The sequence below is a fragment of the Actinophytocola sp. genome (assembly GCF_009379765.1).
Lineage (GTDB): Bacteria > Actinomycetota > Actinomycetes > Mycobacteriales > Pseudonocardiaceae > Actinophytocola.
Genome location: NZ_WHTD01000015.1, coordinates 1 through 56,086, shown reverse-complemented (window position 1 = coordinate 56,086; position 56,086 = coordinate 1). Strand labels below are relative to the sequence as shown.

General features: G+C 69.0%; 54 protein-coding genes, 4 tRNA genes and 2 pseudogenes (1 of these 60 cut by a window edge). 17 read left to right on the top strand and 43 right to left on the bottom strand.

Translation table 11 applies throughout. The annotated features are described in order from the left end of the window. The 8 genes from GEV28_RS06895 to GEV28_RS06860 all read right to left on the bottom strand — a co-directional run. A protein-coding gene (locus GEV28_RS06895) for an ABC transporter ATP-binding protein (protein WP_291409765.1) crosses the window boundary here: on the bottom strand, nt 1-417 show its 5' portion. The gene continues 603 nt to the left of window position 1, outside the view; 417 of the gene's 1,020 nt are visible here — the first part of the coding sequence; it begins with the start codon at nt 415-417; its stop codon lies off the left edge, out of view. Then, nucleotides 414-1,271 carry an ABC transporter permease gene (locus GEV28_RS06890; RefSeq protein WP_291409763.1) on the bottom strand — a complete coding sequence of 286 codons (858 nt, stop codon included), beginning with the start codon at nt 1,269-1,271 and terminating at the stop codon, nt 414-416. Before GEV28_RS06890 ends, GEV28_RS06895 begins: the two co-directional genes overlap by 4 nt. Next, nucleotides 1,261-2,205, bottom strand: a complete 945-nt coding sequence (locus GEV28_RS06885) for an ABC transporter permease (protein WP_291409761.1) — start codon at nt 2,203-2,205, stop codon at nt 1,261-1,263. The genes GEV28_RS06890 and GEV28_RS06885 overlap by 11 nt, the downstream gene beginning before the upstream one ends. Nucleotides 2,206-2,262: 57 nt before the next feature. Beyond that, the gene (locus GEV28_RS06880; protein WP_291409759.1) at nt 2,263-3,684 is read right to left on the bottom strand and encodes an MmgE/PrpD family protein; all 1,422 of its coding nucleotides are present in this window, start codon (nt 3,682-3,684) and stop codon (nt 2,263-2,265) included. 5 nt (nt 3,685-3,689) lie between these two features. Beyond that, a complete protein-coding gene (locus GEV28_RS06875; RefSeq protein ID WP_291409758.1) occupies nt 3,690-5,321 on the bottom strand; it encodes an ABC transporter substrate-binding protein in 1,632 nt (543 codons plus the stop codon). 207 nt (nt 5,322-5,528) lie between these two features. After that, on the bottom strand, nt 5,529-6,563 hold the full coding sequence (locus GEV28_RS06870) for an acyl-CoA dehydrogenase family protein (RefSeq protein ID WP_291409755.1): 1,035 nt from the start codon (nt 6,561-6,563) through the stop codon (nt 5,529-5,531). Beyond that, entirely contained in the window at nt 6,560-7,753 is a 1,194-nt protein-coding gene (locus tag GEV28_RS06865; protein WP_291409753.1) for an acyl-CoA dehydrogenase family protein, read from the bottom strand. Before GEV28_RS06865 ends, GEV28_RS06870 begins: the two co-directional genes overlap by 4 nt. Further along, on the bottom strand, nt 7,753-8,541 hold the full coding sequence (locus GEV28_RS06860) for an enoyl-CoA hydratase-related protein (RefSeq protein ID WP_291409751.1): 789 nt from the start codon (nt 8,539-8,541) through the stop codon (nt 7,753-7,755). The genes GEV28_RS06865 and GEV28_RS06860 overlap by 1 nt, the downstream gene beginning before the upstream one ends. Before the next feature lie 79 nt (nt 8,542-8,620). Here GEV28_RS06860 and GEV28_RS06855 point away from each other — a divergent pair, with 79 nt between their 5' ends. Next, nucleotides 8,621-9,403, top strand: a complete 783-nt coding sequence (locus tag GEV28_RS06855; protein WP_291409749.1) for an enoyl-CoA hydratase-related protein — start codon at nt 8,621-8,623, stop codon at nt 9,401-9,403. A gap of 17 nt (nt 9,404-9,420) precedes the next feature. Here the strand turns inward: GEV28_RS06855 and GEV28_RS06850 are convergent, their stop codons facing one another. The 4 genes from GEV28_RS06850 to GEV28_RS06835 are packed head-to-tail and all read right to left on the bottom strand — an operon-like array spanning nt 9,421 to nt 12,607. Further along, a complete protein-coding gene (locus GEV28_RS06850) occupies nt 9,421-10,191 on the bottom strand; it encodes an enoyl-CoA hydratase/isomerase family protein (protein ID WP_291409747.1) in 771 nt (256 codons plus the stop codon). Further along, nucleotides 10,188-10,952, bottom strand: a complete 765-nt coding sequence (locus GEV28_RS06845; protein WP_291409745.1) for an SDR family NAD(P)-dependent oxidoreductase — start codon at nt 10,950-10,952, stop codon at nt 10,188-10,190. Before GEV28_RS06845 ends, GEV28_RS06850 begins: the two co-directional genes overlap by 4 nt. Nucleotides 10,953-10,968: 16 nt before the next feature. Next, on the bottom strand, nt 10,969-11,757 hold the full coding sequence (locus GEV28_RS06840; protein WP_291409743.1) for an enoyl-CoA hydratase/isomerase family protein: 789 nt from the start codon (nt 11,755-11,757) through the stop codon (nt 10,969-10,971). A 34-nt stretch (nt 11,758-11,791) separates the two neighbouring features. Beyond that, a complete protein-coding gene (locus tag GEV28_RS06835; protein ID WP_291409742.1) occupies nt 11,792-12,607 on the bottom strand; it encodes an enoyl-CoA hydratase/isomerase family protein in 816 nt (271 codons plus the stop codon). Nucleotides 12,608-12,709: 102 nt separating this feature from the next. Here GEV28_RS06835 and GEV28_RS06830 point away from each other — a divergent pair, with 102 nt between their 5' ends. Continuing rightward, nucleotides 12,710-13,855: an acyl-CoA dehydrogenase family protein gene (locus GEV28_RS06830; protein ID WP_291409740.1), complete on the top strand. Its 1,146-nt coding sequence runs from the start codon at nt 12,710-12,712 to the stop codon at nt 13,853-13,855. 11 nt (nt 13,856-13,866) lie between these two features. Continuing rightward, on the top strand, nt 13,867-14,397 hold the full coding sequence (locus GEV28_RS06825) for a carboxymuconolactone decarboxylase family protein (protein ID WP_291409738.1): 531 nt from the start codon (nt 13,867-13,869) through the stop codon (nt 14,395-14,397). A gap of 36 nt (nt 14,398-14,433) precedes the next feature. Here GEV28_RS06825 and GEV28_RS06820 read toward each other — a convergent pair. The 11 genes and pseudogenes from GEV28_RS06820 to GEV28_RS06770 all read right to left on the bottom strand — a co-directional run bounded on the left by GEV28_RS06820 (nt 14,434) and on the right by GEV28_RS06770 (nt 26,117). Beyond that, nucleotides 14,434-15,581: pseudogene (locus GEV28_RS06820) on the bottom strand (acetyl-CoA C-acetyltransferase). 13 nt (nt 15,582-15,594) lie between these two features. Further along, nucleotides 15,595-16,347 carry an SDR family oxidoreductase gene (locus GEV28_RS06815; RefSeq protein WP_291409736.1) on the bottom strand — a complete coding sequence of 251 codons (753 nt, stop codon included), beginning with the start codon at nt 16,345-16,347 and terminating at the stop codon, nt 15,595-15,597. Nucleotides 16,348-16,434: 87 nt separating this feature from the next. Next, nucleotides 16,435-17,253, bottom strand: a complete 819-nt coding sequence (locus GEV28_RS06810) for an ABC transporter permease (protein ID WP_291409734.1) — start codon at nt 17,251-17,253, stop codon at nt 16,435-16,437. 5 nt (nt 17,254-17,258) lie between these two features. After that, nucleotides 17,259-18,152, bottom strand: coding sequence for an ABC transporter ATP-binding protein (locus tag GEV28_RS06805; protein ID WP_291409733.1), 894 nt, complete (start codon nt 18,150-18,152; stop codon nt 17,259-17,261). Continuing rightward, nucleotides 18,143-18,886 carry an ABC transporter permease gene (locus GEV28_RS06800; RefSeq protein ID WP_291409730.1) on the bottom strand — a complete coding sequence of 248 codons (744 nt, stop codon included), beginning with the start codon at nt 18,884-18,886 and terminating at the stop codon, nt 18,143-18,145. Before GEV28_RS06800 ends, GEV28_RS06805 begins: the two co-directional genes overlap by 10 nt. A 112-nt stretch (nt 18,887-18,998) precedes the next feature. Further along, the gene (locus tag GEV28_RS06795) at nt 18,999-20,012 is read right to left on the bottom strand and encodes an ABC transporter substrate-binding protein (protein WP_291409727.1); all 1,014 of its coding nucleotides are present in this window, start codon (nt 20,010-20,012) and stop codon (nt 18,999-19,001) included. 170 nt (nt 20,013-20,182) lie between these two features. After that, entirely contained in the window at nt 20,183-20,611 is a 429-nt protein-coding gene (locus tag GEV28_RS06790) for a cobalamin-dependent protein (RefSeq protein ID WP_291409725.1), read from the bottom strand. 2 nt (nt 20,612-20,613) lie between these two features. After that, nucleotides 20,614-22,233, bottom strand: a complete 1,620-nt coding sequence (locus GEV28_RS06785; protein WP_291409723.1) for a methylmalonyl-CoA mutase — start codon at nt 22,231-22,233, stop codon at nt 20,614-20,616. Between the two features lie 88 nt (nt 22,234-22,321). Further along, nucleotides 22,322-24,016 (bottom strand): thiamine pyrophosphate-binding protein, encoded by a 1,695-nt coding sequence (locus GEV28_RS06780; protein WP_291409721.1) that lies wholly within the window; start codon nt 24,014-24,016, stop codon nt 22,322-22,324. A 70-nt stretch (nt 24,017-24,086) separates the two neighbouring features. Then, a complete protein-coding gene (locus tag GEV28_RS06775; RefSeq protein ID WP_291409719.1) occupies nt 24,087-25,058 on the bottom strand; it encodes a cyclase family protein in 972 nt (323 codons plus the stop codon). 318 nt (nt 25,059-25,376) lie between these two features. Continuing rightward, on the bottom strand, nt 25,377-26,117 hold the full coding sequence (locus tag GEV28_RS06770; protein ID WP_291409717.1) for a FadR/GntR family transcriptional regulator: 741 nt from the start codon (nt 26,115-26,117) through the stop codon (nt 25,377-25,379). A gap of 219 nt (nt 26,118-26,336) precedes the next feature. Between GEV28_RS06770 and GEV28_RS06765 the strand changes: the two genes are divergently transcribed. Next, complete coding sequence (locus GEV28_RS06765) at nt 26,337-27,488, top strand: acyl-CoA dehydrogenase family protein (protein ID WP_291409715.1); 1,152 nt, start codon at nt 26,337-26,339, stop codon at nt 27,486-27,488. Next, nucleotides 27,485-28,576 carry an acyl-CoA dehydrogenase family protein gene (locus tag GEV28_RS06760; protein ID WP_291409713.1) on the top strand — a complete coding sequence of 364 codons (1,092 nt, stop codon included), beginning with the start codon at nt 27,485-27,487 and terminating at the stop codon, nt 28,574-28,576. Before GEV28_RS06765 ends, GEV28_RS06760 begins: the two co-directional genes overlap by 4 nt. 42 nt (nt 28,577-28,618) lie before the next feature. Here GEV28_RS06760 and GEV28_RS06755 read toward each other — a convergent pair whose 3' ends face one another. The 9 genes and pseudogenes from GEV28_RS06755 to GEV28_RS06715 all read right to left on the bottom strand — a co-directional run bounded on the left by GEV28_RS06755 (nt 28,619) and on the right by GEV28_RS06715 (nt 36,654). Beyond that, nucleotides 28,619-29,884, bottom strand: a complete 1,266-nt coding sequence (locus tag GEV28_RS06755; protein WP_291409711.1) for a CoA transferase — start codon at nt 29,882-29,884, stop codon at nt 28,619-28,621. Nucleotides 29,885-29,951: 67 nt separating this feature from the next. Continuing rightward, complete coding sequence (locus tag GEV28_RS06750) at nt 29,952-31,019, bottom strand: AbrB family transcriptional regulator (RefSeq protein ID WP_291409709.1); 1,068 nt, start codon at nt 31,017-31,019, stop codon at nt 29,952-29,954. After that, entirely contained in the window at nt 31,016-31,513 is a 498-nt protein-coding gene (locus GEV28_RS06745; protein ID WP_291409707.1) for a 3-isopropylmalate dehydratase, read from the bottom strand. Before GEV28_RS06745 ends, GEV28_RS06750 begins: the two co-directional genes overlap by 4 nt. After that, nucleotides 31,510-32,766, bottom strand: coding sequence for an aconitase/3-isopropylmalate dehydratase large subunit family protein (locus GEV28_RS06740; RefSeq protein WP_291409705.1), 1,257 nt, complete (start codon nt 32,764-32,766; stop codon nt 31,510-31,512). Before GEV28_RS06740 ends, GEV28_RS06745 begins: the two co-directional genes overlap by 4 nt. Before the next feature lie 105 nt (nt 32,767-32,871). Continuing rightward, nucleotides 32,872-33,942: an Ldh family oxidoreductase gene (locus GEV28_RS06735; RefSeq protein ID WP_291409703.1), complete on the bottom strand. Its 1,071-nt coding sequence runs from the start codon at nt 33,940-33,942 to the stop codon at nt 32,872-32,874. 250 nt (nt 33,943-34,192) lie between these two features. Continuing rightward, nucleotides 34,193-34,948: pseudogene (locus tag GEV28_RS06730) on the bottom strand (YebC/PmpR family DNA-binding transcriptional regulator). Further along, nucleotides 34,945-35,577 (bottom strand): pyridoxal 5'-phosphate synthase glutaminase subunit PdxT, encoded by a 633-nt coding sequence (gene pdxT / locus GEV28_RS06725; RefSeq protein WP_291409701.1) that lies wholly within the window; start codon nt 35,575-35,577, stop codon nt 34,945-34,947. The pseudogene GEV28_RS06730 and the gene pdxT overlap by 4 nt, the downstream one beginning before the upstream one ends. Before the next feature lie 31 nt (nt 35,578-35,608). Then, nucleotides 35,609-35,956 (bottom strand): AzlD domain-containing protein, encoded by a 348-nt coding sequence (locus tag GEV28_RS06720; RefSeq protein ID WP_291409699.1) that lies wholly within the window; start codon nt 35,954-35,956, stop codon nt 35,609-35,611. Continuing rightward, nucleotides 35,953-36,654, bottom strand: a complete 702-nt coding sequence (locus tag GEV28_RS06715; RefSeq protein ID WP_291409697.1) for an AzlC family ABC transporter permease — start codon at nt 36,652-36,654, stop codon at nt 35,953-35,955. The genes GEV28_RS06720 and GEV28_RS06715 overlap by 4 nt, the downstream gene beginning before the upstream one ends. Before the next feature lie 78 nt (nt 36,655-36,732). On the opposite strand from GEV28_RS06715, the gene GEV28_RS06710 reads away from it, so the two are divergent. Beyond that, on the top strand, nt 36,733-37,293 hold the full coding sequence (locus tag GEV28_RS06710; RefSeq protein WP_291409696.1) for a helix-turn-helix domain-containing protein: 561 nt from the start codon (nt 36,733-36,735) through the stop codon (nt 37,291-37,293). Nucleotides 37,294-37,369: 76 nt separating this feature from the next. On the opposite strand, the gene pdxS is transcribed toward GEV28_RS06710, so the two are convergent. After that, nucleotides 37,370-38,293: a pyridoxal 5'-phosphate synthase lyase subunit PdxS gene (pdxS, locus tag GEV28_RS06705; protein WP_291409694.1), complete on the bottom strand. Its 924-nt coding sequence runs from the start codon at nt 38,291-38,293 to the stop codon at nt 37,370-37,372. Nucleotides 38,294-38,534: 241 nt separating this feature from the next. Between pdxS and GEV28_RS06700 the strand changes: the two genes are divergently transcribed. Beyond that, on the top strand, nt 38,535-40,661 hold the full coding sequence (locus tag GEV28_RS06700) for an elongation factor G-like protein EF-G2 (RefSeq protein WP_291409692.1): 2,127 nt from the start codon (nt 38,535-38,537) through the stop codon (nt 40,659-40,661). A 210-nt stretch (nt 40,662-40,871) separates the two neighbouring features. Here the strand turns inward: GEV28_RS06700 and GEV28_RS06695 are convergent, their stop codons facing one another. Genes GEV28_RS06695 through GEV28_RS06675 form a run of 5 tightly spaced genes read right to left on the bottom strand, consistent with a single transcriptional unit; the run spans nt 40,872 to nt 45,256 of the window. Beyond that, entirely contained in the window at nt 40,872-41,903 is a 1,032-nt protein-coding gene (locus tag GEV28_RS06695; RefSeq protein WP_291409690.1) for an NUDIX domain-containing protein, read from the bottom strand. 44 nt (nt 41,904-41,947) lie between these two features. Continuing rightward, complete coding sequence (locus GEV28_RS06690; RefSeq protein ID WP_291409688.1) at nt 41,948-43,078, bottom strand: glycosyltransferase family 4 protein; 1,131 nt, start codon at nt 43,076-43,078, stop codon at nt 41,948-41,950. Further along, a complete protein-coding gene (locus tag GEV28_RS06685; RefSeq protein ID WP_291409686.1) occupies nt 43,075-44,028 on the bottom strand; it encodes a phosphatidylinositol mannoside acyltransferase in 954 nt (317 codons plus the stop codon). Before GEV28_RS06685 ends, GEV28_RS06690 begins: the two co-directional genes overlap by 4 nt. After that, nucleotides 44,025-44,714 (bottom strand): phosphatidylinositol phosphate synthase, encoded by a 690-nt coding sequence (pgsA, locus tag GEV28_RS06680; RefSeq protein ID WP_291409798.1) that lies wholly within the window; start codon nt 44,712-44,714, stop codon nt 44,025-44,027. The genes GEV28_RS06685 and pgsA overlap by 4 nt, the downstream gene beginning before the upstream one ends. A 47-nt stretch (nt 44,715-44,761) precedes the next feature. Then, nucleotides 44,762-45,256 (bottom strand): MarR family transcriptional regulator, encoded by a 495-nt coding sequence (locus GEV28_RS06675; RefSeq protein ID WP_291409684.1) that lies wholly within the window; start codon nt 45,254-45,256, stop codon nt 44,762-44,764. Between the two features lie 101 nt (nt 45,257-45,357). On the opposite strand from GEV28_RS06675, the gene GEV28_RS06670 reads away from it, so the two are divergent. Next, nucleotides 45,358-45,927, top strand: coding sequence for a YceI family protein (locus GEV28_RS06670; protein WP_291409682.1), 570 nt, complete (start codon nt 45,358-45,360; stop codon nt 45,925-45,927). Nucleotides 45,928-46,012: 85 nt separating this feature from the next. Here the strand turns inward: GEV28_RS06670 and GEV28_RS06665 are convergent, their stop codons facing one another. The 3 genes from GEV28_RS06665 to GEV28_RS06655 form a co-directional block, all read right to left on the bottom strand. Next, on the bottom strand, nt 46,013-46,570 hold the full coding sequence (locus GEV28_RS06665) for an HIT domain-containing protein (RefSeq protein ID WP_291409680.1): 558 nt from the start codon (nt 46,568-46,570) through the stop codon (nt 46,013-46,015). A gap of 185 nt (nt 46,571-46,755) precedes the next feature. Then, nucleotides 46,756-48,801, bottom strand: coding sequence for a threonine--tRNA ligase (gene thrS / locus GEV28_RS06660; protein WP_291409678.1), 2,046 nt, complete (start codon nt 48,799-48,801; stop codon nt 46,756-46,758). A 90-nt stretch (nt 48,802-48,891) separates the two neighbouring features. After that, nucleotides 48,892-49,584, bottom strand: a complete 693-nt coding sequence (locus tag GEV28_RS06655; RefSeq protein ID WP_291409676.1) for a DUF305 domain-containing protein — start codon at nt 49,582-49,584, stop codon at nt 48,892-48,894. A gap of 184 nt (nt 49,585-49,768) precedes the next feature. On the opposite strand from GEV28_RS06655, the gene GEV28_RS06650 reads away from it, so the two are divergent. After that, nucleotides 49,769-51,115: a hypothetical protein gene (locus GEV28_RS06650; protein ID WP_291409674.1), complete on the top strand. Its 1,347-nt coding sequence runs from the start codon at nt 49,769-49,771 to the stop codon at nt 51,113-51,115. A gap of 86 nt (nt 51,116-51,201) precedes the next feature. Here the strand turns inward: GEV28_RS06650 and GEV28_RS06645 are convergent, their stop codons facing one another. After that, nucleotides 51,202-52,173 (bottom strand): hypothetical protein, encoded by a 972-nt coding sequence (locus GEV28_RS06645; protein WP_291409671.1) that lies wholly within the window; start codon nt 52,171-52,173, stop codon nt 51,202-51,204. A 68-nt stretch (nt 52,174-52,241) separates the two neighbouring features. On the opposite strand from GEV28_RS06645, the gene GEV28_RS06640 reads away from it, so the two are divergent. The 5 genes from GEV28_RS06640 to GEV28_RS06620 all read left to right on the top strand — a co-directional run bounded on the left by GEV28_RS06640 (nt 52,242) and on the right by GEV28_RS06620 (nt 53,482). Beyond that, nucleotides 52,242-52,313, top strand: a tRNA-Val gene (locus GEV28_RS06640). A gap of 334 nt (nt 52,314-52,647) precedes the next feature. Beyond that, nucleotides 52,648-53,073 (top strand): SsgA family sporulation/cell division regulator, encoded by a 426-nt coding sequence (locus GEV28_RS06635; RefSeq protein WP_075123646.1) that lies wholly within the window; start codon nt 52,648-52,650, stop codon nt 53,071-53,073. 103 nt (nt 53,074-53,176) lie between these two features. Next, nucleotides 53,177-53,249, top strand: a tRNA-Gly gene (locus GEV28_RS06630). A gap of 85 nt (nt 53,250-53,334) precedes the next feature. Next, nucleotides 53,335-53,406 (top strand) — tRNA-Cys (locus GEV28_RS06625). Nucleotide 53,407: 1 nt separating this feature from the next. Then, nucleotides 53,408-53,482 (top strand) — tRNA-Val (locus GEV28_RS06620). Between the two features lie 50 nt (nt 53,483-53,532). Here GEV28_RS06620 and GEV28_RS06615 read toward each other — a convergent pair. Next, the gene (locus tag GEV28_RS06615) at nt 53,533-54,027 is read right to left on the bottom strand and encodes a hypothetical protein (RefSeq protein ID WP_367115045.1); all 495 of its coding nucleotides are present in this window, start codon (nt 54,025-54,027) and stop codon (nt 53,533-53,535) included. A gap of 565 nt (nt 54,028-54,592) precedes the next feature. Here GEV28_RS06615 and GEV28_RS06610 point away from each other — a divergent pair. The 3 genes from GEV28_RS06610 (at nt 54,593) to GEV28_RS06600 (ending at nt 55,995) form a co-directional block, all read left to right on the top strand. Next, nucleotides 54,593-55,105, top strand: a complete 513-nt coding sequence (locus tag GEV28_RS06610) for a hypothetical protein (RefSeq protein ID WP_291409666.1) — start codon at nt 54,593-54,595, stop codon at nt 55,103-55,105. Between the two features lie 155 nt (nt 55,106-55,260). Next, a complete protein-coding gene (locus GEV28_RS42175) occupies nt 55,261-55,434 on the top strand; it encodes a hypothetical protein (RefSeq protein WP_367115044.1) in 174 nt (57 codons plus the stop codon). 48 nt (nt 55,435-55,482) lie between these two features. Further along, complete coding sequence (locus GEV28_RS06600; RefSeq protein WP_291409664.1) at nt 55,483-55,995, top strand: helix-turn-helix domain-containing protein; 513 nt, start codon at nt 55,483-55,485, stop codon at nt 55,993-55,995. The last annotated feature ends 91 nt before the right edge of the window (nt 55,996-56,086 follow it).

Genomic DNA, 56,086 nt, shown 5'->3' with positions numbered 1-56,086 from the left:
CCGCGAGACCTGGAAGTGGGCACGGATCGTCTCGGCGATCTGGTCGCCCACCGTGAAGGCCGGATCCAGGCTGCGCTGTGGTTGTTGAAGGATCAAACCTATCCGGGCGCCACGGACTCCACGCAGTTCAACGTCGTCCAACGTGAGCAGGTCCCGGCCGTCGAACCAGACGTGCCCGCCCGTGGCCCGCCCCCCGGCGGACCGGTGCAGTCCCAGGACGGTGCTCGCGGTCACCGACTTACCCGATCCGGACTCGCCCGCCAGACCGACGGTGTGGCCCGGTCGCACGGTCAGACTCACGTTGTCCAACACCGGCACCCACCGGTTCATCATGCGGAACTCGACGCACAGGTCTTCCACGACAAGGACGCCGTCTGCCGTTCCGCCGGTGCGGGCCTGCGTTTCGGGGGCGATCACGTTGCCGTCCTCGATTTCGTCTGGGAGGCGTCCTGAAGTCCGTCGCCAACTATCGTGAATATATAGATGAGTACCACGACGAGAATCGCCGGAGGAAAGATCTGGAAGGCGGAATCGCTCAGTTGCGAAAACGACTCCCTCAGCATCGACCCCAGGCTGGGTGTCGGGGGTTGTACGCCGAGACCGAGGAAACTCAACCCAGCCTCTGCCATGACGATGACACACATGAGAAACGATCCCTGTACCAGCAATGGACCGCGCACGTTGGGCAATACATGGCGGCGGATGATCATCCAGGGCGAACACCCGTCGGCTCGTGCGGCCTCCACGAAGGTCGTTCTGGCCACCGCGGCCGATTCCACCCTCGCGAGCCGATACAGTCGCGGTGACAACACGATACCTATCGCCACCATCGAATTGACCAGGCCCGGCCCCGCGACGCTGACGATGGCAAGTGCCAGAATCAGGCCGGGAAAGGCGATGATCGCGTCATTCAAGCGGCTCAGGATGCCATCGAGCACACCACCAAAATATCCGGAAAGCAGGCCGATCGGTACACCTATCACCACGGCGACTCCGAACGCGATGACGACTGCCAGCAGTGATATGCGGATACCCACCAAGAGCCTGCTGAGGACATCGCGGCCGAAGAGGTCCGCGCCGAGCAGGTATTGGCCCGACGGCCCTCTGTTCCTCGCCGCCAGATCTTGCACCGACGGGTCCTGGGGTGCCAGTACGTCGGCAAGCAGAGCGATGAGGACGAAAACGCCAAGAGCGATCAGCGCGATGACAACCGCCCTGCTGCCGGGCGGCCGGGCGTCTTGACCGCCTCGTATCCAGTGTCTAAACGCCAACGGGGCTCCTCAGTCGCGGGTTGAAATACAGACAGAGGACATCGACAATCATGTTCAAGAACACGACCAAGACCGCGCTCACCAGGACGACACCCTGAATAACCGGATAGTCATGAGAGAGAATCGCCGAGTACGTCATGTTCCCGAAACCGGGCAGGACGAAGATCGTCTCGACGATCACGGCTCCTTCGATGAGCCGGCTCAACTGCAAGCCAAGTACGGTGATCACGGGGTTCGCAGCGTTCTTCACCGCGTGCTTGCCTACCACCTGGCGACGGAGAAGTCCTTTCGCCTGCTGCACTCGAATGAAGTCCTCCCCCAGGATGCCCACGAGCGAGCCCCTCAACTGCCGAATGAGTTCGGCGGCGAGCGGAAGCGCCAAGGCCGTGGCGGGCAGCACGAGACTGCTGAACCACCGCACCGGATCGTCGGTGAGGCTGACATAGCCCATGACGGGTACCAGGCCAGCCTGGACCGAGACGAGCGCGATCAGGACAAGCGCGGCCACGAACGACGGCACGCCCACCATCAGTGAGCTCACCGCCACCACACAGCGATCGATCCATTGTCCCCTGTGCAATGCCGCCACCAGGCCCAACGGCACCGCCACAAGAATGGTCATCATCATGGCGACGGCGACGAGCTGTCCGGTGACAGTGAGTGTCGATGCGATGCTGTCGAGCACCGGACGCCCAGTCCGAAAGGACGTGCCGAGGTCTCCCGAGAGCGCGCCGACGAGGTAGTGGACATACCGGGTCAGCAGGTCGACATCCAGACCGAGCCGATGCCGAACGTCCGTGATCTCCTCCGGGCTGGCGCCGACACCGGCATACACCTGGGCCGGATCAGTCGGGCTGAGCCTGAGCAGGAGCATCGTCACCAGCAGTACGAGAAGTACCGTCGGGACGATCGACACAAGGCGCTGAAGTGCCATCCGCATGCTAAGTCAAAGTCTCCACCGTAGAGTGTGAGTGGCGAACCGATATGGCGTCTATACACCGAGGGCAGTGCCAAGTAGTTTTGTGTCGGTGAGCTCCTCTAGGTTGAGAATCAGGTCGATTAAGTGGTCAGTCCGATCGCGGGACCAGTTCAACCCAGAGGCTTCCACGCAGTTTCGGAACTTTGCCACGACAGCCGCCGCGGACAACGGAACCTTCGCGTCGCCGTAGGCAAACTCCACCATCTTCGAAAAATGGCGCCCGTCATTCAATGTGATCGTGACACCGCCCGGTGAGATGCGGTGCAATGTGTTCAGTGACGAGTCGTACACCGGCTCCACCTTCGCGGCGATCTCCAGTATTGCCAGGTTACGGATGCCTTGCTCGGTGAAGTCGTCGAGCGGTATCGCACGGCGCAGCAGCGCGACAGCGGTCGAGAACGGGATACTGTACTTGGCGTCGTTGACGCTTCCCGGTGCCTGGCGTGCCGCGAGCGGCTCACACAGCGTCAAGGAGAGGTCTCCGACGTGGACCAAGACCTTGGCGATATCACCCGGTTGAATATCGTTCTCCCGGCTGATCTTCATGGCCGCGTCGATGTACATATGAGTGATGATCCCCGCCGGCCACGGTTTGAATCCGATCTCCTGGCCGCCGCGGAACTGTTCGCCCAACCCACCGACGAGCGACGGACGATCGTAGCTGCCGCCGTAGTAGACGTTGTAGATGCCTGCCTTTCCGTCCAGGATGCTTCGGGTACCACGCAAACCGCGTTCGGCAAGAAGCGAGGCCATGACTCCTGCCTTGTTCGGGAGCGCGTCGTAGTTCAGTCGGAGGTCGGACTCCGTGCCATAGGCCAACTCCATCGTCCCGGTTGCCATGGTCGCGGCGATCCCGAACGCGCTCTCCACCTGTCGGGCATCGAGCTTGAGCACTTTCGCGGCGCCCGCGGTCGCCCCGAACGACCCGAAGACAATGGAGTTGTGCCAGTCGAACTTCCATCCACCGTCGCGACGGGATATCGACAGGGCGAGCCGCGAGATGACGTCCTGAGCCACGACCAACGCCGTCAGGACGTCCTTGCCGGAAACACCTGGACGCTGTTCCGCCACGGCGATGACCGCCGCAACGACCGGGGCACTGGGATGCACGAGAGCATCGTGAAAAGTGGTGTCGTAGTCGAGACCATGACCCATCGCGCCGTTGGCGAACGCCGCCGCCCACGCCGGCAGCCGATGCGCGGACCCCCAGACCGTGGCCTCCTCGACCCCGCCCCACGCCACCAGCAGCTCGACAATCTCACGAATCCCAGGAGCCAGCTTCACCGCGGCAAGCGACACGCCGATCGTGTCCAGTGCTTGAAGCTTCGTCGCATCGCGAACATCCTGTGGAATCGCGTCGAGCTCCGCCGATGAAACGTACTCCGCGAGGAGTGACGTCACTGAACCGTCGATCGCTAACTGATCAGTTGGCACTGGAGTCATCCGCCTTCTTTGGCTATCCCCACGTAGCGCGGATCGAATGTCGTGGAGAACTTCGACCACATCAGTTTGTCGGCACCCAGCACGTTGTCGCGTGCGAGGATTATCTCGCTCGGCCGGCAGATCAGCATGCTGAGCGGTTCATTGTTCAACCTTGTCGCGATTTCCTTGTAGGCATCCTCGGCTTCGGGTCCGTCCTGCGGCAGGGCGTACACCTTCGTGGTCAAATCCGTCAACCAGGTAGGCACGGTGCCGATGAAACCTCTGGCGGCCTGATGTGCGAGCGCCCGGGCCGGGACCGGACCGACCGGTTTCGCACCGATCGACACCTCACCCTGTCCAGCGACGAAGGCGGCGCCGAACTCCTCGCCCGGGAGCGCACGCACACTTGCCTGAACGCCGATACTCGCCCATTGCCGCTGCAGTACCTCGCCAACCGACTTGAACGGCTCCACGGTCGGGACCAGAATCGTCAGGCTCAGGTTCTCGTGCCCGGCCGCGCGCAACATGTCGCGCGCCTTATCCGGATCGTAGGGGTCTTCGTCCAGTCCGTCGATATGGCCGATTACGCCTGGCCCGAACGGTTGGGCGTGCGGCGTGCACTGCCCGTACAACAAGCTGTCGGCGATGGCTTTGCGATCGATCGCCAAGGAGAGGGCCCTGCGGACGGCCGGGTCTTTCATCGCCGGCTCATGCTCCGCGTTGACGTTGACACCAATCGCGTACTGCGTGTCGTCGGCGGTGTACAACTCCAGGCCGGATCCCGCTGTCACGGCGCTCTTCACCTGCGAGTAGGAACTGGGCGCGAAGTAGGCCAGATCGATCTCGCCTGTCCTGAGCGCGTTCAGCTTTGTCTGGTCATCGTTGATCGTGTGGATCTCGAGCGACTTGTTCTTGATCGCGTCGTCGTTCCAGTACTTGTCATTTCGGTCAAACACCACGACAGTGTCGGTTGACTTCTCCAGATTCGGGATGTAGGGCCCCGAACCGGATGGGGTCGTCGCTAGGTCGTCGTTGGCGACAGCCTTGGGACTGATCATCATACCGCCGTACGACGCCAGCTTCACGAACAGTGAAGGGTCCGGCGTAGACAAGTTGATCTTGATGGTCGAGTCGTCGACGACTTCCACCGACTCGATGGTGTCGAGTTCCGCCCCTGAGGCCGGCCCGAGCAGGCGCTTGCCACGCTCCAGACTCGCCTTCGCGGCGTCGGCATTGAACTTCTCCCCGTCCCAGAACGTGACGTCCGTCCGCAGCGACATGGTCACCGACAGGACGTCATCGGACACGGCCCACTCCTCGGCTAGCATCGGCTGTGGTTGCCCGTCCCGACCCCACTCGATCAGCCTGTCGTAGGCGGTGTACATGAACGGCACCGCGCCGGAGTCCGATGTCACCCGGTGCGGATCCCACGAACTCGCCGCCGTCACGTGCGCGACCCGAAGGGTGGCGTCCCGGTCCACCTCCCCGGTCGACGCCGCCTCGGAGCCTTGCTCGCCCTGCGCGCACGAAGTGATCACTAGGGCGAGTACTGCGAGCAGGGAGAGAAGTCGCGGTGTTGGTCGCCCGCCAGGAGACGGCGGCGGTGTGACCTGTCCGAAGGGGCGCGTTGGAGCTGCCAGCAGTTTCATGCTTCGCACCGATTCCTCACTCGACACTGAAAGAGACAACGGCACCCCGACGGGTATCTAGTATCCTGATTATATCATTAAGACATTGCTGGTACCAGCGAGCGCTGCCCCGACGGCGCACGGGTGGTGCTCGCCGCTGCGACGGACGTGCGCTCGACTACGCCGGGCGCACGGAACGCGGTCTCGGCGAGGTTCTGGCCGGTCCGATTACGCCGGAGCGCCACGGAAGCCGGCGGCGTCCAGCTGCCCGGTGAGCTCCCACAGCGCCTCCTCGCCGCCCTCCGCGACCGCGTTGCCCAGCACGCCCACATGCCGGTCCTCGGAACCGAGCTCGTCCCGCCACGCCCACAGTCTTCTGGTGTAGCGGTGCAGCCCGTGCTCGCGAGTGACGCCGATCGCGCCGTGGACCTGGTGGGCCTTCCGGCTGATGTCGCCGGCCACCGTGGAGCACACGACCTTGGCCGCCGACACGGCCGCGGTGGTGTGCGGGCTCTCGGCGTCGACGCCGCACAGGGCGTGGTCGAGCGACGCCTCGGCGAGCTTCGTCGCGGCCAGGACGTCGGCCACCAACGTGGACACACCTTGGAACTTGACGAGCGGCTTGCCGAACTGCACCCGAGTGTTCGCGTAGGAGACGGTGAGCTCGGCTACCGCCTTCGCGGCGCCGACCACCTTCGCGCAGCTCAGCAGCGTCCACCTGGTCAGCACCGCGGTGCTCTGCTCAGCCGTCCCATCCGCCTCGATCGCCCGCTCCATCACGTCCCACGGCTCGCCGACGAGATTCTCGCCGAGACTCAGGTCGGCCGGGGTGAGCGGCAGCAGGCTCGGACCGCCGGCCGCGAGGACGTAGGCCGCCCGGAAGTGCCGGCCCCACGGCACGAGCACGCGGTGCCGGCCGTCCTCCTCCTGCCCGTCGCCGATGACCAACCCGGCGCCGACGTGTCCGGCCGCCGTCTCCTCGGACATCCCGGCTCCGGAGATCCGCGCGGCGTGACAGGCGCCATGCGCCTCGGCGATCGGCACCGAGACACCCGAACCGCCCGCGGCCATCAGCACCCCCACCAGGTCCCGCACGGTCCCGCCGAGCCCGCCGTGCTCCTCGGGTATCGCGAGCAGGTGCCAGCCCTGCTCGGCGCACTCGTCGAACAGGCTCCCGAGATCCTCCGGTCCCGTCCGCCAACGCTCGGCGTGGATCTCGAAGATGTCCCGCGCGGCATCGGTGATCGATCGGTCCGGACTCACAACCGGCCTCGCGACTCTCGAGCGATGAGCACGGCCAGCACCTGCGACGTGCCACCGCGGATGCTGAAGCCGGGCGAGGCGAGCAGCGCGGAGCGCCACATCTTCGCGAACTGCTCGTCCACGCTCTCGAGCAGGAACTGGCCCGCCACCCGCCGCGCCGTCTCGACCACGTCGACCTCGAACCGGGTACCGAGATACTTCAACGTCGCCGCGGTGGCCACGTTCCCCTCGCCGGCGTCCAGCTTCGTGGCGTAGTCCCAAGCCAGCTTGCGCAGCGCGGCGAGCAGGGCGACCAGCCGGCCCACCTGCTGGTGGTGGTCGTCGATCGTGCCGTCGTGGACGAGCCGGACCAGCGACGCGAGCAGCGGGTAGGTGCTGAGGATCCGCTCGGTGCCACCCCGTTCGAAGGCGAGCTGCGCGACGACCTGCGGCCAACCGGAGCCGACCTCGCCGAGCACGCGGCCGTCGGGCACGAAGGCACCGTCGAAGAAGATCTCACAGAAGTGCCGCTCGCCACGCAGATCCTCGATCGGGCGGACGTCGACGCCGGGCTGATCCATGTCCAGGACGAACTCGGTGAGCCCCCGGTGCTCGCCCGGCGAGCCGCTGGTGCGGGCGAGCACGTAGCCGAAGTTGCTGCGATGCGCATGGCTCGACCAGACCTTCTGCCCGTGCAGGCGCCACCCGGAGGGGACTCGCTCCGCCCTGGTCCGAACCGAGGCCAGGTCCGATCCGGCGTCCGGCTCGGACATGCCGAGGCAGAAGCGCGCCTCGGCCCTAGCGATCGCGGGCAGTATCTCGGCCTTCAACCGGTCCGAGCCGTAGGCGAAGATCGACGGACCGATCTGCCGGTCGGCGATCCAGTGCGCCGCGGCCGGGGCACCGGCCCGCAACAGCTCCTCGGTGACGATCAGCCGCTCGCGGTAGGAGCGGCCGCCGCCGCCGTAAGCCGGTGACCACGCCATGCCGATCCAGCCCTGCTCGGCGATCAACGCACTGAACGACAGGTCGTAGCCGAGCAACCAGGCATCGCAGCGCGGCTCGAAGCGACCCGCCAGCCGCCATCGCCGCAGCAGACCGGCGACCTCGCCACGCAGTGCCGCCGCGTCCCCGCCGGACCGCTCGGCGGCGAGCCCCACGACCGGAAGGTCGGTCAGCTCCTCGTTGACCTCGACACCGGACTGTGACATCAGGTATCCCCCGCTGCCGCACGCCGCCGCAGCGACCACATCTGCGACGCCCGCTCCGCCTCGAGAGCGACATCCCAGGACACGGTCGGCGGCCCGAGCTCCTGGCGGAACGAGCGGACCGTGCGCCGGGCGAGCTCCGGGTCCTTGGCCGCGACCGCGGCCAGCTCCATGGCCGTGGTCTCGACCTCGTCGGACGGGACCGCGCGCCATGCCAGGCCGATCCGCTCGGCCCTGGTGCCGTCGATCACCTCACCGAACAGCCCGAGCGCGGCGGTTGCCTCCCGGCGCATGGTCCGGTCCCCGATCACGAAGAACCCGCCGCCGGGATGAATGCCGATCCGCATGAAGCCGGCCGTGAGTCGGGCGTCGGTCGCCACGATCCGGAGGTCGGTGGACAGCGCGAGGTTCATCCCGGCGCCGACCGCCGCACCGCGGACCGCGGCGATCGACGGTACCCCGAGCTGCCCGACCCGGTAGAACGCCTCGTAGACGGCGCCGGTCATGCCGTACCGCGTGGGCTCGGCCGGGTCCTGGCCCACCTTCGCGAGCACGTCCCGATGGGCGCCCGAGCAGAAGTTGTCGCCGGCGCCGCGGATGATCGCCGCGCCGATCGCCGGGTCCGCGTCGATCTCGTCGACCACGTGTATCAGCTCGGCCGCCATCTCGGGGACGAGTGCGTTCGCCCAGCCAGGCGCGTTCAGTGTCACGACAGCGACGGCGCCTTCCCTGGTCAAGTCCACGCTGGGCACGAGATCCTCCGCTCCGACCAACGAGTCGATCCAGACCATGACAGGCTTATAATGAATACTATTATGTCATATTAGCGGCCCAAAGCCCATGCTCTTTCCCGCGCTCCGGAGGAAGTCGATGGCCGACATCGTGACCGAGCAGGTCGAACAAGTGCTGCGGCTGACCCTCAACCGCCCCGAAGCCCGCAACGCGTTCACGCCAGAGATGCAGCTGCGGCTCCGACACGAGCTTGACGAGGCGCGCGGCGACGAATCGGTGCGGGCGGTGCTGCTGACCGGGGCCGGGCGGGCGTTCTGCGCCGGCATGGACCTCAAGGCTCGCCGGGAGACCAACGGGACGACGGCCGGATCATCCATTCGGGACGGTATGCGGGCGCGGCTGAACCCTCTCATCAGGACGTTGGTGACGTTCCCGAAGCCAGTTGTCACCGCGGTGAACGGCGCCGCCGTCGGCGCGGGTGTCGGGCTGGCCCTGGCCACCGACATCGTGCTCGCGGGCCGGTCCGCGTCGTTCCACATCGGATCCGCGCCGCGCATGGGCCTGCTTCCGGACGCGGCCGGGACGTGGCTGCTGCCCCGGCTGATCGGCCGCGCCCGCGCCCGTGGCGCCGCGCTGCTCGGCGAGCCGGTCACCGCCGAGGTGGCAGAGAGCTGGGGGATGATCTGGCGCTGCGTCGAGGACGCGGAACTCGACGACACCGCGACGAACCTCGCCCGGCAACTGGCCCACAGGCCGCGCGAGGCGTTGCGGCGGACGAAGGCCCTGCTCGACCTCGGCCTCGAGTCGTCGCTGGCCGCCCAGCTCGACCACGAGGCCGCGGCCATCGCGGCCCTGGCCGACGCCCCCGACTTCCACGAGGCGGTACAGGCTTTCCGGCAAGGGCGAGCGCCACATTTCTGACATTCCCGAGCTTGGGCCTAGTGCGCCTTGTTGACGAAGCGCTCGATCCGGCGCTGTGCCTCGCCGCTGCGGCGGCACCGGGTGAACAGGGACCGCTCCAGCGTCAGCCCGTCCTCGAGCGGCCGCTGCATGCCCTCGCGCACCGCCTCCTTGATCGAGCCGAGCGCGGTGCCCCCGCGTGCGTACCCCGTCGCCGTCTCGACCGCGGCGCGGTGGACGTCTCCCGGTGCCACGATACGGTCGATCAGCCCGATCTCGAGGGCCTCCGCCGCGCCGATGATCCGGCCCGAGTACATGAGTTCCTTCGCCCGTGCCGTCCCGATCAGCCGGGGCAGCCGCTGGGTTCCGCCCGCCCCCGGCATCAGACCGAGCCGCACCTCGGGCAGGCCGAACTTCGCCTCCGGGTCGGCGAAGCGGAAGTCGCAGGCCAGCGCCAGCTCGCAACCTCCGCCGATGGCCGGGCCGGCGACCGCGGCGATCGTCGCCTTCGGGACCTGCTCCAGGGCCAGCAGCGCCCGGCGCAGGGTGTCCGAAAGCCGGGTGTCGCCCGGGTCGGTGACCATCATCTCCTTGAGGTCCGCGCCCGCCGCGAACGCGTCCGGGCCACCCCACACGACGGCGGCCCGAGCCGATTCGGTGTCCCGCAGCAGCCCGACCGCCTCCATGAGCTCGCGGCGCAACCGGCCGTTCAGCGCGTTCACCGGCGGCTGGTGCAGCCGGATCCGCGCGACGCCGGTCTCGACGTCCAGGCCGATCGAGACGTGCTCGCCGTCGTACAACGGGGTCATCTCGGCGCCATCCGCAGCGCGCCGTCGAGCCGGATCGTCTCGCCGTTGAGCATCGGGTTGCTGACGATGTGCAGCGCGAGCGCCGCGTACTCGTCCGCGTCGCCCAGCCGCTGCGGATGTGGCACGGACGCGGCGAGGCCCTGGCGGATGTCCTCGCGCAGGCCGCCGAGCAGCGGGGTGTCGAACAGGCCGGGCGCGATCGTCACGACCCGGATCCGGCGGCTTGCCAGGTCACGCGCGGCGGGCAGGGTGAGCCCGACGATCGCCGCCTTCGACGCCGCGTACGGGAGCTGGCCGATCTGTCCCTCGTAGGCGGCGACCGATGCGGTGAGCACGACGACGCCACGCTCCTCGCCGACGAGCGGGTTGGCGCCGATCGCCGCCGCCGCGGCCTGCAGGACGTTGAACGTGCCGTACAGGTTCACCCGCACCACCTCGTGGAACCTGGTCGGCTCCGACGCGTTCCCGTCCCGGTCGAGGATCCGTAGCGCGCCACCACGGCCCGCGCAGTGCACCACCACCCGCAGCGGTGCGATGCCGGCCGCGTGCCCGACCGCCGCGCGGACATCCGCCGCCTCGCCGACGTCACCGAGCACCGCCTCGACGGCGCCGCCGAACTCCTTGCCCACCCGCTCGACTGTGGCCTCGTCGCGGTCCAGAACGGTCACTCGCGCGCCGGCGTCGAGCAGCCGCCGAGTCGTCGCCAGGCCGAGCCCGGAGGCACCTCCGGTGACCAATGCCCCAGCTCCGGTCAGGTCCATGTGCACATCCTCCGTGTCAGACCGCCCACGACGGGGGTCGCTTGTCGATGAAGGCGGCGACGCCCTCGTCGAAGTCGCCGCTCGCCCGCAGCCGCGCGACGGCGCTGCGGTAGACGTCCTCGACCACGCGCAGCCGGGGGAGGTCCTCGGCCATGCCCACCTGCAGGGCGCGCATCATCCGCTTGATCTCGGCGAGTGCGTTCGGCGAGCTCCGCAGCAGCGAGCCGACGAGCTCGTCGACCCGCGCGCCGAGCTGGTTGACCGGTGCGATGTCGTGCACCAGCCCCCACGCGAGCGCCCGCCGCACGTCGATCGGCTCCGCGGCGAGTTGCAGCCGGACCGCGCCGGACGCGCCGACCGCCCGGATGAGCCGCAGCATGCCATCGACCGGGTAGATCCTGCCGATCGCGGCGATCGGCAGCGCGAACCGCGAGCCGGCCGCGGCGAGGCGGAGGTCGCAGGCGAGCACCAGCTCCAGCGCCGCGCCGTAGCAGTACCGGGAGATCGCCACGACCACCGGGACCGGTGTCTCCTCGAGCGCGGTGGCGGTGGCCCGGAGCATGTCGTCCACTTCGGACTCCCGGCCCGTCAGCTCACGGAGCGCGGCGAAGTCGAACCCGCTGGAGAACGGCTCGCCGGGGCCGGCCTCGACAACCAGCACGCGCGTCTCGCGGTCCTCGCCGACCTCGCGTGCGGTCCGCTCCAGCGCCCGGAGGATCTCCGGCGTCAGCGCGTTGCGGACCTCGGGCCGGCGCAGGACGAACCGAACGACAGCCCCATCCCGACGCAGTTCGTACCCGCTCACTCGGACAGCCTCCTCGGCGGCGTTCGGACGCCGGTCAGAACCTCGGCCGGCCGCCGGCGAGGAACGTGGCGACCGCGCGGGCGTGGTAGTCCGTCTCCTGCGAGCGGGCCTCCAGCACGAGACTCGGCCGCAGCAGCCGCTCAGCCGCGTCCCGGATGTAGTGGTTGACCAGAGACTTCGTCGCCTGGATGGCAAAGCTCGGCCCGGCGGCGAGGCGGCGCGCCATCCGCATGGCCGGCTCGAACGCGCTGTCGGTGTCGGTCACCGCCTCGGCGAGCCCGAGGGCGGCGGCCTCCGCGGCGTTCAGCCGGTCACCGGTCATCAGGAACCGCTTCGCCCTGGCCGGCCCGAGCAACAGCGGCCAGACGATCACGCCGCCGTCGCCGGGCACCAGTCCCATCTGGACATGCGGGTCGGAGAAACTGGCCGACGGCCCGGCGTACACCAGGTCGCAGGCCAGGGCGATCGTCGCGCCGAGCCCGATCGCCGGCCCGTCGACGACGGCGATGGTCGGCTGCGGCACGGTCACGAGCTCGTGGAACAGGCGGACCGCCGAGCGGTGGACGGCGGCCATCGACCGTGTGTCGGAGACCATGTCCGCCATCAGCGTCACGTCTCCGCCGACGGAGAACGCCCGGCCAGCGCCACGCAGGACGATGACCGAGACGGACTCCTCGCCGCCGAGCTCGGCCAGCACATCGGGAATCCGCTCGTGCATCGCCCAGTCGATCGCGTTGAGCTTCGCCGGACGGTCGAGCGTCACGACCGCGATGCCCTCCTCGGGCCGCTCGACCGACACCCCGTCCCCGCTCGCCCGGTCATCGTCGACCGGCGCTGGCACTCGCGTCACGTGTCTCTCCTCTCGCAACCGCGGTGCGGCTGGCCGTCAGCGCAAATCACGTCATATAGTTATCCTATTCTACTTCAACCGCAAGACAGGCAGGAGTACGACGTGAGCCGGCCCATCTTCGATGACTCCCACGAGGCATTCCGATCCGTGGTGCGCGACTTCCTCGCCCGCGAGGCGACGCCGAAGGCCGACGCCTGGGAGAGGGCCGGCACGGTCGACCGGGACTTCCTCCTGCGGGCCGGTGAGCTCGGCCTGCTGGGGATGCAGGCGCCGAGCGAGTACGGCGGGGGCGGCACCAGCAGCTTCAAGTACAACGCGGTCGTGTGCGAGGAGATCGCCAAGGCGCACATCGCGCTCGGCTCGATCCGCGTGCACGCCGACATCGTGCTGCCGTACTTCCTCGGCCTGTCCACCCCCGCCCAGCGCGACCGCTGGCTCAAGAACCTGACGTCCGGCCGGGCGATGAGCGCGATCGCCATGTCCGAGCCGGGGGCCGGATCCGACCTCGCGGGCATCTCGACCCGCGCGGTGCCCGAGGGTGACGGGTTCGTGCTCAACGGGAGCAAGTCGTTCATCACCAACGGGCGGATCGCCGATCTGGTGATCGTCGTCGTGCGGACCGAGATGACCGACAACCGCCGCGAGGGGCTGTCCCTGCTGGTCGTGGAGAACGGGATGCCGGGGTTCGTCCGTGGCCGGAGCCTGGACAAGATCGGGCTGAAGTCGCAGGACACCACTGACCTGTTCTTCGACAACGTGTCGGTACCACGGGACAACCTGCTGGGCACCGAGGGCCGGGCCTTCGAGCACCTGACGGCCAACCTCCCGCAGGAGCGCCTCTCGATCGCCGTGCACTCGGTGGCGGCCGCGCGCTCGGCCATGGAGGAGACGATCCGGTACGTGAAGCAGCGGCACGCCTTCGGCCGGCCGATCGCGTCGTTCCAGAACACCAAGTTCGAGATCGCCTCGGTGGCCACCGAGATCGAGGCCGCGCAGCATCTCGTCGACGCCTCGGTCGAGCAGCACGACCGCCGCGAGCTCACCCCGGCCAAGGCGGCGATGGCGAAGCTGTTCAGCACGGAGGTGCAGGGCCGAACGATGGACCGGTGCCTACAGCTGTTCGGCGGGTACGGGTACACGACCGAGTTCCCGATCGCCAAGATGTACGCCGACGCGCGGGTGTCCCGGATCTATGGTGGGACGAGCGAAGTGATGAAGAGCATCATCTCCAAGTCGGTCGGCCTGTGAGCGGAGGTCCGGTGCCCGAACGGCTCACTCCCGCACCCCCGACGCCCGAGCGCACGGAGCTGCTGGCGAAGATGTTGCACAGCGCGAACGGCAAGCCGCTCAACGTGTTCACCGTGCTGGCGCACAACACGACAGTCCTGCGCCGGCTCGGTGCGCTCGGCGGGACGCTGACCAACAGCGGGCGGATCGGCCCGGTGGACCGGGAGACCGTGATCCTGCGCGTGTCGGCCCGCCTCGGCTGCGACTACGAGTGGCACCACCACATCGGGCAGGGTCGGGACGCCGGCTTGTCCGATGAGGACATCGGGCGGCTGCGCGAGGAGATCTCGGTGACCGGCGGACGCCTGGGCCTGCTGGCGACGATGACCGACGAGGTCCTCGACGGCGGCGGGTTCGCCGACACCACGTGGGCGCGGCTGCGGTCCACATTCCACGACGAGCAGCTCGTGGAGCTGATCGTGTTGGTTGGCTTCTATCAGCTGCTGGCGGCCTTCATCCGCAGCGCGGGGGTTCCGGTCGACGAGTCCGGCGCACGCCCGTAGACCAGGCCGGCGACGCGGGCCCGGTCCATCAACGCGCTAGAGCCGCTCGATGATCAGCGCGTTGGCGGTGCCGCCGCCCTCGCACATGGTCTGCAGGGCTCGTCGGCCGCCGGTGCGCTCCAGCTCGTGCAGCATGGTCGTGAAGATCCGCGCGCCGGTGGCGCCGAGCGGGTGGCCGAGGGCCATCGCTCCCCCGTTGACGTTGGTGCGCTCCAGTGGGACGTCCAGCTCCTTCGCCCACATCAGCACGACCGGCGCGAACGCCTCGTTCACCTCGAACAGGTCACGTCCGAGACGGACAGCCCGGCACGCCGCAACACCTCCCGGGTGGCCGGGATCGGCCCGGTCAGCATCATCACCGGGTCGCTGCCGACGACCGCGGTGGCCCGGATCCGCGCCCGCGGGGTCAGCCCGAACTCCCGCACCGCCGCCTCGGAGGCGATCAGCACGGCGGCCGCCGCGTCGCTGATCTGGCTCGACACCGCCGCGGTGACCCGGCCGCCCTCGGACAGCGGCTCAAGCGTCGCCATCTTCGCCAGCGAGGTCTCCCGCCGGGGGCCCTCGTCCCTGGCGAGGTCGCCGTAGGGCACGACCTCGCGGTCGAAGCGGCCCTCGTCCCACGCGGTGATCGCGCGGCGGTGGCTGTCCAGCGCGAGAGACTCCATCTGCTCGCGGGTGATGTCCCACTTCTCCGCGATCAGCTCCGCCGCGCGGAACTGGGTGACGGGCTGGCTGCCGTACCGGCTGACCCAGCCCGCGCTGCCGAACTGCTCCCCCATGCCGCGCTCGGCGCCGACCGCGGCCGGGCTGCCGATCGGCACCAGGCTCATCACCTCGACCCCGCCCGCGATCACCAGCTCGTGCACCCCGGCCGCCACGCCCTGCACGGCGAAGTCGATCGTCTGCTGGGATGAGCCGCACCTGCGGTCGATCGTCACCCCCGGCACGTTCTCCGGCAGCCCGGCGGACAGCCACGCGGTCCGCGCCACGTTGCCCGCCTGCGCGCCCATCGTGTTGAGGCAGCCGAAGATGACGTCGCCGACCCTGACCGGATCGATGCCGGTCGCCTCGACGAGCGTGGCCATGACGAAGCCGCCGAGGTCCGCCGGGTGCACGCCGGACAGCCCCCCGCCACGCTTGCCGACCGGAGTCCGGATGGCATCCACCACGAAGGCATCCCGCATCTGCCGCCCCCGGTCAGACCATGACCTGGCCACCACTGATGTGGATGGCCTGACCGGAGATGTAGCCCGACTCGTCCGAGCCGAGGAAGCGGCACAGCGCGCCGTACTCCTCCGGCCTGCCGATCCGCCGGACCGGCAGAGTGGTGCCGAACACGTGCGGGTTCCAGTTCGGATAGTTCACCGGGTCCCGCGTGGTGTCGAACGCCCCCGGCACCACGGTGTTCGCCGTGACGCCGCTCGGGCCGAGTTCCTTTGCCAGTGCCTTGGTCAGCCCGTGGATGCCCGCCTTGGCGGTGACGTTGTGCGCGCGGTTCTCCCAGCCGACGAAGCCGTCCGCCCCGGACGTGTGCAAGATGCGGCCCCAGCCCTGCTCCAGCATCATCGGCACGATGTTGTGCGCAAGGTAGAAGGCGGAGCTGAGGTTGACCTTGAGGACGTTGTCCCAGTCCTCATAGGACAATTTCTCCACCGCCTGGTGCGGGCGGATCGCGGCGTTGGCCACGTACACGTTGATCGAGCCGAAGGCGGCCCGCCCGTCGGCGACGACCCGCTCCACGTCCGCGGGCACCGACATGTCGCCCATCGAGACGATGGCCCTGCCGCCGGCCTTCTCGCACTCCGTGGCGACGGCCTCCGCCCTGTCCACATCGGAGCGTCCACTCACGATCACGTTCGCGCCGCCCTCGGCGAACGCCAGGACGGCAGCCCGGCCGAGATTCTTCGTACTTCCCGTAACCAGAACCGTGGTGTTCGCTCGCAGCCTCATCGCCACACTCCTACTGGCCATATACTTATTATCAAGATTATTGTTAGCATATTTTAACGGCCGATACAAGGCTCGCGGGACCCGTCGTCACCACTTGACGATTCTGGACTGGAGGAATACCACGATGGTGTCCATCGCCACCGCCAAGCTCGCGGCGACGAGTAGGTAGACCATCGCGTCCGAGACGTTGAACCGGTTGATGCTGAAGACCAGCAGGGCCCCCAGGCCACCGGAGGCACCGATCATCTCGGCGACGATGACGCTCATCAGGCCGAGGTTGATCGACTGTCGGAAGCCGACCACCACCTGCGAGATCGCCGACCAGAAGTAGACGTAGAAGCCCACCGCGACGACCCCGCCGCCCATCGTGCGCACCGATGCGGCCAGCGACTTGTCCACCGACGCCAGGGCGCCGCCGATGGCGACGTAGACCAGGGCGAAGCCGTGGATCGCCGCCACGATGACCACCGAGATCCGGCCGAAGCCGAACCACGCGATGAACAGCGGCACAAGCGCCGCGCGCGGAATCGTGTAAAGCGGCACGACCACCCCGTTGACCAGCTGTTTGACCCGGGGCAGCCGGTGCAGGAAGACACCGAGCAGCATGCCCGACGTGCCACCGATCAGCACACCGAGCAGCAAGCTGCCGGCGGTCTGTGCCGTCGCGGTCCAGACCTCGATGGCCGGCAGTATCTCCTTCGCCGCGTTCCAGACGGACTCCGGGCTGCCGACCGCGATCAGCGGCAGCACCTCCGTGGTGACCAACACCTGCCACAGAGCGAGCAACCCGCCGATCAGCAGGATGTGCTGGAGCAGCAGCAGGGCCCGCGCTCTTCCCTTCCGGCGCGTCCGGGGCCGCCGCCGGCTGGAGATGGCCTGCGGGCGGGTCTCGGCGATGGTGTTCACCGCCGCTACGCCTTGTTGCCCATGGCGGCCGTCATCCTGGCTTCCTCTTCGAGCACAGACCACAGCTCCGAGTACAGCTTCGAGAAGGACGGGTGGTCGGCGACTCCCTTGACGGTGCGCGGCCGCGGAATGTCCACGATGAACTCCCGCACGATCTTGCCCGGCCGGGCACACATGCACAGGATCCGGTCCGCGAGGAGAATCGCCTCGGTGAGGTCGTGGGTCACGAACAGGACGGTCTTCGACTCGGTCTCCCAGATGCGGACGAACTCCTCCTGGACGACGGCCCGAGTCTGGGCGTCCAGCGAGCCGAACGGCTCGTCCATCAGCATCAGCCTGGGGTTCTGCGCGAACACCTGCGCCACCTGCACCCGCTTGCGCATGCCACCCGACAGGGTCCTGGGGTAGGCATCGGCGAAGTCACTCAGGCCGAGGCGGGCGAGCCACGACTGCGCCCTTGGCTTCCAGTCCCGGACACCGGCGAACTTCAGCGGCAGTCCCACGTTGCGCTCCACGGACAGCCACGGCAGCACCGTGTCCGACTGGAACACGTATCCGATCGAGCCGTCGTGCCGGTTCGAACCGGCTGCCAGTTCCAGGGTTCCGGTGATGTCGACGTTCACGCCCTGCTTCTGATCGTCGAGCAGGATCCCGGCGGCCGCGTTCAACAGAGTGGACTTCCCGCAGCCACTCGGGCCGACGATGCAGACGAACTCGCCCTCCTGGATGTTGACGTTCAACGAATCGACCGCGAGTACCCGGCGGTCGCCGGATACGAACTCGATCGCCAGATCCTCCGTGCGCAGGGCACTTGACGTACCGTTCGCGCCCGCAGGACTGATCGAGGGTGCGGAATGCTCCAGCATCCGGGCCTCCTCGGAGAAGCGGTTCAGGTCCATTTCGTGGCCTGCCTGGCAAGAATGTCGATGAGCGCGTTCAGCAACGCGGCGAGCAGGGCGAGCACCACCAGCATGCTGAACACGCCGGCGATGTCCACGACGGCGCCACGGCGGGCGATCAGCCAGCCGATCCCCGCCTCGGAGACGATCATCTCGCCGGCCACGGCAGCCAGCAGTCCGAGGCTCACCACGATGCGCAAGGTCGCGATGAGGTTCGGCACGATCGCCCGCAGCATGACGTAGCGCCACACATCGATCTCGGTGCCGCCGAGGCACCTGACGGACTGAGCCAGCGACGTGTCGACCGCCGCCAGCGCCCCGTACGCCGCGAGCAGAGCGACGAAGATGGTGAGCGAGACACCGAGGGCCATCTTGCTCGCGACCCCCGTGCCGAACGCCAGCACCAGCGGTGCGATCAACGCGATCCGCGGCGCGGCGTTCGCGAACGCGATGTATGGCCTCAGCAGACGGTAGAGCGAGTGCCACCGGAACAGGATCACCCCGACGAGCACGCCCGCCGCCATGCCGATGACCACGGCCAGGAAGGCGGTCCAGGCCGTGGTCGGCAGGTGGACCCGCAGGAAGTCGGCGGAGGTCACGTCGCGGGCGAACCGGTCGAACGTCGTCGCCGGCGACGGAAGGGTCCGCTCGCTCACGGTTCCGGAAGCGTTCACCACGGCCCAGACGACGACCACGATCGCCAGGCCCATCGTGCCCAAGGCGAAAGTGGACACTGATCCGCGTCGTCGCTTCACGATACGTCCCGAACTCTTGTTCCTGGCGGCGCCGCCCACGGCTGCGGGGTGTGCGGCCGCGGGCGGCACGGCGGTCGGCAGGATGGGTTTGTCACGAGCTGGGGGTGAACCTCGCCCATTCCTTCTCGTAGTCCGTCGCCACGATCTGGTCGTACTCGACCCGGTTCTCGAGCGCGCCCGTCTCCAGCCAGAGATCCATCGCCGGATCCCAGCCGTCCTCGTTGATGATCGGCGAATAGCGAGGCAGAACCTTGTTCACCACCTCGGCGGTCCGATCCTTGTCCTGGTCCGGCATGGCCTTCTGCGCGGCGGCCACGAGAGGTGCCGGATCCTTCTGGAAGTCGATGAGGGCGTCGACCACCCCGGCGACCAACTTGTCGACGGTCTCGCGGTTGTCGTTGTAGAAGTCCTCCTTGACGGAGAACACCACCGAGGGCAGCTTCTGGCCGACCGGCCACGCGTCGGGTGCGTCGGCCAGGTCCATGAGCTGGAAGCCGAGCCCGTCCTCGATCGCGTTGGTGGTGAACGGCTCAGCCGTGATCATCCCGTCCACCCGTCCCTCGGACAACGCGGAGTAGGCGCCGGCGAGACCGTTGTTGTTGATCACCTTCGCGTCGGTGATGCCGTTCTGGCTCAGCAGCGCCCGCAGCGTGGTGTCCGCGCCCGACCCGGGCGTCGTGGTCGCGAGGGTGAGCCCCTTCAGCGCGTTGACGTCTCCGGCCTCGACCTTGCTCTCCAGGTCCTTCTTGAGCACGATCTGCTGCGCGTCTCCGGTGTAGAGCCCGACCACGTGCTTGATCGGTACGTTGTCGTTCAGCGCGGTGTTGCCGATCGAGGCGCCGACCAGGACGTCGACGTCACCGGACAGGAAGACCGTCCGCGCGGCCTGCACATCGGTGAACTCGCTGACGGAGGCGTCGAGGCCCTGCTTCTCGAAGTACCCTCCATCGATCGCGGCGAACACTGGAATGTACTGAATGGACTGCGGAACGACCATCTTGATCGCGGTCATCCCGCCGGACGACTCGCCGCCGCCACCTGAACCATCGTCGCTGCCGCAAGCGACTCCGAGCACCATCGCGAGCCCCGCGATGGATGCGAGCACGCCCGAAGTGCGTGCAACACGGTATCCGCTGGTCTTCATCGCCCAACTCCTGCCATGCCCACCCCCGAGCCTAGGCATATAATAATCATATTAACGTCACCGTCAAGGAAAGCGTCGGGATCTATCCGAGAACTATCCAGTTCGGTCCGGTGCGGCGGATGTGCCGCTGTCTATCGCCTGCCGGCGGCCCGCCGCAGAGCGATCTCCTCCACCCGGCGGACCACGTCGGGTAACGGTGTGCCGCCTGCGAACACGTCGGCGACGCCGAGTGCGAACAGCTCGTCACGCGTTGCCCTGGTCGACACCGTTCCTCCGGCGACAACGTCCACCTCATCGCGGATCCCCGCCGCTTCCAGGGCGCGGACCAACGAACGCACGAGCGGGACATGCGCGCCGGACAGGATGCTGACGCCGACGATGTCGACGTCCTCGGCGACCGCGATGGACGCGATCGCCTCGGTTGACACGTGTCGGCCGGTGTAGATGACCTCCATGCCGGCGTCCCGAAGTGCCCTGGCGACGATGCGCGCACCGCGATCGTGGCCGTCCAGCCCGATCTTCGCGATCAGCACCCGCGCCCGCCGGCCGACACCGTCCATGCCTAGATCTTCCCGCCCTCGTGGTAGACCCCGTACGCGTCCCGAAGCGCGCTCATGCACTCACCCACCGTGGCGCCGGCGGTAACCGCGACCTCGATGGCAGGGCACACGTTGCGGTCGTCCTGCGCCGCTCGTCGGATGTCGTCGACAGCCCGGCGTGTGGCCGCGCCGTCACGCTTCGCGCGGTGCCGCTCCAGCCGGTCGACCTGCCGGGCCACCACCGTCTCGTCCACCTGGTGCAGTGCACCGTCGAGTGTGTACAGATCGGCGTCGGTGGCCCCGCCGGTGGCGAAGGTGTTGACGCCGACGACGGAGACGTCCCCGTTGGCGATCCCCTTCTCGAGCTCGTACGCCCGGTCGTACATCAGCTCCTGGATCCACCCGTCCTCGATCGCCTTGACGACGCCGCCCCGCTCGTCGATCTTGGCGAGGAAGGCGGCGAGCCGCTGCTCGCTCTCGTCGGTGAGCGCCTCGACGTAGTACGACCCGGCGAGCGGGTCGACGGTCGCCGGGATGTGTGTCTCGTAGGCGAGGATCTGCTGCGTGCGAAGGCCGACCCGCTGCGCTTCCTCGGACGGAATGTCATAGGCCTCGTCGTAGCCGATCACCGTCGCCGCCTGCGCCCCGCCGAGAATCACCCCGAGGCCGGCGAGCGTGCCGCGGACGATGTTGTTGAGCGGCTCGTGCCGGGTGAACATCTGGTTCGAGCTGGAGTTGAACAACCGGAACTTCAGCGCGGCGGGATCGTCGATGCCCAGCTGGTCGCGCAGCGTGTACGCCCACAGCCGGCGAGCGGCCCGGATCGACGCCGCTTCGACCAGCGGATCCTGCCTGGCACAGAAGAGGAAGCTGAACCGGGACGCCACGGCGGCCGCGTTCAGCCCGCGGTCGACGGTCCCCCTCAGATACGCGAGCGCGTCGGCGAGCGTGATCGCGAGCGCGTCCAGGCCGGTAGCTCCCGTGTCGCGGATGTGGCTGCCGCACACGCTGATCGGGTAGACCGAGGGCGTCACCTCGTTGCAGTACTCGATGACGTCTATGGCGAGCTTGACCGACGGCCCCGGCGGGAAGACGTACGCGCCGCGAGTGAGGAACTCCTTGAGGATGTCGTTCTGCAGCGTGGCCCGCAGCTTGCTCAGGTCGGTGCCGCGCCGGCGCGCCAGCGCAACGTACATGGCGGCGAGCACGGGAGCCGGCGCGTTGATCGTGAAGCTCGGGTTGGCGTGGTCCAGCGGGACCTGGTCGAACAGGTCGTCCAGGTCCTGGAGTGTGTCGATCGCGACGCCGACCCGACCGACCTCGGGGGTGGCGAGCGGGTCGTCGGAGTCGTAGCCCAGTTGGGTCGGCAGGTCGAACGCGACGCTGAGGCCGGTCTGCCCGGCCTCGATCAGCGCGCGATAGCGCTGGTTGGACAGCGCGGGGTCGCCGAAGCCAGAGTACTGGCGCATCGTCCAGAGCCGTTGCCGGTACATCTCCCGGTGGATACCACGTGTGTACGGGAACTCACCGGGAGCGCCCACCCGCGGGTCCACTCCGTCCGCCGGTGCGTAGTCGGCCTCGATCTCCACCCCGGACTCCGTCGTCGTAACGATGCCCGACGGCGTGCGCCTTATGTCGCTCATGGACACAATCCCACCGGCTCGAACGCTCTGGCTGCGTATAAGTAGTATAACCATATGCCGCGCTGAGGCGACATACGAGCCAGCGGCGTCACGGTGCCACCGGCCCGTGGGACATCGTGATCGGCGGGGGCAGGTGCGTGGACACGACTGAACGCGAGACGCGGACGTCGACCACCGTCGGCCGTCCGGACTCCGCGAAATCTGCGAGGACGGTGTCCAGGGTGCCGTCGTCCCGGTCCACCGTGACGCCGTCCAGTCCCATGGCACGCGCGAGCGACGCGAAGTCGGTGGTCGGATACGTGGCACAGTCCTCGGGCAGGTTCAGCTGGCGCAGCTTGTGGACCTCCGCGCCGTACGCGCTGTCGTTCATCACCAGGACGCACACCCTGGCTCGCTCCCGGGCCAGGGTGTCCAACTCGGGGAGCGCCATGAAGAGGCTCCCGTCGCCTTCGATCGCGTACACCGGCGTCGACCGGTCCGCGCTCCACGAGCCGATCGCCAACGCGAGCGCGTCACCGGTGGCGCCGAAATGGATCGGCGCGTACTCGACCTGGCCCACCTTCGGCGCTGCCAGTCCCAGCACGGCGAAGTTCCAGAAGTGGCCGGCACCGATGACCACAAAGGACTCTTCGGACAGGGCAAGGTTCAGTATCTCGGTGGCACGGCGGGGATCGAGCGCGCCGGCACCGTCCCCCTCGAACCGCCCCGTCGTGTCGCCGCCCGGCCCGGCGGGGTTGACGGCGATCCGGTCGTCCCGTCCGGACGGGCGCCCGGCCGCACGGATCCGCGCCAGCAGTCCCTCCGCCCCCAGGCGCGCGTCGCCGACCAGGTAGTCGTCGGCCGCCCGCACGCCTTGGCACCAGAACTGCGGGCTGATGTCCAGCTGTGTTACGTGCGCGCCGCGGAACAGCCCGCCGCCATCGGTGGTGTAGTGGCCAAGGCTGGCGCCGACCGCCAACACCACGTCGGCCGACTCCAGCACACCGCGCGCCGAGTCGGTCGAGAAGCCGCCCACGATGCCGATGTCATACGCGCAGTCGCGGAAGAAACCGTTGGCCCGCAACGTGTTCCCGTAGTACGCGCCGATCTCGTCGGCGACTGCGAGCAGCGCGTCCCGGGCGCCGGAGAACACCGCCCCGCGCCCCGCGACGATCACCGGCCGGCGCGCGTCGAGCAGCCGTGCGGCCACCCGGTCCAGGTCCCCGGCCTCGGGTGCCGCGACCGGCGCCCTCGCCGGGGACACCGACGGCATGCGGCAGGCAGCCGCGAGGTCGGGCTCATCCGGGCAGAACTCCGCCTGCACGTCGACCGGAACGCCCACCACGACCGGGATCCGATCCCGAGCCGCCTCGGCGAACGCCTGCCGCATGCCGTTGGTAGCCGTCGGAGCGTTGCTCAGCTGCCGGTACCTCGCCCCGGTCGAGGCGACCAGTGCCTGCTGCGGGAACTCCTGCAAGCTGTACGCCAGCCCGCGCGGAGTGTCACCGACCACCACGACGAGCGGGGTGCGCGCCCGCGCGGCGGTGGTCAGCGCGGTGGCGGCCTGGGTGAGCCCCGGTCCGCACGTGAGGGAGGCGAGCCCGACGCGCCCGGTCCGCCGCGCGTAGCCGTCGGCCATCAACACGGCCGCGTTCTCGTGTCGCGCGCGGACCAGACGGACGTCCGAATCGGACGTCAAGGCGAGCGCCCACAGCAGGTTCGCGTCGCCCAGCAGGACGAAGGCGGTGTCCACACCCGCACCCGCACAGATCCTGGCCAACGCCTCGTACACGCGCATCGTCATCGTCCGGCCGTCCGACACAGAGCGACGCCGGGACCCCGGTCTCCCAAGACGCGGGGCCCATGGCGATCGATCAGAAGATGGCGACCGGGTTCACCGGGCTGCTGGTCGCACCGACCACCCGCAGCACCGACATCGAGAAGAAGAACTCATACCGGTTCAGCCGTGCACAAGTTTCCGCCAGATCGTCCAGCGCCATGTTGTCCACAAGCCACAGACCCATCGCGGACAGACCCACGGCGTGAATCGGCGCCATGAGCTCAACCCGGTCGTAGCCGGACGGCTGCACGTCGTTGATGGAGTCACACGAGATCATCGCGACACCACGCTCGTGCAGCCACGGCAGACAGGCCGCGGAGTAGCCCGCCTGCCCCTGCTTCGGGTGGATGCCCTCGGCCTCGACGCGCTTGAAATTCCCGGTGCGCAGCAGCAGGACGTCGCCCTCCTGCACGGTGACCCCTTGGCGCTTCTCGGCTTCCTCGAGCTCCTCCGGGTACACGCCCTCGCCCACACCGAGCCAGTCGACGCCGCGCAGTGCCGCGATGTCGAGCAGCACGCCCCGGCTCACGATGCCGGCCTCGACATTGTGGATGGACAGCTTGGTCGCGCCGAACTGGGTGGTGACGGCACTCGCGGGAAACCCGTTGTACATATGGCCGTCCCACATGACGTGGCTCAGCGCGTCGACGTGGGTCTGCGAGCCGTGGGCGACCATGCCGACGTACTCACGTGCCGCGCGCAACCGGATCTTCTCCTGGGTGGGCCCGTCAATGTGCAGGTGGTCGTTCGGGATGCCGGAGTCGCCGGTCCACACCATGAACCGCTGCAGGGTGGATCCGCGACCGAGCGAGTCGGGGTTGTCCGGATCCAAGATCCGTGCCGTGGAGACAGTCGTGCCGTCGTGTATCAGCTTCGCGGCCTCTACTCGCTTCTTGTCTGTGATGAAGTTCAGCGTGCCGAGCTGATCTTCCTTCCCCCAACGTCCCCAGTTGGACAGGCTGCTGAAGTAGCCCATGATCTCGTCAACGGACGGCAATGTCCCCATTTCCGCTTCTCCTCATCTGGACCGACGTGCACGCGGCCCCGGGGCGTGAGTCGGACCGCTCTTCAACCATGAGAACCATAGCAACAGTGATAATATTATACAAGACGGTTCCGCCTCCGCCAGGCCCCCGCGGAGGTCGAACCGTCACCTGGATCCGCACCCCGCACACCGCGGCTGGCAACGAGAAGCGAGGACCGGCAAGCAGGATTTCGACGTCCTGGCAGGGAGTCCGACTACCTCGGCGCGCGCCACCACGCGAGCACATTCGCCCGCGCGCGAGTCGCGTTCACCGGTGATCCGTGGACGTGCCCTGGTGGGTTATTTGTCGACGAGATCCCAGGTGAGCTCGCGGTTGACGAGCTCGGGGTACTTCTTCTTGAAGTAGGTCGCCGTCTCGTCCATGTGGGCGCCCATCGCTTCCCACGCCCCGTCGGCGTCCCCCGCCACGATCGCCTCGGTGATGTTGCGGTGCGCCAGGTTGATCGCCTTCTGGAAGCGCGTCGGGTACTGGGCGCCGAGCACGGACCCGTCGGTGATCCAGTGCAGGGAGTTGATGAAGAAGCCGACGATCGGGTTCCGGCCTCCCCACGCGACGCAGCCGTGGAACGCGCGGTTCTCGAGGAGGAAGGCGTCGGCGTCGCCGAGCAGTGAGTCCATCCGAACGACCGACTCCTCCAGCTCCCGCCGAAGCTCGGGGGTCACCCGCTCTGCGGCCAGCCGGGCGGTCAACGGCTCGAGATGCTTGCGGGTCTCCAGCACGGAGCCGAACGTCGCACCCTCGAACTGCAGCAACAGCGCGAGGGTACTGGCCAGGTGCCGCGAGCTCGGCGCGTCGACGATCGGTCCGCCACCGCGGCCGGGGCGGATCCGCAGCACGCCCTCCAGCTCGAGGTGCCGCAACGCCTCACGCAGCGTGCCGCGACCCACGTCGTAGTGTTGGAGCATCTCCCGCTCCGACTCGAGTGGATCGCCGATATCGAGCTTCTGTTCGAAGATCTCCCGTACGATCCGGCGCGCGAGGAGGGTCGCGGTCTTCTGCGGGCGGTCAGCACGAGACATTCCCGCGTGCGCATCTCGGCGATTCATGAGCTCCCTGCGAACACTAGCGTCCAACCCAGACAAAACCTGTCTAACTTTAGCATGGACTGCTGGATTCCTAACGAACGAGTGTCGCCCGAACGCGGAGTGCGTTGACGTGGCGCCGATGCGCGGTAGATATTAGTATAAGGTTACATCTACTTCCGTGGTTGCCCCGGCACCTGGAACGAGGGAGCCGTCATGCTTCCGAGCCGTACCGAGGAAATACAGGGCGCGGTCAGAACCTGGCTGAGCCAGATCGACCGGCCACCCGTCGACTTCGGCATGAACCGTACCCAGACGTTCGCGACGCTGCGCGACTGGCAGCGGCAGCTCTACGACGCGGGTTGGCTGGGCATCGGCTGGCGGGCGGAGTACGGCGGCCGGCCGGGTACCGGCCTCGACCAGATCACCGTGTACGAAGAGATCGCGAGGGAGCGGCTGCCGCTTCCCATCGGCATCCTCGGGCTCGACATCGTCGGTCCGACGATCCTCGAGCACGGGACGGAGGAGCAGCGGACACGCTACATTCCGCCGCTGCTGTGCGGCGACGAGATCTGGTGCCAGGGCTTCTCCGAGCCGGAGGCTGGATCGGACCTCGCCTCCCTGCGCACGAAGGCGACCTACGACGAGAGTGCCCGGACCTTCATCGTCAACGGGCAGAAGGTGTGGACCAGTTGGGCCGACCACGCGGACCAGTGCGCGCTGCTGGTGCGCACCGGCGGCCCGGACTCCCGCCAGCGCGGCATCTCCTACCTGCTCGTTCCCATGGACACGGCGGGCATCGAGGTCCGCCCGCTAACCCAGATCACCGGGGACCAGGAGTTCTGCGAGGTCTTCTTCACCGATGTCGTCGTCCCGGCCGAGAACCTGCTCGGCGAGGTGAACGACGGGTGGCGGACCGCGATGAGCACGCTCGCGCATGAACGTGGCGGCTATCTCCTGCGCCGCCGGGTGGAACTGCGTGCCGCCATGGATGACTTCGTGAACGAGACGCTGCCCGCGCTCGGGGCTCCCGACGACATCATCGAGGCCAAGGTGGGCCAGTGCTACGTCCTGCTGGACGCGCTCGACGCCCGCGCCTTCGACGTCGCACGCCGGCTCGAGTCGGACCAGCTCGGCCACGAGACCGCGATCGACAAGCTGTTCCTGAGCAAGGTCGAGCAGGCGGTGTTCGGCGGGATCCTCGACATGCTCGGTGACCAGCGCATGCTCGAGATGGGTACCGACGGCACCGAGCAGGGGCGCTGGATCCACGACTACCTCTACGGCCGCGCCTCCTCGATCTACAGCGGCACCGCGCAAGTACAGCGCAACATCGTCGCCAACCGCGTGTTAGGACTGCCGAGATGAGCATGGTGACCGAGACCAAGGATGCGACGAGCGACCTCATCGGGTCCGCCGCGACGGAGCTGCTCGGCCGCGTCTGGCAGATCGGGGAGCTGCGCAAGGGCAGCGGGCTCGACGCGGCACGCACGGCATGGCCGGCCGCGGCCGCCGCCGGCTGGTTCTCCCTCCTCGACACGGCTTCGGCGGAGAAGATCGAGTTCGCCGACGTGCTGCCGACGTTCCGTGCGGCCGGTACCGCGTTGCTCGCCGGTCCGCTGTTCTCCGCCGCGGTGGCCGGCCCGTCGCTGTTCCCGGACGCCGCGCCCGACCTGCGCTTCGACGACGGCTCGGTGGCCTTCTCCGGCGGCGGCTGGGTCGGCGGGCCCCGCCCGCGGCTGCGGATGCCCACGAAGTCGACGGTGAGCGGGCAGGTCGTCCTGCCAGAAGGCGATCCGGCCGCACGATACCTCGTGCTGCCTGTCGGGCTGAGCTATGGCGCCGCGCTCGCGATCGTCGCGACCGGCCAGCCTGGTGTGGTCATTCGCCGGCTGCCGACACCGGACGCGGTGTGGAGCCCGTGCGTGGTGTCGTTGGACGGCGCCGAGGCGGCGGCGTTGATCGCCGGCGACAACGAGGCGGTTGGGTGGCTGCCGACCTGGCACGGCTGCGCGTGGGCGTTGCGCTCCGCCGGTGTGCTCAACGCGCTCGTCGACCTGGCCGTCGACTACGCCAAGACCCGGGAGCAGTTCGGCGGACCGATCGGCCGGTTCCAGGCCGTCGCGCACATCCTCGCCGACATGGCGGTCCAGGCGGCGACCGTGGACAACGTCTGCTCCTGGCTCGAGCAGCTGCTCCGCACCAACGACCAGCGGCTCGGGCACACGCTCCAGACGGCGCACGGGCACATCACGACCTGTCTGCGCGACTGCGCCGAGAAGGCACTGCAGGTCTTCGGCGGCATCGGCTTCACCAACGAGTGCGACCTGCACCTGTACATGAAGCACGCCCTACAGCTGTCCTCGATCTACGGCACCGCGGACCAGGCCGCCCGCGAGGTCGGACTCAGGTCGCTGGCGCCCAAGCACCTGGCGCACAGCCACGATGCGTGCTGACCGACCGGCTGATCCGCCCGTGGGGGATGGGCCGCGGACGGATCAGTTCCGGTCGGTGCTCTTCTTGTCCAGGCCGACCCAGCGCGCCCCGTGGACGTCCTCGACGTAGAGAACGCCGGAGTTCGCCAGCTCGGTGACCTTCTCCTCCGCCATGCCGAGCACCTCGGTCAGCACCGCTCGGGTGTGCTCGCCGAAGCGGGGCGGCGGCCCGTAGCTCGCCGCGGTCTCCGGGTAGGTCCGCACCGGGTTGCCGGCGAAGGAGAACACCTCGTCGCCGATCGGGATGTCCGCACGCATGCCGCGCGCCGCGACCTGCGGGTCGGTCATGGCTTGGCCGACGGTGTTGACCGGCGCCGCGGGAACGTCGGCATCCCGCAGGATCGCCAGCCACTCTTCCGACGTGCGCCGCCGGAACTCCTTGTTGAGGATCGCCTCCAGCTCGTCGCGGTTCGCCACGCGTGCGTCGTTGTCCACAAACCGCGGATCGTCGCGCAAGTCCTGTCGCGACAGTGCCACGCAGAGCTTCGGCCAGAACGCACCGCTGTAGGGAGCGACCACGATCCAGCCGTCATTCGCCGGAAAGGCGCCGTAGGGATAGACATGGGTGTTCCCGCTGCCCTGCCGCTGCGGCGTCACCCCGGTGTTGAGCGCCATCCCGGCCCAGTACATCAGCAACGAGAGGCTGCTCTCGAACAGCGAGATGTCGAGCACGACCGGCTTGCCGGTACGGTCGCGCTTGCGCAGCGCGCCAATGACGGACAGGTCGAGGAACATGCCGCCGATGAGATCGGAGATCGGCACACCCGCGCGTGCCGGGGGCGCCCCGGGATGGCCGGTCAGGCTCATGCCGCCGGACAGCGCCTGAATCGCCGTGTCATAGGCGGGGGACATGCTCTTCGGACCGGTGAGGCCGTATCCGGTCAGGTTGCCGACGATGATCTGCGGGTTCGCGGCCTTCAGCGTCTCGAAGTCGAGCCCGAGCCGGTCGAGCACGTGCGGCCGGTAGTTGTTGAACACCACGTCGCTCTTCGCGACGAGCTCGAGGAAGACATCCCGGCCGGCGTCGGTCCGGAGGTCGATCACCACGCTTCGCTTGTTGCGGTTGATACTCGCCCAGATGACCGGCACCTGGTGCTTCGTGGGTTCGAGCAGGCGCTGGGGATCACCGGTCGGCGGCTCGACCTTGATCACCTCGGCGCCCATGTCCGCCAACACCATCGAGCCGTACGGACCGGACAGGTGCATGCTCAGATCGAGCACCCGAACACCTTCGAGAAGCCCACTCGTCACTGTCGTGAACCTCCGCATCGCATCAAGTCGTCATCCAAAACAATCGTATAATAGCCAAGATTAGGCCGCTTGGCACGAGCAGCCGTCAGGTCGTCCTCGCGCGGTTCAGGTATGCGGCGAGCAACGGCGCCGCGACCAGCACGGCGATCAACCGGAACACCTGGACCGAGCCGACGAACGGCACGTCCGCACCGGTCTCGATCGCCGCGGCGAGCACGGCGTAGAGCCCGCCCGGGGTCGTCGCCAGGTAGCAGTCGAGCAGCGGGCGACCCGTCCAGGCGGCCATGCCCGCGCCGAGCGCACCACAGGACACCAGCAGCGCGGCGATCATCAGCGTGATCGCCCACAGCGCTCGCGCGACCAGCAGCAGGTGCTTCCGGTTGAACCGCAGCCCGACCTGCAACCCGATCACGGCGAAGGCCACGTCCTGCACGAACGTCGGGGGCGGGTGGGCGACCTCGGGCAGCGCCAGCGCCACCGCGGCGGCCACGAGCAGTGGGCCGAGCAACGACCCGGCGGGGATCCGGCTGAGCCAGCCGAACACCAACCCGACGACCGACGCGCCGAGGACGAAGAGCAGACCCGCGGCCGGGTCCCCGCCGGCTGTCCCGGGCAACGCGGGACCCGAGGAGGTCGCCGGTGCCACGATCACGACCAGCGGCATGCACACCATCACGACCAGGACTCGCAGGTACTGCATGACGGCGACCAACCGGGCGTCCGCGCCGGCCGCGTCGCTGATCACGATGACCCCGGCGGCGCCGCCCGCGATCAGCCCGAACACCGACGTCGGCCGGTCGAGCGCCGTCATCCGCTCCAGGGTGGGACCGCCAACGACGGTCAGCGTCAGGGTGCACAGGAGCGAGCAGAGCACCGGAAGCCAGTCCGTGCTGACCGACCGCAGGACGTCGATCGTCATCAACTGGCCGGTCAGCACGCCGGTCACCGCGTAGGCACCCAGGTTGACCGGCGTCGGTATCGCGAGGTCGGGATGCCGCAGCACGGAGAACACCAGGCCGACTGCCAGCCCCGCGAACAACGCCGCCGACGGGAGGCCGGCCGCGTCCATCCCGAGGGCCGCCCCGATCGTCGCGGTCACGACCAGCGCCCACTCGCCGGCGCGGGCACGGCAACCGAACCAGGATGCGCTCACTCCACGCGAACGTACCCCTGCGCCGCCAACCATGGCAGCACGCCGGAGATCATGGTCTCGCGCAACGAGTCGGGGATCCGCTTCGCCTGATGCCGCGCGCCGGTTCGCAGGTTGCGCACCGACCACGCGTCGAGGTCCACCAGCGCCCGATCGCCCTCGACGAACGCGGCGGTCGCATCGGGAACCTCCAGCACCGGCAGTCCGTACGCGACCGCGTTCCGCAGGAACAGCCCGTCCACGGTGGACGCGATGACCGCGGCGATGCCGACGTCGATGAGCGCCCGGGCGGCAGGACGTCCCGAACCCAGGCCGAACCCGCGGCCGGCGACGATGAGGTCCCCCGGCTGGACGAGCGGCACCCAACCCGGGCGGTTCGCCTCGAACACGGTGTCCCGCTGGCCCGCGCGCGGGGAGATGGCGGCGTGCACCGGAAGGATGAGGTCGGTGTCGATGTCGTCGCCGAACAGCCAGCAGCCGCCTTCCACCGTGGTCATCGCGCAAGCTCCCGGGGATCGGTCAGGCGGCCGTTGAGCGCGCTCGCCGCCACGGTGGCCGACGAGGCGAGGAAGATCTCAGCGCTCGGACTGCCCATCCTCCCCTGGAAGTTCCGGGTGCTCGAGGTGACCGCTCGCTCACCGTCCCCCAACACCCCGAGGTCGAGCCCGGCGCACGCACCACATGCGGTGTTGGTGACGATCGCACCGGCGTCCTGCAGGGCTTCGACGTAGCCGGCGCGCACGGCCTCGCGCGCGACGAGGGCCGACGCCGGTGTCACGATGAACCGCACCCCCTGCCGCACCCGCCGCCCCTTGACGATCTCCGCGGCGACCCGAAGGTCGTCCAGGGTCCCGTTCGAGCACGACCCGATGAAGCACTGCTGCAGGTCCGGGGAGTCGGTCACGTCCGCCACCGGCACACAGTTGTCGATGACGCGGTGCGGCAGTGCGACCATCGGCGCGAGCCCGGAGACATCCACGACACGTTTCGCCTCGTAGGTCGCGTCCGGGTCCGCCACTGCCGGCGTCGGATGGTCCACGCCATGCTCGGCCAGGTGACGCATGAGCTTGTCGTCGGCAGGGAAGATCGCGAACTCGGCGCCCAGTTCCCTCGCCATGGTCGCGAGCGCGCGCCGCTCGTCCAGACTCCATCGCGAGACGACGCTTCCGGCGAACTCGAGGTTGCGCTGGGTGTGCTGGCCGTACTCGCCCGCGATGTGGAGGAACACGTCCTTGGGCGACAGCCACGGCGGGATCTCCCCGACCAGTTCGTAGTGGATGGTCGGGCTGCACGGGAACCAGGTCCGGCCGGTGCACGCGGCCTGGATGATGTCCAGCGTGCCGAGCCCGCGTGCCGCGGCGTTGTACGCTCCGCCGCTGCAGGTGTGCGAGTCCGAGCAGACCAGGATCTCGCCTGGCCGCGCGTACGCTTCCTCGCCCACGACCTGGTGGACGATGCCGCCGTGATACCCGACGTCATGGAAGCGGGTGATGCCGAACTCCTCGACGAACCGGCGCCCCACCGAGTGGGCGTTCGCGGTGCGGATGTCCTTGGCCGGCGCCAAGTGGTCGAACATCACCGTGATCTTGTCTGGCCGGTCGACCTTGCGGATGTCCGTCCACAGTCCCGGCAGGAAGTTCACGTCCAGCAGGACGACCGTGTCGATCTCGACCTCGACGATCTGGCCCGGCTCCACCTTGCCGCCGCCGGAGTGTGACTCCAGGATCTTCTCCGCGACCGTCGATCCCATGAGAACTCCTATCCGGCGTCAGCCTGCGCGGACCACAACTCCCATAATTATACCAACAGTGATTATGTTATGCAGCTATTCTCGAATGTGTCGCCAGAGCGCATCTCACACGCTCGTGCTGTCCGCATGTCTGCTGGGGCCGGCCACGCCGAGCTTCTCGGCCAGCCGGTCCAGCGAGTCCCACGAGGCGCGATCGAGTGACAGCCCGTGCACCTGGCTGTGGCGGGCCTTGCGTTGTCCGAGCTCACCCGGGTAGCGGATCTCGGTGTGGCCGGTGGCGAGGGGCGTGGCCTTCAGGTGCTCGATGAACGCGGAGACGTCCCGCGAGAAGTCGCCGAGGTCGCGGAACCGGCCGATGTCGATGGCCGTCATGAACACGCCGTCGTTGTGGCGGCCGTCGGCCGACGAGGCGAACCCGATGCCGGTGAGGATGCCCGACAGCACCTCGATCATGAACGACAGGCCGTAGCCCTTGTGCGCCTGATCGGCACCGAGTGGCAGCAGCGCGCCGCCGCCCTCGCCGAAGTCGTTGGGGTCGGTGCTCGGCTTGCCCTCTCGCGTCATCAGCCAGCCGGCCGGCAGCGACTGACCGTCCCGACGCGCGAGCAGCACCTTGCCACCGGATGCCGCCGCCGTCGCCATGTCGAGAACGACAGGCCCGTGGTCCGTGGACGGCACCGCGATCGAGATCGGGTTGCTGCCGAGCCGCGCCTCCCGGCCCCCGAGGGGCGCGACCAACTTCGGTCCGTTCCCGCTGTCCGCGGTCAGGATCCCGATCAGCCCTTCCGCCGCGATGCGGGCCGTGTAGTAGCCGAGTCGGCCCACGTGCCCCTGCCGGCGAATCGTGACGGCACCGATACCGGTCTCCGCCGCCTTCGACACCACGATGGGAATCGCCCTCGCCGTGGCCACGTGCCCCGGACCGAAGTGCGCGTCGAGCACCGCCGTGGAGGCCGACTCCCGGATGACCTCCAGCGGCGCGCCCGGCACGACGTCGCCTCGACTAATTGTGTCGACGTACCAGTCGGTCATCACGACGCCGTGCGAGGAGTGTCCGTACAGGTCCGCCTCGATCTGGTGGGAACCGACGGCGTCGGCCTCCTCCTCCGACAGTCCGGCGGCCACGTAGATGCCCACCAACACCGATCGCAGGGAGGTCGTGGCGATCGTCGGCATGTCACCACCCCACAACACACGACTGGATGAACACGGCAACGCCTCCTCTGGCGACGCGGCGGTCGGACGGCCTGGCGCCACCGGCGGTCGGACGGCGACCAAATCAGTATAACTATAAATATGGCTCAGCGTCGGCCACCAGCAGGACCTGCGGCTCGCCGGGTCGCCGGTGCCCAGCCTGGAGCAGGTGGGTCACGACGTGGCGCACCTGCTGCGCGGTCACCGTCGCGACATCATCTCCCCATGCGGCCTAGGACATGCCGATCTGTGAAAACGTCTCGTCGGACACGTCGAAGTTGGCGTAGACGTTCTGCACGTCGTCGCTGTCCTCGAGGGCGTCGATCAGCCGGAAGACCTTGCGGGCGCCGTCCGCGTCCAGCGGCACGCTGACCGACGGGAGGAAGCCCGCGTCGGCCGACTCGTAGTCGTAGCCCGCCTCCTGCAGTGACTTGCGGACCTCGACCAGGTCGGTGGCCTCGGACACGACCTCGAAGCTCTCGCCCAGGTCGTTGACCTCCTCGGCGCCTGCTTCGAGGACGGCCATCAGCACGTCGTCCTCGGAGAGCTCGTTCTTGGGCAGGATGACGACGCCCTTGCGGTTGAACAGGTAGGCCACCGAGCCCGGGTCGGCCATGTTGCCGCCGTTGCGGGTCATCGCGGTGCGCACCTCGCTCGCGGCGCGGTTGCGGTTGTCGGTGAGGCACTCGATCAGCACGGCCACGCCGTTGGGGCCGTAGCCCTCGTACATGATCGTCTGCCAGTCGGCGCCGCCCGCCTCCTAGCCGCCGCCGCGCTTGCGGGCCCGCTCGATGTTGTCCTGCGGGACGGAGGTCCTCTTGGCCTTCTGGATGGCGTCGAACAGCGTCGGGTTGCCGTCCGGGTCACCGCCACCGGTACGCGCCGCCACCTCGATGTTCTTGATCAGCTTGGCGAAGAGCTTGCCCCGTTTGGCATCGAGTGCGGCCTTCTTGTGCTTCGTAGTCGCCCATTTTGAGTGGCCGCTCACAACTTCCCCTCCACCATCTCAACGAACAGTCTGTGTACCCGCGTGTCCCCGGTCAGCTCCGGATGGAACGCGGTGGCGAGCACAGGGCCCTGCCGGACGGCGACGATCCTACCGGCGGCCATCTCACCACCCGGGACGTTCGGGGTGTCACTGACCCGCGCGAGCACGTCGACCTCCGGCGAGGACGACTCGACCCACGGCGCGCGGATGAACACCGCGTGCACCGGAGGACCGGGCACACCGGTGAAGGCGAGGTCCTCCTCGAACGAGTCGACCTGCCGGCCGAACGCGTTGCGCCGCACGATCACGTCGAGCCCGCCGAGCTGGTGCTGGTCCTCCCGGCCGTCGAGCACCTTGCCGGCCAGCAGGATCATCCCCGCGCACGAGCCGTAGGCCGGCATGCTGCCGGCGATCCGCGCGCGCAGGGGTTCGAGCAGCCCGAACGTCTCGAGGAGCCGGGAGATCGTGGTCGACTCGCCGCCCGGGATGACCAGACCGTCCACTTCGGACAGCTCGGTCGCCCTGCGGACCGTCGTGGCGCGCGCGCCGGACGACCGGAGCGCCGCCAGGTGCTCGCGAACGTCACCTTGCAGCGCCAGCACACCGATCCGCGGCTCGCCGGTGGACACCGTGTTTGACCTCCCGTTTTCCACAGTTTACTTACGGCACGCCGAGCGCCCGCAGCCCGGCCGCCACCGCGGCGGCCACGAAGACCACGAACACGAACGGCACCCTGCGCCAGGCCAGCACGCCACCGGTCAGCACGCCGGCCGGCAGCGCCACGCCGGCGAAGTCGCCGCCGTCGGTGAGCGCCGCGGTGGCGATCAGCGCGACCAGCAGCACGGTCCCCGCGGTGGACATCAGCTCGGTGAGCCGCGGCGGCAGCGCGGCGGCGCCCCGATCATCGCCGCCGCCCCTGGCCCGGACCATCCGCGCCCGCAGCAGCGGCCCGGCCACCCGGAACGCGTAGGTCCCGACGGCCAGCACCAGGATCGCGGTGATCGTCATGCCGCCACCTCCTCGTCGGCGTGCGTCGCCGGGGCCGGGATCAGCACGACCAGCCCGCCCAGCGCCAGCAGCACCGGCGCCCCGGCCGGCAGGAACGGCGTGCTGGCGAGCGCGATCGCGGCGCCGAGCAGGGCGGTGTTGCGGGTCCGCGGCGCCTTGCGCAGTGACGGCAGCACCAGCGCGAGGAGCGCGGCCGGGAACGCGGCGTCCAGGCCCAGCACGTCCGGGTCGCCGATCACCTGCCCGGCCAGCGCGCCGACCAGCGTGCCCACGTTCCACGACACGAACAGCACCGTGCCGCACGCCCAGAACACCGCCCGGCCCCGGCTCGGGTCCTTCTGCGCCATCGCGAAGGCGACCGACTCGTCGACCATGAGGTGGCTGCCGACCAGCCGGGCGAGCCGGCCGCGGCCCATGATGTCGCCGATCGCCAGACCGAAGGGCAGGTGGCGGGCGTTGAGCACCAGCGCGCCGAGGACCGCCGCGACCAGCCCCCCGCCCGCGGCGACCACGCCGACCACCATGAACTGCGAGCCGCCCGCGAAGACGAGGACGGACAGCACCGAGGGCATCCACCAGGGCAGCCCGGCCGCGACCGCGATCGCGCCGAAGGAGAGGCCGACGACCGTGATCGCCCCGGCCAGCGCCAGCAGGTCGCGGCGGAGTGTTGGGCTGAGGGTTCGCCATATCGAACGCATAGTCTCCTATGATGAACACCTGAGTATCGTTCGTCAAGGCGAACAATAGGACCGATATAACGAACACCAGGAGTACCGATGACGCCACCGCGAGGAGCGCCGCTCGAGGTCATCGCGCTGTCCCTGCGGCGCGAGCGGGACCGGGTGGGCCTGTCGCTCACCGAGCTCGCCAAGCGCGCGGGCATCGCCAAGTCGACGCTGTCCCAGCTCGAGGCGGCGAGCGGCAACCCGAGCGTCGAGACGCTGTGGGCCCTCTCGGTCGCACTCGACGTGCCGTTCAGCCGGCTGGTCGAGCCGGCCCGCCCGCGGGTGCAGATCATCCGCGCCGGCGAGGGGCCCGCCGTGTTCTCCGAGCGGGCGGACTACGTGGCGACGCTGCTGGCCTCCTGCCCGCCGAACGCCCGCCGCGACATCTACCTGATCACCGCGGAGCCCGGCTCGGCCCGCGAGTCCGACCCGCACATGCCCGGCGTGGTGGAGCACGTCGTGCTGAGCGCGGGCCGGGCCCGCATCGGCCTCACCGAGGCCCCGGTCGAGCTCGCGCCGGGCGACTACATGGCCTACCCGGGCGATGTCGAGCACGTCTTCGAGGCACTGGAGCCCGGCACCGCCGCGGTGATGGTGTCCGAGCACTGGTGAGCGAGCTTGCGAGCGAACCCATGTCACAGGGCGACCGCGAGCGGCGACACCGAGCCTGCGAGGGGTCGTCGACGAGCTACCAACCGCGCTCCGCGAGCCGGTGCGGCTCGGGGATGTCGTCGACGTTGATGCCGACCATGGCCTCGCCGAGGCCGCGGGACACCTTCGCGAGCATGTCCGGGTCGTCGAAGAACGTGGTGGCCTTGACGATCGCGTCGGCACGCTTGGCCGGGTCGCCGGACTTGAAGATGCCCGAGCCGACGAACACGCCCTCGGCGCCGAGCTGCATCATCATCGCCGCGTCCGCCGGGGTGGCGATGCCGCCCGCGGTGAACAGCACGACCGGGAGCTTGCCGAGGGTGGCGACCTCGCGCACGAGCTCGTAGGGCGCCTGCAGCTCCTTGGCCGCGACGAACAGCTCGTCTTCCGGCAGCGAGGTGAGCCGCTTGATCTCGGCGCGGATCTTGCGCATGTGGGTGGTCGCGTTGGACACGTCGCCGGTGCCGGCCTCGCCCTTGGAGCGGATCATGGCCGCGCCCTCGGTGATCCGGCGCAGCGCCTCACCCAGGTTGGTGGCACCGCACACGAACGGCACGGTGAAGCGCCACTTGTCGATGTGGTTGGCGTAGTCGGCCGGGGTGAGCACCTCGGACTCGTCGACGTAGTCCACGCCGAGTGCCTGCAGCACCTGCGCCTCGACGAAGTGGCCGATCCGCGCCTTGGCCATCACCGGAACCGACACCGCGTTGATGATCCCGTCGATCAGGTCCGGGTCGCTCATGCGCGCGACGCCGCCCTGCGAGCGGATGTCGGCCGGGACGCGCTCGAGCGCCATCACGGCGACCGCGCCGGCGTCCTCGGCGATCTTGGCCTGGTCGGCGGTGACGACGTCCATGATCACGCCGCCCTTGAGCATCTCCGCCATACCGCGCTTCACGCGCGCCGTGCCGGTCTCCGCCCCCGTCGACGTGGTAGTGGTGGAAGTGGAAACGTCAGACACCCGAGTTCCTTTCATCGTGGATTCCCGAGTCCCAGTGTAGGAGCGACGTGGCCCTCTACCCCGGGCCAATTCCGAGGTATCTCATAAGGCCACTTCACGGATGCGGGCTCCCGCCGGACGCGACCTGGACGCGACCTGGACGCGATGCGAGCGGCGGGGTTGTCGAGGCTGGTAAACAGGTGTGAGATCGAACACAACAATTCCGACAGACAGCGCCGTCCGTACGGAAAGGGTGACTGGCATGGCGAGCAAGCACACGGACAACGGTGACGGCGGAGCCGCGGTCGCTGTAGACGACCCCGCCAAAGTACGGAACATCGTTCTCGTCGGGCCTTCGGGCTCCGGGAAGACCACGCTCACCGAAGCACTGCTCACCGCGGCGGGGGTGATCAGCAGGGCGGGCACGGTCACCGAAGGCACCACGGTCTGCGACCACGATCCGGCCGCGCAGCGGCAACAGCGCTCGGTCGGGCTCTCGGTGGCACCGCTGGTGCACGGCGACGTCAAGATCAACCTGATCGACACCCCCGGATACGCGGACTTCGTCGGCGAGGTCCGGGCGGGTCTGCGCGCGGCCGACGCCGCGCTCTTCGTGGTGTGCGCGGCCGAGGGCGTCGACCCGGCCACCATCGCGCTGTGGGAGGAGTGCGCCGCGGTGAAGATGCCGCGCGCGGTCGTGATCGCCCGGCTGGACCACCAGCGCGCGGACGCGGCGGCCGAGATGGCCGCCTGCCAGGAGGCGTTCGGCGCCGGGGTGCTGCCGCTCTACCTGCCGGCGACCGGGGGCAAACAAGGCCTGCTCGGGCTGATCACCCGCCGGTTCCTCGACTACTCGAACGGCTACCCGCCGTCGGTCGGCGAGCCGGACGATGGCGACCTCGAGCTCATGGCGGACGCCCGCAACGAGCTCATCGAGGGCATCATCGCCGAGAGCGAGGACGAGTCCCTCATGGACCGCTACCTCGAGGGCGAGGAGATCGAGACCGGCACGCTGATCTCCGACCTCGAGACCGCGGTGGCGCGCGGGTCGTTCCACCCGGTGATCCCGGTCTGCGCCACCACCGGCGTCGGGCTCGCCGAGCTCCTCGAGGCGCTCACCGGCGCGTTCCCGTCCCCGCTCGAGCACCCCGTGCCGGACGTCAGCGACGTGCACGGTTCGGGCAGGAACTCGCTGTCCGCCGACCCCGACGGCCCGCTCGTGGCCGAGGTCGTGCGCACGGCGATCGACTCCTACGTGGGCCGGGTGTCGCTGGTGCGGGTGTTCTCCGGGACGCTGCGCCCGGAGCGGCCGGTGCACATCTCCGGGCACGGCATGTCCGACCGCGGCCACGAGGACCACGACGTCGACGAGCGGGTGGCGCACATCTACTCACCGCTGGGGTCGAACCTGCGCGAGGTCACCCACTGCGTCGCCGGTGACATCTGCGCGCTCACCAAGCTCGGCTCGGCGGAGACCGGCGACACGGTGTCCAGCCCGGACAAGCCGCTGGTGATGCGCCCGTGGACGATGCCGGAGCCGCTGCTGCCGGTGGCGGTCGTGGCCAAGACCCGCAGCGACGAGGACGCGTTGTCCCGCAACCTCGCCCGGCTCGTCGCCGGGGACCCGACGCTGCGGCTGGAACGCAACGCCGAGACCCACCAGCTCGTGCTGTGGTGCATGGGCGAGGCGCACGCGGACGTGGTGCTCGCCCGGCTGCGGGCCGGTGGCGCCGACGTCGACACCGAGTCGGTGAAGGTGGCGCTGCGCGAGACGTTCGCCGGCAAGGCGCGCGGGAAGGGACGGCACGTCAAGCAGTCCGGCGGGCACGGCCAGTACGCGGTGTGCGACATCGACGTCGAGCCGCTGCCGGTCGGCGGCGGGTTCGAGTTCGTCGACAAGGTGGTCGGCGGCTCGGTGCCGCACCAGTTCATCTCGTCGGTGGAGAAGGGCGTGCGCGCCCAGCTGGAGAAGGGCCTGTCGGCCGGCTACCCGGTGGTGGACATCCGGGTGACCTTGTTCGACGGCAAGGCGCACAGCGTCGACTCCTCCGACGCGGCCTTCCAGATGGCCGGCTCGATGGGCCTGAAGGACGCGGCGGCCAACGGCCGGATCTCGCTGCTGGAACCGGTGGACGAGGTGGCGGTCCGGCTGCCGGACGACCATCTCGGCACGGTGCTGGGCGACCTGTCCAGCCGCCGTGGCCGGGTACTGGGCACGGAGGCGGACGAGGTGGCCGGCTACAGCGTCGTCCGCGCCGAGGTCCCCGCGAAGTCGCTGCTGCGGTATGCCATCGACCTCCGCTCGATGACCTCCGGCTCGGCGACCTTCACCCGCCACTTCATCCGGTTCGACCCGCTACCGGAGAACCTGGTCGCCCAGGTCACCTAGGACGTGTCTCGTGGATCTTGGTCGATGGGATTCGTGATCCAGATGGCTCCTGGCAAGGCGGCGGAAGGTCGCTCATACCGGGTTGTATTCGGGCCTTTCGACAACGCGGCCAGGGGGCATCTGGGCGCGAATACCACGATCCAAGATCCGCGAGACATGGCCTAACCGACCCCGCGAGTCCCCCACTCCGGAGTGGGGGACTCGCGGGGTTCAGCGGACCGCGCGGACCGTTCCGTCCCATGTGGACCGCAGGAGCTCCGGGAGGAGGGTGGGGAGCTGCACCGGGTACACCGTCTCCTCGGTGGTGCGCAGCTCGTCCACGCTCCACCAGCGGTGACCGTCCACCGTGTTGTGCTCCACGTCGGTGAAGCCGGACGTGTCGATGCGGATCTCGACCTCGTTCGCCCCAGTCCCGTTGACACTGCCCGACAGGTCGGCGAGGAAGAACCACTCCTCGCCGTCGTAGGTGCGGCCGTCGAAGCTGAACACCACGCGGCGCCGCCACATCGGGCCCACCAGGTCCTGCTCGGCCAGCTCGATGCCGGTCTCCTCGGTCAGCTCGCGCAACGCCGCCGAGCGCAGGTCCTCGCCCTGCTCGACCCCGCCACCGACGGTGAACCACCAGCGGGTGTCCGGCCGGCCCGGGTCGTGCCCGTTGAACAGCAGCACCCGCCGGTCGCGGTCCAGCAGCAGGACCCGTGCAGACGGCCGGGGCAGCGGCGCGGCGCCGGGCTCGCCGGAGAGCGCGGGCTCGACGATCTCGAAGTACTCCGGCTGCGCCGCGGTGCCGGCGAGCTTCAACCAGCGCACCACCCGCCGCCTGCGCTGCCCCAGCGTGTCCCGCACGGCGTCGTTGTGCACCCGCCGCGCGATCACCAGCCGCTGCTCGGCGTCGAGCAGCTCCGCGGTCAGCGCCAGCGGAAGCCGGCCCCGGTCGACCGCGGCGAGCTGCAGCGAGAGGGCGTTCTCCGCCTCCTCGCGCTCGGACCGCTCCATCTGCTCGGCCCGCTCGGCCACCGCGCGCAGCTTGTCCGCGTCGACGCCGTCCAGCGCGGCCGCCGCCGCCACCGCCCGCGCCACCACCGCGCGCCGCGCGAGGGCGGCGTCCAGCGCCGCCCACGCCGCGTCGGTCCGCACGTGCAACCGGTCCAGCCGGTTCGCCGTGGCGGCCAACCACAACCCCAGTACCAGCGCCACCCCGAGCGCCACGGCCAGCAACGTGATCAACAGACCCGTGCTCACTGTGTCTCCTGTTCGCTTCGCTCAGCAGCTCCGCCCCGGACTCCTCATCCGGACTCGACCACATGCCGTGGATCCGCGGCGATCGCCTGCTCGTACACCCGCAACACCTGACCGGCCACCACCGACCAGTCGTAGGCCGCCACCCGCTGCCGCGCGTCCGCCACGAACGACTCGCGCCGCCGCGGCTCGGTCAGCATGCCGCGCAGCGCCGCGGCCAACCCAGCCGGGTCCCCCACCGGGAAGAGCACCCCGGCCCGCCCGTCGTCGAGCACCCGGCGGAACGCGTCCAGGTCGCTGCCGACCACCGCCGCGCCCGCGGCCATCGCCTCGGTGAGGATCATCCCGAAGCTCTCGCCGCCGGTGTTGGGCGCGCAGTACACGTCGACGCTGCTGAGCATGCGGGCCTTGACCTCGTCGTCGGCCTGGCCCAGCAGCTCCAGCCGGTCGGCGAGCGGTAGCCCGGCCTGCCGGCGCAGCTCGGCCTGGTCGCCGCCGCCGACCACGACCAGGCGCAGCCCCGGGAAGTCCGGCACCAGCATGCGCAGCGCGTCGAGCAGTACCGGCATCCCCTTGCGGGGCTCGGTGAACCGGCCGACGAAGCCGATCGTGCCGCCCTCGCGTGGGTAACCGGGCAGCGGCTCGGCCTGGTCGAAGAACTCGACGTCCACCCCGTTGGGGATCTCCACCGCGTCGCCGCCGAGGTGCTCGACCTGCACCCGCCGGGCGAGCGCGGACACGGCGATCCGCGCGGTGATCTTCTCGAGGAACGGCTTCAGCACCACCTGGAACGCCGACAGCGTGCGGGACCGCGACGTCGACGTGTGAAACGTGGCGACGATCGGTCCGTCGGCGAGCATCAGCGCGAGCATCGACAGGCTCGGCGCGGTCGGCTCGTGCAGGTGCAGCACGTCGAAGTCGTGCGAGTGGATCCACTTGCGCACCCGGGCGTAGGACACCGGGCCGAACGACAGCCGGGCCACCGAGCCGTTGTAGGGGATGCCGAGCGCGCGCCCGGTCGGCCGGACGAACTCGGGCAGCGGTGTGTCCTCGTCGGCCGGCGCGAGCACGTCCACCTGGTGCCCGAGCTTGCCCAGCGCCTTGGCCAGGTCGACGACATGGCCCTGCACCCCTCCGGGAACGTCGAAGGAGTACGGGCACACGACGCCGATCCTCACCGGGACTCCCGCGCCTCCTCCGGTTCGTCGGCCGCGGGCCCGGCCAGCGAGTCGCGGCGTTCCTCGGACAGGTCGGCGAGCCACAGCTTCTGCATCATGTGCCAGTCGACCGGGTTGGCCGCGATGTCCGCGGCGAACCCGTCGGCCATCCGCTGGGTCGCGGCCTGCACCTCGTCGCGCCCGTGCACCCGGATCGGCGTGTGGATCCGCAGGCCCCAGCCGTCCTCGGTGAACGAGTTGTCGACGATCCCGAGCTCCGCGCCGGTGATCGCCGCGAGCCGCGCGGGACCGGCCGGCATCCGGGTCTGCTCGCCGAAGAAGCTCACCGGGATGCCGCGCCTGGACAGGTCCCGGTCCGCCGGCAGGCAGACGATCTTGTTCTCCCGCAGTCGTTCCATCAGCACCCGGTACGGCGCCCGGTCGCCGCCGGTGGTCGGCACGATCTCGAAGCCGAGCGACTCGCGATGGGCCAGGAAGCGCTGGTAGACCGACTCGGGCTTGAGCCGCTCGGCCACGGTGGTGAACGGGCCGCAGTGGCCGACGAGCCAGACGCCGGAGACGTCGAAGTTGCCGGTGTGCGGCAGCGCGAGGACCAACCCCTTGCCGCGCTCGAGCGCGGCGTCGACCTGCGGCTTGCCGACCATCACCTCGTCGACCTTGCGGTAGATCTCCCGGTGGTCCATGCCGGCCAGCCGGAAGGTCTCCATCCAGTACCGCGCGTAGGACCGGACGCCGTCGCGGACCAGCGCGTCGAGCTCGGCCGGGCCGGCCTGGGGCACGACCCGGGCGTAGTTGCGACGCAGCTGCGCCACGCCGGAACCACCCCGCCTGGCGGCGAGGTCGGCACCCGCCCGGAACCCGGCCCGGGCGAGCGACTCCGGCAGCGCGCGCACCACGTTCCACCCGGCCGCGTACGCCGCGCCCTGGAGCCGTTCTCCGAGATCGGTCATTCGCCTGCCTCCGGGATGTTTGTCGGCTCATCGGCGGCCTCGCCGGTCCCCGCGCCGGTCTCTGCGCCGGTCTCTGCGGTGGTCTCTGCGGTGGCCGAGCGTCGCACCGCGACGAGGCGCTGCACAACCGTGATCACCGAGCCGGCCACGAGCAGCCACAGCGCGACGTCCACCGCGTGGGGGATGCCGAAGCCGGTGAGCCCGGTGCCGGCGAGCGCGATGATCAGCCGCTCGGCGCGCTCCACCAGGCCGACGTCGGCCGACAGCCCGGCGGCCTCGGCGCGGGCCTTGACGTAGGAGATGACCTGGCCGAGGACCAGGCAGATCAGTGCGGCCGCGGCGAGCGACGGCGACTCGGCGACCTCGAACGCGTACCAGCTGATCGCCGCCATGAGCGCGCCGTCGGCGATCCGGTCGCACGTGGAGTCGAGCACCGCGCCGAACTTGGTGCCGCCCCCGCGGGCCCTGGCCATCGCGCCGTCGAGCAGGTCGAGCATCACGAAGCCCCACACCGTGAGGGTGCCGGCGACCAGGTGTCCGGTGGGGAAGAGCCACAGTGCGAACCCGACCGCGCCCGCGGTGCCGACGAGCGTCATCGCGTTGGGCGTGAGCCCCATGCGCACGAGCCACGCACCGATCGGATCGGTGACGCGCGAGACCGAGGCTCGGGCGAAGATGTTCAGCATGAGTCCGACGAGCCTCATCACGGGGCGGAAACGGGTGCCCAGGCAGCCTAACGGTCGCCGGTGAGATCCGGGCAGCACGGCAGCGACGTCGCGTCGACCCCGTGCAGGATCGCCTCGCTGATCTCGCCGAGCTGCGCCACCTGTTCCGGCGTGAGCTTGTCGAACAGCTGCTCGCGGACCTCGGTGACGTGGCCGGGTGCGGCCGCCTCCAGCGCGGCGAAGCCCCTGTCGGTGAGGAACGCGAACGCGCCGCGCTTGTCGGTGGGGCAGTCGCGCCGCTGGACCCAGCCGGCCTCCTCCAGGCGGGCGACCGCGTGGGAGAGTCGGCTGCGTGACGAACCACGCAGGTTGGCGAGGTCGCTCATCCGCAGGGTCCGGTCGGGCGCCTCGGAGAGCGCCACGAGGATCTCGTAGTACGTGTACGGCATGCCGGAGTCCCGCTGCAGCTGCCGCGCCAACTGGTCGGTCAGCCCGTGGAACGCCGTCATGAAGGACCGCCAGATCAGCTGCTCGCGGTCGGTCAGCCACCGGGTCTCGGACATACCACCCAGTGTACTGGTTGAACTCTCAATCATGGAGGCGTATGGTGTCGGTTGATCGCTCAACAACTGATTGTTCAACCATCTCCACGGAGGATCTTCACATGAGCAGTGCAACCGCCCTCGACATCCCCGGCTACATCGCCGGCACCTGGGACATCGACCCGGCGCACACCGACGTCGGCTTCGTCGTCCGCCATATGGTGGTCACGAAGGTCCGCGGGCGGTTCGACGAGGTCAAGGGGGAGATCGTGACCGCCGAGAACCCGCTCGAGTCCGGCGTGACCATCGCGATCGACCTGAGCTCGATCAGCACGAACAACAAGCAGCGCGACGACCACCTGCGCTCCGCGGACTTCTTCGAGGTCGAGACCCACCCCGAGATGATCTACAAGGCCGTCGGCGCCCGCCGCGACGGTGACAGCTTCGTCCTCGACGGCGAGCTCACCTTGAAGGGCGTCACCAGGACCGTGCCGCTGACCTTCGAGCTCAACGGCTTCGGCGCCGACCCGTGGGGCGGCACCCGCGCCGGCTTCTCGGCCACCGCGCAGATCAACCGCAAGGACTTCAACGTCAACTTCGACGGCGTCCAGAACGGCATCGCCGTCGTCGCCGACAAGATCGACATCCACATCGAGGTCGAGGCCGTCCTCCGCCAGCCCGAGTCCGCCTGACCCGCGAGTCCAACGCTCAGGTACCGCGAGTCCAACGCTCAGAACCCGTGAGTCCGACGTTCAGGAACGTCGGGCTCGCGGTGTATCAGGCCTCGTCCCACGCCTTCGCCAGCAGGGCCCGCGTCTCCCCCAGCAGCTGCGGCAGCACCTTCGTGTGGCCGACCACCGGCATGAAGTTCGAGTCGCCGCCCCAGCGCGGCACGACGTGCTGGTGCAGGTGCGCCGCGATCCCCGCGCCGGCGATCACGCCCTGGTTCATCCCGATGTTGAACCCGTGCGGGGCCGACACCGAGCGCGCCACGGTCATCGCCCGCTGGGTGAACTCGGCCAGCTCCACCGTCTCGGCGGCGGTCAACTCCGGGTAGTCCGCCACGTGCCGGTACGGCACCACCATCAGGTGACCCGGGTTGTACGGGTACAGGTTCAGCACCCCGTACACCAGCGATCCGCGGGCGACGATCAGCGCGTCGGCGTCGTCCAGCGCGATCAGGGCGCAGAACGGGCAGCCGTCGACGTCATCGCCCACCGGCTTGTGCTGGCCCCTGATGTACGCCATCCGGTGCGGAGTCCACAGCCGCTGGAGAGCGTCGGGGATACCGACGCCCTCCTGCTCGACGAGCTCTGGCTGATCGGCACCGGTCATGCGCAGACCGCCTCCCCGGAATTAACCCGTGGGGTCACGATGCATTGATGCCGTTCAGCACGGCGCGTACCGGTGGCTGGGTCGCGTCCCGTTCCCCTTGGGTGCGGTTCGCAAGAACCCGGTTCGTACGGGTTCCCGGCTGCTCGACCAGCTGACGTTGACACAGGGGGTGTCATGGGCCGATCCTAGTGTTCGACCTCGATAGCCGACGCCGACGGCGACTCGTTGGACCGCCGTCCGATCCAGTCGGTGATGATCTCCACGGCGCGGTCCACCGGCACCCCGTTGACCTGGCTGCCGTCCCGGAACCGGAACGACACCGCGCCCGCCTCGACGTCCTTGCCGCCGGCCAGCAGCATGAACGGCACCTTCTGGGTGGTGTGGTTGCGGATCTTCTTCTGCATCCGGTCGTCAGACTCGTCGACCTCGACGCGCACGCCGTTGGCACGCAGCCGGGCGGCGACCTTCGTCAGGTGGTCGACGTGCTCGTCGGCGATCGGGATGCCGACGACCTGCACCGGCGCGAGCCACGCCGGGAACGCGCCCGCGTAGTGCTCGGTGAGCACCCCGAAGAACCGCTCGATCGACCCGAACAGCGCGCGGTGGAGCACCACCGGCTGCTGGCGCGACCCGTCCTGGGCCGTGTAGGCCAGCTCGAACCGCTTCGGGTGGTTGAAGTCGACCTGGATGGTCGACATCTGCCACGAACGGCCGATCGCGTCCTTGACCTGTACCGAGATCTTCGGCCCGTAGTAGGCCGCGCCACCCGGGTCCGGCACCAGCTCGAGGCCCGAGTCGAGCGCGGCCTGGCGCAGCGTCTCGGTGGCCTGCGCCCACTCCTCGTCCTCGCCGATGAACTTGCCGGTGTCGCCCTTGGTGGACAGCTCGAGGTAGAAGTCGGACAGGCCGTAGTCGGCGAGCAGCTCGAGCACGAAGGTCAGCAGCGACCGCAGCTCACCCGGCGCCTGCTCCGGGGTGCAGTAGATGTGCGAGTCGTCCATGGTGAGCCCGCGCACCCTGGTCAGCCCGTGCACCACGCCGGACTTCTCGTACCGGTAGACGGTGCCGAACTCGAACAGCCGCAGCGGCAGCTCGCGGTAGGACCGCCCGCGGGACCGGAAGATCAGGTGGTGCATCGGGCAGTTCATGGCCTTGAGGTAGTAGTCCTCGCCGTCGAACTGCAACGGCGGAAACATCGTCTCCGCGTAGTACGGCAGGTGGCCCGAGGTGTGGAACAGCCCGCCCTTGGCGATGTGCGGGGTGTTCACGAACTCGTAGCCGGACTCCTCGTGCCGGCGGCGTGAGTAGTTCTCCAGCTCCCGCCGGATGATCCCGCCCTTCGGGTGGAACACCGGCAGGCCGGAGCCGATCTCGTCGGGGAAGGAGAACAGGTCGAGCTCGGCACCCAGCTTGCGGTGGTCGCGCCGCTCGGCCTCGGCGACCCGCTCCAGGTAGGCGTCCAGCGCCTCCTGCGACTCCCACGCGGTGCCGTAGATCCGCTGCAGCTGCGGGTTCTTCTCACTCCCCCGCCAGTACGCCGCGGCGACCCGGGTGAGCTTGAACGCCGGGATGTGCTTGGTGGTCGGCAGGTGCGGGCCGCGGCACAGGTCGCCCCAGACCTGCTCGCCGCTGCGCGGGTCGAGGTTGTCATAGATGGTCAGCTCACCCGAGGCAGAGCTGTCGACCTCCATCACCTCCGCCGTGTCGACCTGGCTGTCCACATCGGACTTGACGTCCACCAGCTCGAGCTTGTACGGCTCGCCCGCCAGCTCCTTCTTGGCGGCCTCGACCGAGTCCAGCACCCGGCGGGAGAACCGCTGGGAGGACTTGACGATCTGCTTCATGCGCTTCTCGAGCGCCTGCAGGTCCTCCGGGGTGAACGGGCGCTCGACGTCGAAGTCGTAGTAGAAGCCGTCCCGGACCGGCGGGCCGATGCCCAGCTTGGCCTCGGGGAACTGCTGCTGCACGGCCTGGGCGAGCACGTGCGCGGTCGAGTGCCGGATCACCGCGCGGCCGTCGTCGGTGTCGGCCGCGACGGCCTCGACCCGCGCGTCCGCGTCCGGGACCCAGGACAGGTCGCGCAGCCGGCCGTCGACGTCTCGGACCACGACGACGGCGTCCGGCCCCTTGCCTGGCAGCCCGGCCTCCCGGACCGCGGTGCCCGCCGTGGTGCCGGCCGGCACCACCACGCGTGGCGCGGGTTCGGCGGCTGGCGGACGGGGCTGGGACACGGCTGCTCCTCGGGGTTGCGTCTTGTCTGGGGACAGACCAGATGCTATCGAGCCACCCCGGCGCTTGGCCTGCGGGTTTCCCCCGCGCGGTCAGGCGGCGAGCATCCCTTGCATGCGGTGGATCTCGTCGGTCTGGGTGACCGCCACGTCGTCGGCGATCTCCTGCACCCGGACGTTCACCCCGGCCTTGCGGATTCCCTCGACCATCGTGAGCGCTCCCTGGTGGTGGGCGACCATGAGCTGCAGGAACAGCGTCTCGAACGACTCGCCACCGGTGTCGCGCAACACCTGCAGCTGCTCCTCGGACGCCATGCCCGGCATGTCCGAGTGCTCCGTCGCACCACCGTGGCCGCCGTGCTCGTCCGGCACGACCACCGGCTTGTCGTAGCGCTCGAGCCACCGGTTCATCATGTCGATCTCGGGCTGCTGGGTGTCGGCGATGCGGTCGGCGATGCCCTTGACATCGTCACGGCCGGCGCGGTCGGGGACGAGCGCGGTCATCTCGAGTGCCTGCGCGTGATGGAGGATCATGTCCTGCACGAACGTCACGTCGGCGTCGTTGGGTGCCTCCTCCTCGACCGGCGTCGCCTCCCCCGGCGGGATCGTGCTGGCCTCCTCCCCCGGCCTGCCCGGCACGATCACGGGCGCGGAGTTGGTCGGCGGGGGCGGCTCCTCCGCGGTACACGCGACGAGCCCGCCCGCCGCGAGCAGCACGCCGAGCACGGCGCGGAACCGCGTTCGGGCCGACAGGTCCAGACCATGTGTCCGGCTTGTCCGAGTCATGGGTAATCGTGTTCCCATCTGCCGAATTGCCCGTCGATCGAAGCTAGTTTATTCCCGACGAACCTGGTCATAATGGATACTCCAGACCGTAACGAGAGGGGTACTTGTGGTGAGATCGACCCTGCGAGGGTGGCGTAGACGTGCGTCAACCGCGGCGATCGGCGCGGCCGCCGTCGCGGCGGCCATGACGGCCGGCGTGCCCTCGGTCGCGGCACAGGACTTCCCGGGCGCCGACGAGATCGTCAGCAGCCCCAACATGGAGCAGGTGGCCTACCTCCCACCGACCGCGCCGCTGGTCGGTGGCACGGGAACCGACATCGCGTTCCAAGGGCGGTACGCGTTCGTCGGCAACTACCTGGGCTTCACCATCTACGACATCAAGCAGCCCAAGAAGACCACGATCGTGAGCCAGGTGCTCTGCCCCGGCTCGCAGAACGACGTCTCGGTCAAGGGGAACCTGCTGTTCCTGTCCACGGACTCGCGGCGCAGCGACGACTCGTGCGCCTCGACCACCCAGAACGACGGCAGCCAGCCGTACTGGGAGGGCATGAAGATCTTCGACATCAGCGACAAGCGGGCACCGCGCTACATCAAGTCGGTGGCCACGGCGTGCGGATCGCACACCCACACGCTGGTGCCGGACAAGCGGGGCAAGGTCGCCTACCTGTACGTGTCGTCCTACGGCCCGTCGGAGACGATCTCGGGCTGCCAGCCCCCGCACGACAAGATCTCGATCATCGAGGTCCCGCTGCGCCACCCGACCGCGGCCAGGGTCGTCGCCACTCCGACGCTGTTCCCGGACGGCGGCAACGCCGGCGAGCCCGATCTGGACTACCCGGACCGGACCTCGGCCACAACCGGTTGCCACGACATCACCGTGTACCCGGAGAAGGACCTGGCCGCGGGCGCCTGCATGGGTGACGGCGTGCTGTTCGACATCTCCGACCGGACCGCTCCGCGGGAGATCAACCGGGTGCAGGACGACCAGAACTTCGCGTTCTGGCACTCGGCCACGTTCAACAACGCCGGCACGAAGGTGATCTTCACCGACGAGCTCGGCGGCGGCGGCGCGGCCACCTGCAACGCGGAGATCGGCGAGGAGCGCGGTGCCGACGGCATCTACGACATCGCGGGCCGGGGCGACCACCGCAGGCTCGTGTTCAAGAGCTACTTCAAGATCGACCGCTACCAGACGGACGAGGAGAACTGCGTCGCGCACAACGGCTCGCTGATCCCGGTCAAGGGCAAGGACATCATGGTCCAGTCCTGGTACATGGGCGGCGTGCAGGTGTGGGACTTCACCGACTCCTCGCACCCGAAGAAGATCGGCTTCTGGGAGCGCGGCCCGGCCGCGGACCCGGAGACCAGCGGCGGTACCTGGTCGGCGTACTACTACAACGGCTACATCTACTCGTCCGACCTCGGCAAGGGCCTGGACGTCCTCCGGATCAACGACCGGCGGACCGACCCGGCCAAGCACGTCCGGTACGACGAGCTGAACGTGCAGACCCAGGGCCACTTCGGCCGCTGAGCAACGCACCACGACGGCGGGCCCAGCGACACGCTGTCGCGGGGCCCGCCGCCGTCCGGGGTGCGGCCGCCGTTCACCCGGTCCGGTCAGCCCGCCAGCGCCGCGAGGTCGTTGGTGACGAGCATCCGCATCACCATGCCCACGGGGCTGTCCGCGCCCGGCGTGGCCTCGATGCGCACCACGCCGTCGACCACGTCGACCTCGGCAGCGGGCAGGAGCTCGGACCACGGCTGCCGGCTCGAAGGCGTGGTGCCGTCCCGCAGCTCGCGCTCGACGTGGTCCCGAAGCGCGTCCGCGTCGCCGTCGGGGGCCAGACAGGCCACGTCGGTGACGTCGTCGGCCGAGGGCGCCCGGACGCCCGCCGCGTAGGCCGTGACGTCGCCCTCCGGCCGGCTGAGCACCGCGACGGTCACGCCGCCGAGACAGCCGGCGAGCGCGCGCAGGCTCTCGTCGTCGGCCAGCGTGTCGGCGCCCGGGTCGGTGACCCAGCCGAGGCCGGCGCGGGTGGGGGCGTAGGCGAGCGAGCCGTCGGCGGTGCGGATGTTGTTGAGCTCGCTGGTGCGGGCGATGCCCGCGAGCGGGCCCTCGAAGTTGATCTCCCGGTCGTCCGCGCTCGTCCACCGGGTGCCGTCGCCGGACTTCTCGGACGGGATGTCCCGGCCTTCGAGCTCCTGGTCCAGCTCGGCGACGTCGTAGTCGCCCCAGAAGACGCCGGCCCAGTCCGGTGGCCGGCCGACGGTCAGGGCCTCGTCCATCGCCCGCGGATCGAAGCCCAGCTCCTCGGAGATCACGACCGTCATGGGGGCCAGAACGCCGTAGCCGTATCCGCTGATGCCCTGGAACCGGTCCTCGTCCCGGTCCGTCAGCGCCCGCACCTGGGCGAGGTCGCCGTACTCGACGTAGGTCCGGTTCGTGTCGGTGGCCGTCGCCTTGCCGAGCGCACCGAGGAGCCCGGGGATGGCCGAAGCGACCCAACCGGGGCCGTCGCCGCCCGAGCATCCGCTCGCGAGGAGTACGGCAGCGGCGACGACGGCTCGCATGACCCCAGGTGATCGCATCGCGCGATCCTACGGCCAACCCGCTTCGCAAGCCGGTAACCGGCCCGGTACAGTTCTCTCGTCGCGAGGGGCGATTAGCTCAGCGGGAGAGCGTTCCGCTCACACCGGAAAGGTCGCTGGTTCGATCCCAGTATCGCCCACGTATTCGAAAAGCCCTCATGGTGTGGTGCCGTGGGGGCTTTTCGCGTGTCTCCTACTTCCGGCCGTTCCGAAACGCCATCGCTGCGGTAAGTTGCCGGATGGCACGAGCAACATTCGGGCTACGACGCTACCGGGATGCGACCAACCCTTGCCAGTATGGGTGGTGGCAGAGAGCGCTTCTCACGGAGAGTCGCGACCCAGGTGCGCTGTGCTGTACTTCTGACCCAGATGGGTGAAGTACGACCATCCGGTGACCGAAAGGGGCCCTCCGACCGTCACACGGTATGGACTCAGTCGTTCTTGGGGCTGGGAAGGGAGAGAAGGGTAGCGACGATGCGCAACGATCACGTGACGCTCCGTTCGACAGCGGTGTTCGACCTCCTGGCCCCGCGGACTCCCGCGGTGCCCGTGAAGGTCGAGCTGCGCTACGACACGCGCGATCCGTACGCGGTTGTCGCGGCCTTTCGCACCGGCCGCGCAGGTTGGGTCGAGTGGGTGTTCGCCCGCGACCTGCTGGCCGACGGCCTCATCGCCGAGGCGGGCAACGGAGACGTTCGAATCAGGCCGGCCGTCGACGATCCCGAGGTGGTCGTCATCGAGCTGAGCAGCCCGTCCGGCCACGCCGTGTTCGAGGCCTCGGCGCAGGAGCTGGCGGACTTCCTGGACCGCACGTACGACGTCGTGGTGCCCGGCAACGAGCACCTCTGGGTGGATGTCGACGAGGCCCTCACACACTTGATCTCCACCGACCTGACCTGACGGTTCACCGGGCGGCAGCCCCGGTTTGAAACCCGGTCGACGGGTCGGATAGAGTTTCGCTCACACCACGGGGGACCGGAACTTCCTGGAACAGCGTGGATTTGCGGACGTGGCGCAGCTGGTAGCGCATCACCTTGCCAAGGTGAGGGTCGCGGGTTCGAATCCCGTCGTCCGCTCGAAGAGGGGTCGGCCTCCCACAGGCCGAATCCAGCGACACGGCCCCTCGGGTCCGAGCCGGAGCCCCAATCTCGCTCGGGCGACGGCGGAGTGGCCGAGTGGCTTAGGCAAGGGCCTGCAAAGCCCTGTACGCGGGTTCGATTCCCGCCTCCGCCTCGGGCGATTAGCTCAGTGGGAGAGCACTACCTTGACACGGTAGGGGTCACTGGTTCAATCCCAGTATCGCCCACCACCTGTTTGCGCAGTTCAGAGGCCCTGTCTTCGGATCACGAAGGCGCGGCCTCAGTGATCAAATGGAGAAGACATGGAGATCGCCTCCCGCGCGGGGGCGATGCCCATCCTCGCCAGCACCGGTCGCAGGTGCGGAAACCACGCCAGCACCTCGGATCGTTCGCGGGCTGTCAGTGATCCCACCGACCCCAGCCACCGGGCTTCCAGGGCTTCGAGGATCTGCTGGCGCATGACAGGTGTCACATGGTCGTAGACCCGGGCCATGCCTTTCATCTTCTGTCCCAGCCGGGCCCGTCGGGCGACTTCCGGGATCCCGTCCTCGGCCAGCCAGGTCGCGTGGGTATGGCGGCCTTCGTTGAAGGTGAACCACGGCAGGATCGGCGGCGTGTGCTCTGGGCTGTAGGGGTTGTCCGGATCGGTGCCATCCCACGCCGGCCGCCAGAACCGCTGCCGGAAGTTGGACCGGCGCCACGGCCGCCCCTCTGTGGTGCACATCACGAACGGTCCCGGATGGCTGTCCAGGAGCAGCTCGTAGAACAACCACATCTACAGCAAGCTGGGCGTCACCCGCGAGGACCTCCCCGGCCTGGTCAACCTGCTGCGGCAACGCCCTCCACCGGACTGACGCGGGATCCATCGCGTCGGCGAAATCGAGGTCTGGGACGTCGGCCGGGCGGGACATCTCAGGGCGCAGACTCAGCTGGCGCCACAGTGCGTCGAGCAGGAACAGCCGCGCCATCTCCTCCCCCCCATGCGCAGGAACGCCTGCGACTTCGCAGAATCAAGCAGATCAGAGGTCCCTATTTACCTCTATTGCGCCGAATCAGATCGCACCGCAACCCGGTGTTACCTCCATATCTTCTCCATCCAGTCCGCGCGGTCACCGGGTCTTCGCTGAGCCCACGCCGGAACGCCGGCAGATGTCCGTCCAACCAGGACCGTTCACCGGGGTGCGATCGGACCCTGTGTCACAGTGTGGACAGGCGCGCGAAGGTCTCGCTGAGCGGTGAGACGACGAACCGGTTCGTCGCGAGCGTGTCCGTGCTGACCGGCCACCAGCCCATGTTTCGCCTCCCGGCGAAACTGTAAGCCGCCCGGCCGCGATCATGCCGTGCGCACCTACCGCGAGCTGTTCCGGGCACCGGAGTACCGGCCCCTCTTCGTCACCAGCACCTTCCAGGTCACGGCGTCGACGATGACGGGGCCGGCGCTGGCCACCCTCGGCTACGCCGACACCGGGTCGCCGTTCCTCGCCGCGTTCGTGATGTTTGGGCCGTCGCTGGCGCAGGTGACCGGCGCGCTCGTCCTCCTGTCGGCCGCGGATCGGCTTCCCGCACGCTCGCCGGGCTGGCTGTCCTGTTCGGACCCTGCACCGCAGTCGCGCAACCAGGACTTCCTGTGGCGGCGGCGATCGCCTGCGTGGTCGGCCTCGGCCCGTGGGCTTCGCGGCCACATTGCTGCTCCAGCAGCGACTGCTGGCCCTCGTTCCGGAAGAACTCAGCGCCAGGCCCTTGGCCTGCACGCGTCAACCCTGCTCACGATGCAAGGGGTGGGCGCCACCCTCGCGGGCGTGGTGGCGGAGGCGACCAGAGCCCGGCAACCGCGATGGGCGTCATGCCGTTGACTTCCTTGAGTGGCTCGCGGACAGCGATCGCCCGCCGCTCGCTGTCGTATTCATGCCGCTGCTGCCCGACGAGTTCGCCCCAACGTGCGCCGGTGTAGACATCGAGCAGGCACGGGGTGAATCCGCTGAGGCCGAGCCCAGACGTGTGAAGGCGCATGGCCGCGCGCAGCGCCTGCACGGGGCTCGCGACGAGGTGCTCGGTGCTGAACTCGCCAGAGGTCACACGCACACCCGAGCAGGGGTTCGCCGGGATCATGTGCGCGCGCACCGCCGCGTTCAACACTGTGGAGAACGTCGCGAAGATAGTGGCCACCGTCGAGTCGGCGTAGTCCTAGTGTCCCGCGTCGTTAATTTGTCGTCAGTTAGACTCTGGTGGCATGTCTGATGTTGTGGCGGGTCGCCGGGGCCCGAAGCTTGAGCCGGTGGTCCTCGCCGATGAGGAGCGATCCACGTTGGAGAGGTGGGTGCGGCGACGGAAGTCGGCGCAGGCATTGGCGTTGCGGTCCCGAATCGTGCTGGCGTGTGCGCGCGACGATGTCCCACCGGTGGTGGGTGTTGCGAAAGAATTGGGCGTGTCCGCGGACACGGTCCGCAAATGGCGGCGGCGGTTCCTGGCTCGGCGTCTGGATGGGCTGGTCGATGAACCACGACCCGGCCGTCCGCCGGTGATCGGGGTCGATGACGTGGAAGCAGTTGTGGTGGCAACGCTGGAGGAAACCCCGAAGGACGCGACACACTGGTCTCGCTCGTCGATGGCGAAGCGCAGTGGCTTGTCGAAATCGGCCGTCGGCCGGATCTGGCGTAAATTCCAGCTCAAGCCGCACCTTACTGACACTTTCAAACGTGTCCATTCACGGGTAGGTCCTGACCTGCGCGGCGTGGTGACTTGATCTTGGGTGCTGGTGTGTGGATCATGGTGTGGTGTTCACCGGTCGGCGTCCGTCCTATGAGGATCTTGTTGCGGAGAACGGTGAGCTCCGG

What these genes read in the sequence shown, in the direction of transcription:
- GEV28_RS06885 (WP_291409761.1), bottom strand. Translation starts at nt 2,205, where the DNA reads ATGGCACTTCAGCGCCTTGTGTCGATCGTCCCGACGGTACTTCTCGTA.
- GEV28_RS06875 (WP_291409758.1), bottom strand. Translation starts at nt 5,321, where the DNA reads ATGAAACTGCTGGCAGCTCCAACGCGCCCCTTCGGACAGGTCACACCG.
- GEV28_RS06865 (WP_291409753.1), bottom strand. Translation starts at nt 7,753, where the DNA reads ATGTCACAGTCCGGTGTCGAGGTCAACGAGGAGCTGACCGACCTTCCG.
- GEV28_RS06860 (WP_291409751.1), bottom strand. Translation starts at nt 8,541, where the DNA reads ATGGTCTGGATCGACTCGTTGGTCGGAGCGGAGGATCTCGTGCCCAGC.
- GEV28_RS06855 (WP_291409749.1), top strand. Translation starts at nt 8,621, where the DNA reads ATGGCCGACATCGTGACCGAGCAGGTCGAACAAGTGCTGCGGCTGACC.
- GEV28_RS06850 (WP_291409747.1), bottom strand. Translation starts at nt 10,191, where the DNA reads ATGACCCCGTTGTACGACGGCGAGCACGTCTCGATCGGCCTGGACGTC.
- GEV28_RS06845 (WP_291409745.1), bottom strand. Translation starts at nt 10,952, where the DNA reads ATGGACCTGACCGGAGCTGGGGCATTGGTCACCGGAGGTGCCTCCGGG.
- GEV28_RS06815 (WP_291409736.1), bottom strand. Translation starts at nt 16,347, where the DNA reads ATGAGGCTGCGAGCGAACACCACGGTTCTGGTTACGGGAAGTACGAAG.
- GEV28_RS06805 (WP_291409733.1), bottom strand. Translation starts at nt 18,152, where the DNA reads ATGGACCTGAACCGCTTCTCCGAGGAGGCCCGGATGCTGGAGCATTCC.
- GEV28_RS06790 (WP_291409725.1), bottom strand. Translation starts at nt 20,611, where the DNA reads ATGGACGGTGTCGGCCGGCGGGCGCGGGTGCTGATCGCGAAGATCGGG.
- GEV28_RS06785 (WP_291409723.1), bottom strand. Translation starts at nt 22,233, where the DNA reads ATGAGCGACATAAGGCGCACGCCGTCGGGCATCGTTACGACGACGGAG.
- GEV28_RS06780 (WP_291409721.1), bottom strand. Translation starts at nt 24,016, where the DNA reads ATGACGATGCGCGTGTACGAGGCGTTGGCCAGGATCTGTGCGGGTGCG.
- GEV28_RS06775 (WP_291409719.1), bottom strand. Translation starts at nt 25,058, where the DNA reads ATGGGGACATTGCCGTCCGTTGACGAGATCATGGGCTACTTCAGCAGC.
- GEV28_RS06770 (WP_291409717.1), bottom strand. Translation starts at nt 26,117, where the DNA reads ATGTCTCGTGCTGACCGCCCGCAGAAGACCGCGACCCTCCTCGCGCGC.
- GEV28_RS06765 (WP_291409715.1), top strand. Translation starts at nt 26,337, where the DNA reads ATGCTTCCGAGCCGTACCGAGGAAATACAGGGCGCGGTCAGAACCTGG.
- GEV28_RS06760 (WP_291409713.1), top strand. Translation starts at nt 27,485, where the DNA reads ATGAGCATGGTGACCGAGACCAAGGATGCGACGAGCGACCTCATCGGG.
- GEV28_RS06755 (WP_291409711.1), bottom strand. Translation starts at nt 29,884, where the DNA reads ATGCGGAGGTTCACGACAGTGACGAGTGGGCTTCTCGAAGGTGTTCGG.
- GEV28_RS06745 (WP_291409707.1), bottom strand. Translation starts at nt 31,513, where the DNA reads ATGACCACGGTGGAAGGCGGCTGCTGGCTGTTCGGCGACGACATCGAC.
- GEV28_RS06740 (WP_291409705.1), bottom strand. Translation starts at nt 32,766, where the DNA reads ATGGGATCGACGGTCGCGGAGAAGATCCTGGAGTCACACTCCGGCGGC.
- GEV28_RS06735 (WP_291409703.1), bottom strand. Translation starts at nt 33,942, where the DNA reads ATGCCGACGATCGCCACGACCTCCCTGCGATCGGTGTTGGTGGGCATC.
- GEV28_RS06720 (WP_291409699.1), bottom strand. Translation starts at nt 35,956, where the DNA reads ATGACGATCACCGCGATCCTGGTGCTGGCCGTCGGGACCTACGCGTTC.
- GEV28_RS06715 (WP_291409697.1), bottom strand. Translation starts at nt 36,654, where the DNA reads ATGCGTTCGATATGGCGAACCCTCAGCCCAACACTCCGCCGCGACCTG.
- GEV28_RS06710 (WP_291409696.1), top strand. Translation starts at nt 36,733, where the DNA reads ATGACGCCACCGCGAGGAGCGCCGCTCGAGGTCATCGCGCTGTCCCTG.
- GEV28_RS06700 (WP_291409692.1), top strand. Translation starts at nt 38,535, where the DNA reads ATGGCGAGCAAGCACACGGACAACGGTGACGGCGGAGCCGCGGTCGCT.
- GEV28_RS06685 (WP_291409686.1), bottom strand. Translation starts at nt 44,028, where the DNA reads ATGACCGATCTCGGAGAACGGCTCCAGGGCGCGGCGTACGCGGCCGGG.
- pgsA (WP_291409798.1), bottom strand. Translation starts at nt 44,714, where the DNA reads ATGCTGAACATCTTCGCCCGAGCCTCGGTCTCGCGCGTCACCGATCCG.
- GEV28_RS06675 (WP_291409684.1), bottom strand. Translation starts at nt 45,256, where the DNA reads ATGTCCGAGACCCGGTGGCTGACCGACCGCGAGCAGCTGATCTGGCGG.
- GEV28_RS06670 (WP_291409682.1), top strand. Translation starts at nt 45,358, where the DNA reads ATGAGCAGTGCAACCGCCCTCGACATCCCCGGCTACATCGCCGGCACC.
- GEV28_RS06665 (WP_291409680.1), bottom strand. Translation starts at nt 46,570, where the DNA reads ATGACCGGTGCCGATCAGCCAGAGCTCGTCGAGCAGGAGGGCGTCGGT.
- GEV28_RS06655 (WP_291409676.1), bottom strand. Translation starts at nt 49,584, where the DNA reads ATGACTCGGACAAGCCGGACACATGGTCTGGACCTGTCGGCCCGAACG.
- GEV28_RS06650 (WP_291409674.1), top strand. Translation starts at nt 49,769, where the DNA reads ATGACGGCCGGCGTGCCCTCGGTCGCGGCACAGGACTTCCCGGGCGCC.
- GEV28_RS06645 (WP_291409671.1), bottom strand. Translation starts at nt 52,173, where the DNA reads ATGCGATCACCTGGGGTCATGCGAGCCGTCGTCGCCGCTGCCGTACTC.
- GEV28_RS06635 (WP_075123646.1), top strand. Translation starts at nt 52,648, where the DNA reads ATGCGCAACGATCACGTGACGCTCCGTTCGACAGCGGTGTTCGACCTC.
- GEV28_RS06615 (WP_367115045.1), bottom strand. Translation starts at nt 54,027, where the DNA reads ATGTGGTTGTTCTACGAGCTGCTCCTGGACAGCCATCCGGGACCGTTC.
- GEV28_RS42175 (WP_367115044.1), top strand. Translation starts at nt 55,261, where the DNA reads ATGGCCGCGCGCAGCGCCTGCACGGGGCTCGCGACGAGGTGCTCGGTG.
- GEV28_RS06600 (WP_291409664.1), top strand. Translation starts at nt 55,483, where the DNA reads ATGTCTGATGTTGTGGCGGGTCGCCGGGGCCCGAAGCTTGAGCCGGTG.